Source organism: Shewanella sp. SR1 (assembly GCF_020447145.1).
GTDB classification, from domain to species: Bacteria; Pseudomonadota; Gammaproteobacteria; order Enterobacterales; family Shewanellaceae; genus Shewanella; species Shewanella baltica.
Window position 1 is genome coordinate 57672 of the sequence record NZ_JAJAEF010000016.1, and the last position, 57671, is coordinate 115342.

Below are 57671 nucleotides of genomic sequence, written 5' to 3' on the forward strand. Positions count from 1 at the left end.
ATTTACCCTGTTCGCGTTGGTGCTTTTGAATAAACTGAGTGAGGCCATCGAGCAACTCGTTAAAGCGGGCGACTCTTATCGCGTCTGCTTGCTCACAGGCCAGCTTCATGGCGGCTTGTACGCGGGCGGGGACATAACGATAAGTCAGCAGACACAGTTCTGGTTCAGTGACGAGCTCAAAATCCTCATGGGCTTTGATTTGCTCTGCAAAATAGCGCGCTTTTTCAAGGCTGTTGTTAATTAATATTTCATACCCATCGCGGCCGATGATCTGTAAGCAAGCGTGCACTAACATCGCCATGCCGGGGCGTGAACCTTCCAGCGTTTGGCTGCCTAAGTCCTTTGAACCACGTCGCAAAATATATTCGGCGTGATGGGCAATGGCGTGGGCAAACTCTGGATCTTTAAATAACACCATGCCCGCGCCCATAGGCACGTACATTTGTTTGTGGGCATCGATGGTGACTGAATCGGCAAGTTCGATACCAGCGAGTAAGTGGCGGTATTTATTGGATAATAAACTTGCGCCGCCCCACGCTGCATCCACATGGAAATGGCAATTTAACTCTTTTGCCAGCGCCGCTAACTCTGTCAGTGGGTCAACATTACCGGTTTCAGTGGTGCCAGCCACACCAACAATCGCCAACACCTTGATGTTTTTACGGGCAAGTTCAAGGGCGGCTTGGCGCATTTTCGCGACATCGACCTTGTTATCGCTGCCCGTGGGAATGCTGATGATATTGTCGCGGCCGATACCAAGCAGATCGACGGCTTTGCCCAGCGAATAGTGACCTCGCTCCGAGACTAAAATCGCTAAATCGTCATAGCCATAGTGGCGCAGTGCCTTGAGTAAGCCTTCGCGGCTGACGCCTTTAAACTCGCCATCGGCCTTCAATAATTGGTTACGGGCAATCCACAGGGCCGTGATGTTGGCCACTGTGCCGCCGGAGCAAAATGCGCCGAGGGAATGATTGGCGCTGTGCATCCAGCTTTGATAAAAATCCGTATCTTGGTCGTAAATCAAATGGTGCATCATGCCGAGCACTTGGCGCTCAAGCGGCGTAAATGCCTTTGAGGTTTCGATTTTGACCAGATTTTGATTCAGTCCCACCATCATTTTCGACAGCGGCAACACAAAGTAGGGCAGTGCCGACGTCATGTGGCCGATAAAACTTGGTGCCGCTGTGTGTACCGAATGCGCCACCAGATTTTGCATAATTTCGTCGGTGTAATCGGAAACAAAACGCGGCTGAGTTGGGATCTCAAAGGCTTGAAAATCGGTTTCAATTTCCGACAAGGGTTTTTCGAGCGCGGCGATACTGTCACCCAAAAAGCCTGCTAAGTCCTCGGAGAGCTTCTGCTCGATAATACTCAGCGTTGATCCTGCATCTTCCGGTGCAGTAAAAATGCGGAGCAGACTTTCTTCGGATGCTGTGGCTTGGCGAGGGAGTTTCTGGGTCATGGTGCTTGCCGTCTATTAATTTTTATAGTGAAACCGAAAATTGGCTCGAAGAGTATAACGGACCAGTGACTCTCAAAATGTTCAATCAGCGGAATACCAAAAAGGGAGCTCACTTTACTGCAAGGCCTTTTAGGCATCAAGCACTAAAATTTGTATTACCAAAGCGTTGCGGCCTAAATAAGCAAAGGCGCCGTAGTGGCGCCTTTATTTAAATCATCAAACTGAGGGAATTACTTAAGTATTTGTTTGAGTATTAGCGCTGGCCTAACATGAGTACCGCGCCGATATTTCGGGCGGTATTGCAAAGGTTTAGCTTGGCATTGGCCAGCACATCATCGAGCGGACTTAAGTGCGGGATAATAGGGAAGATTGCTGCCATACCGTGATCCAATATGGCATTGGCGTTGTCACCCAGACAGCCCGCGATACCGATAGTGGGAATACCCTGCAGTTGGGCTTGCTTTAATACACCCATCGGGGTTTTTCCAAACACGGTTTGACCATCGATACGGCCTTCACCTGTGATCACTAAGTCAGCGCCACGGATTTTGTCAGCAAGGCCAACGGTTTTCATTACAATTTCAACTCCAGGTTTAAGCTCGGCATTTAAAAAAGCCATCACGCCAAGACCCATACCGCCCGCAGCGCCTGCTCCCGCATGTTCACGGTGATCGGTCATGCCATTGCTGACAATCACATCGGCATAATGGGATAGCGCCGTATCGAGCTGCTTAACCATCGCAGGCGTTGCGCCTTTTTGCGGGCCAAAAATCGCCGATGCACCACGCTCACCGCACAGCGGATTATCAACATCGCAGGCGACTTCGAAGCTGCACTCACGTAACAGTGGATGAGCGTTCGAGACATCGATTTGGGCAAGGTTCGCCAGCGCCGCGCCGCCAGAAGGCAAGGTTTTACCTTGGCTATCGAGCAATAAAATGTCCAGCGCTTGGGCCATGCCCGCGCCGCCATCGTTGGTGGCACTGCCGCCTAGACCTAAAATGATGTGCTTTACCCCCCGATTAAGCGCATCACAAATCAGCTCGCCCGTCCCATAACTGGTGGTGATCAGCGGATTACGTTGCTCCCTTGGCACATGGTGCAGACCAGAGGCCGAGGCCATTTCAATCACGGCAATCGCGCCAGTATTTGGAACCGTTGCAGAGCCATGATTAGAGCGACTATCCAAGTCATTATTCGAGTCACTATTTGATAAATTACCAAGAATGCCATAGTGCGCTTGCACCCTATGCCCCAGTGGGCCCATGACCTCTAGGTTGACAATACTGCCGCCCGTGGCATCGACCATAGATTGCACTGTGCCTTCGCCGCCATCGGCAACGGGAATTTTGACTATGTCGCAGTCGGGTATCACTTGTCTTAAGCCTTGCTCGATGGCGTTGGCCACTTCGAGGGCGCTTAAGCTTTCTTTAAATGAGTCGGGGGCGATAACTATTTTCATTAAAAATCCTACAGCTAAATGGGATAAAACAGGGCTCAATGTTGAACACTAAACCCAATGCCACTTACGTTGGGTACAACAGCTTTCCTGTGCAAACACTGAGGGATATAAACGTATTAATATCCATCACTGGCACATTGAACTGTTGCAATTATTTGGGCGATAACAAAGATATCTTGGGCGCGGTTAGCGCCCAAGGGACAAGCTTGAATCAAGGTTAACTCACTATCAGAGCAAGACTAAGCTGAGCACATACACAGTCAACATGGCGGTGATACCTTGAATAAGGGTTGCCATGGTTTGTGCTTTGTAAGCTTGTTTCACACTCATGCGGCTAAATTGGGTGACGACCCAGAAGAAGCTGTCATTGGCGTGGGAAACCGTCATCGCGCCGGCACCAATTGCCATCACTGTCAATACGCGGCCCATATCGCTGCCAAGACCGATATCACCGAGCATAGGCGCAACCAGTGCTGAGGTTGCGACCAACGCGACTGTCGATGAACCCTGCGCCGATTTAAGCGCAGCGGCGACGATGAACGGCATAAAGATACCGATACCGAGTGCCGACAATGATGTGCCTAAAAAGTCACCGATAGGCGTGGCTTTTAAGACAGCACCAAAGGCACCGCCCGCACCTGTGATTAAAATAATCGGCGCAGCTGTGACTAACCCTTGGCTGATGCGCTCGCTAAATTCACTGATCTTATTCTCACCTTTTAATAACGATAGGGATAAGAATAGGCCAATCATCAGAGCGTTAACCGGTTGACCGAGGAACACTAGCGCGTCAAATAACCCTGCTTTACCTAAGGGCGCTGAAGGGAAGTTAGCGATAGAACCTAAACAAATTAATACGATAGGCACAAAAATCGGTGCAAAGGCTTTTAATGGGCTGGGCAGTGTGCCATAGCTTTTTTTCAGGGTTTCATAGTCGCTCGCTTCCGCTTTAAACTCCTGCGCACCTTCACCATCTGGCTCAACATCGGCAAAACGGTTCGCCCATAACATGCCCGCTAATGCGGCTACGGCGGCCACAAAAAGACCCACGCCAATCACTAAGCCCAAGTTCGACTCTAAGCCTAAGTTACCCGCGGCGGCGATAGGCCCCGGTGTTGGCGGTACAAAGGTGTGAGTGGCATACAGACCCGTGGCTAAGGCAACGCTCATGGAGACGCTAGAGACCTTCATGCGGTTCGCCATCGATTGTTTTAGCGAGTTCAAGATTACAAAGCCCGAATCACAAAAGACTGGAATAGACACTAGATAGCCGATGACCGACATAGTTAATGTCGGGAAGCGTTTACCTAATACCTTGATCACCACATCAGCCATAGTAATGGCGGCGCCGCTTTTTTCTAAAATGATACCTATGATAGTCCCCAAGACGATCACAAGGCCGATATAACCTAAGATACCGCCAAAACCTGTAGTGATGGTTTTAGCGATTTCTCCGCTCGGTAAGCCATAGGCGAACGCCGCGATAAAGGCGGCCAGAATTAAGGTTAAAAAGGGGTGGAGTTTAAATTTTGAGGTCGCGATAACAATAAATGCAATCACGCCGATAAGAATAAGCACTAAGTTCATATTATGTCCCGTTCAGTTCTTGGCTGAAGTTTTTGAGTAAGTTTTTTGATTAATATTGTAGGGTGCAGTGCTTATTTGGGCCTGAGTCCAAATGAGGGCTACTTTAAGGTTATCCTATTTTAAGATCATCTTATTATTGTGCAGGCATGCTTGAATAGCTTTGGCTAAATCCACGGAATTACCGCGTTATGTTTCGCCATTTTTGTGCGCACGCACAAAAAATCTTGGGTGAATTCGAATGTAAGAGGAGGCGTTTTGTCGAGAAGGGTTGGCAAATAGGGCTATTTGCCAACCTTAAATAGGAGGGACTTGGCTTAACTCGTCGTTTTATTGGCGACGAATAAAAGATTCGACATAGGCGGCGGTGCGGGCATTGAGTATCGGATCTGCAGACGCGGCAATGCCCTTAGGTAATAACAGCGGGTTGAAAATGCCTTTATCGCACTGTTGCACTTGGGGATCGCTATCTCGCTCACCGTTAATCACCACTTGGCCAACCAGCAAACGCTGGCGAGTCTCAGGCCAAATCACGGTAGGGTCATTAATCTCATCGCCCGTTTCAGCCAGTTGAATATAGAGGTTCCATTGTGCCGGCTGGGTTTTAATGCGCTCGAGTAATTCTGCCTCTAAAAAATCGTCACCCAAATTGGCAAGTTCGCTGGCTGACAGTGCTGCCGTACCTGCGACGGGTTCAAAAATCCACTTTCCCGCAACCGTTTCACCTTGCTGAGCGCCGCCTTTTTGGGTGCTAAACAGGAAACTATTCACGCCGTAGTAGCGGCTGTTGGCAAAACTTGGGCTAGGAGGCAGCTGTTTGACATAGTCGAAAAAGGCTTTAGCGCTGGGTTGATTGTCGATAAGCCACTGTTTACCTTCCGCGCCCTGTTTCACTTTGGTCTGAAAGGTAAAAAAGTCTTCTAGATTACTGGCGAAGAAAACGGGGACGTTAGTGGTGACAAAGTTAAGGTTTTCTTTATCGCCATCTATTTTGAGTGACATAAAGCGCCCAGCGGTTTTATCGGAGATCTGTGGATTTGTGCCACCAAGGGAAAAACGGGCAGTAACTTTAATGGCATCTTGATTAAAAAACGGAATCGCCAGTGTTTGTTGTAATTGCGGATCCGGTTTAAAACTGCCTGAGGTGCAAAATCCTTTCGTGTGATTACGCAGTTTAACCTTTTTACCCGCCTCGCGACTTGCCGCATCGGGCGTGCCATTCACGGCATCAACCAGCTCTGGAATGGTTTTTTCTGCGGCGACTAATGTCGGTGAAGTTAGCGCTAAGCCTGTGATGAGGCAGGCTTTGGCGAGTAAAGTCAGTTTGAATGGGGTCATTGCAATTCCTTTCAATGGTCTGGGTCGAGCGTTCGACATGTCGACGCGAGATTGTTATTAGAAACTATAGGAAAGGGGATACGGTATAAATCTTTCAATCGATCTGTTAATTAATGCCTTATTGACTCAATGACGTAGGAAATAACACCCGTTATCTTGGGGTTGCCGAAGTATCAAGCAGTTGTCCAAGATACAGGCTCAATAATCCATGCAGGGATTGAATATCGGCTTGGGTGATTTGCTGAATTTTATCGAGGCGATATCTAAGTGTGTTGCGGTGTATAAACAGCGCATTCGCACATTGCTGTGCATCACCAAAGTGGGTGATATAGGCGGCTAAGGTTTTGCGTAACTGGCCGTTTTTATCGGCCTTGGCGAGTTGCTGATAGGGTGACGCTAGTGCCTGACCACGCCAGTCATGTTTAAGTCCCGCCAGTAGTACTTGCAGGGAATAATCTTCGAACAGGTATTTATTACCCTCTGCATTGCGCTGTTTACCTAGGGCTAAGGTTTCCTGCGCGGTTTGATAGGAGCGCGCTATACCGCCTTTTTCAGGGAAAAAATGACCCAAGGCAATTTTAAAGTTTAAATCCATTTGGGCGGGTAAGCGTTGTAACAGCTTATCGATGCGTTGATTTTCAAGCTCAGGATCCCATTGTTTACCATCTAAAAAAGCGGGCTTTAGGATCACCAATTGCGACATTGAGGTCATGGCAATCAAGTTGCCACGGTCAGGGTATTGCAATAGATGCAGCACTTGCTTGAGGGTTTCACTGACTCTGGGGCTGCGTTCATCGGCGGACTGAGCGGAAGCTTCTGCTAAGTACAAGGCCGATGAAATGGCGTCAGTCTTTAAATGTTGTTTTTGGGTGTGTTTCTCGCTGATCTCAATAATGGCCGCGACCCGTGGCAGGCTGATATTAATTTCTAACTGTTTTGCCCAGCGGTGCAACTGCTCATCATCGTCGGTTTCAGCTTTGATCAACTGCAAAATAAACTCTTCGCGCTGGCGATTCTCCCACTGCAATTTATCCTGCAGGTTGGCTTGTTCGACAATCATTTCGGCGGTCATTTTGAGTAATTCACCGTAATGGGTAAGCTCACTTGGATCGCCAGTAATGCCGACAACACCTATGATTTGTCCTTGATAATGCAAGGGTAAATTGATCCCAGGTTTTACGCCATGCAGCCCAGAGGCCACTTCTTGGCTTATCTCCACATTGCGATTTTGGGCAATGGCCAGCAGTGCGCCTTCGTGGGTTGAACCAATACGTTTAGGATCGCCTGAGCCTAAAATTACTCCTTGGCCGTTCATCACATTAATATTGTGGCCAATGATTTTCATTGTGCGACTCACAATCTGTTTAGCGATGGCAGAATCAAGCAGATACATATAAGTGCCTAGTGTGGTTGAAGGTTTAACAGGGATGCAATACGCATTCTTAATCTGGGTAGCATATCGCGTTCAAACTCAGGATGCTGCTTAAGCCAGAGATTATTGCGTGGGCTCGGGTGCGGTAAGACAAAATATTTAGGCCAATATTGCTGCCACTGCGCGCACGCTTGGGTCACTGTGATGGGTTTCAGTTTGGGGATAGGTTTTGCTTTGGCGCTGGATGATACATTAGTGCTGGTTGTTTGGGGCTTAGTGAGCGGCGAAGTGGGGTTTTCGGCCACGAACGATTCACGCGGTAGATGATAATCGATGGCATATTGGCCGAGGATCACGATTAGCTCAATTTGTGGCATTAACGCAAGTAAGGCTTGATGCCAAGTGGCGGCGCATTCTGGGCGCGGTGGTTTATCACCCTGCTTTTTACCGTTTTTTTCGATACTGCCCGGAAAACAAAATCCCATAGGGACAATGGCAAAAAGGGCTGGGTCGTAAAATTGCTCACGGGTGACATTCAACCAAGTGCGCAGCCGTTCACCGCTGGCATCGTCAAATGGGATGCCTTTATGGTGCGTTTTCACGCCCGGAGCTTGGCCGGCAATCAAAATCCGCGCTTGGCTACTGGCCTGCAATATCGGTTTGGGCGCTAAGGGCAAATCGACCTGACATAAAGTACAGGCGTTAATTTTTGTCAGCAGCGCTGTCATTGATGCAGAACTGGGCGACGATACCGTTTCGCTTAGCGGTGATGACGCCGGCGCGTTAGTGCAATGTGTTTTAGTCAAAATTTGTCTTAGTCAGTGGTCAGTCGTCAGCGCTAGTGTGGTCAATGGTAAATGTCATCGCTCATTCATCGTCGCTCATTCATTTTCAATCAGGATAGGAACATCATCGCCGTTTGATACAGCCAGTAGCCAAAAAGACCGTAGCCAAACAGTAAGCCTAGATAACTTAATAGCTTTGGCACTCTACTTGGGTTTGAAACCAAACAGATGTGGGCCAGCACAATGGTAAAAAAGGCTAATGGGGCAATCACATAGCTCAAGGCGAGGATAAATAATGCGCCTAGGCTGATGATCCAATCGGCATTGCGATTGCTGGGTTTATCGATTTGACACAATTGTAGCGGCAATAATATCAGTCCAATCCCCACACAAATAATGCCTAAGTTCAGGGCGAAATCACTCCAACCTCTGTGATCATAAATGGCTAACGCGACGGCAATCAACGGTACGATTAAGGCGCTTAATACATGGCGTTTGGCAAAGGCGGCGCTGCGATACTGACCCGCAAAAAAGAACAAACCCTGCAAAAATAAATTGATTAAGGTAAAGCCGCCGAGGCCGAGAATGATAAACAGGCTGGCGGTGCCGCCCGAGGGGTCGAACGCCAAGGCGGGTAAGGGCAATAGACTCAGTCCCAGTAGGGCGGGAAGCGATGACAACCACTTAGATTGGCAGAGGGTAGAATAAATACGCATGTGCTCAGAGGATTAACCAAAAGATTGAATTAAGATCCGCTAAAGTGAGCTAAAACTCAAGGAATAAGGTTTTTATGGGCGGACTTTTGCGCCAGAGTCTGATCTTATTCAAGATTTTTACTTTTATCTGTGCCGATGTAATGATTTTGCATCTGACTTTGGATGTGACTGCTGCGGTTAAACAAAAGCCCGCAAGATGCGGGCTTTTGGATTGTCTATCGTTGAGGATTAGATCTTGTAGCTCATGCTTAACATGATCATCTGCGCTGTGTAGTCATGGCTATTATCACCAAAACCTACGACGTTCCAGATCCCATTGACGGCGATATCATTGGCAGCGTCATTGTCCTTATAGTTCTCAATTTTATAATCGAAGCGCAGCGCCATTTTCTCGGTGGCTTGATATTGAGCGTATAAGTTAATGTTGTGTACTTTGGCAAAATAATCGCCGTAGTCGCCTGTGATACCTTGTCTAACTTGGGTGTTACTGTTGGAGTCTGAATAGGTGTAATCCAGTCCCATGCGTAACTTGTTCTCAAGTAAGTTGTTGTAGCTAATGCCAGCGCCGACAACATCGACTTTATCTTCGATGAAACCTGTCCAGGTTGGGGTGCTGTAGTTGCTGCTTCCCGCTTGTTCAGATTCAATGATTTGATAGTTGTAGAAGGCGTTCGCCAGTAAATCATCGGTGATCATGTAGCTGATGTTGGCATCATAACTGGTGTCTTTTGACTCAGTTAAACCGATGACAGTATCTGTGTAGTCATCTAATGCGTAACGGGCACCGAAATCTATGGTCAGGCTTTCGATAGGCGAATGAGTGACTCGCGCTTCCACTTGGGTTCTGTCACGGTTCGCCAGATTGTACTTACGCAACAGGCTGTTGGTTTCAGACGATGTCCATTCAGAGGCTTGATATTCAGAGCCGTCACGTTGACCGTAACTGCCCTTAACCCACATATCCCAAGTTTCGAAGCTGTTGACTCTGAAACGCGCCCAAACCGTGTTCTCATCCGTGGTTTCACGGTCTTGATAATTACGTTCGTCACGTCTGAAGTCATAGCCGCCATCGAGTTTCATGCCGCGGGTAATACGATAATCCGCCGCCACTTTGAAGCGTTGGCTAGTGTTATCGTAAGGGGTGTTATAGGCCACCTTACCGTTGACATTGTTGATGCTGACTTGGGTCCACTCTTCAATCTGCGTATTGTTATCGCGGTCGTTATAGTCGTAGCTACCACTTAAGCGCAGTGAGTTGGTGGCTTTGCTGACCACTTTTAAGTTCAAACCGATAAGGTCGACCTTGGCATCAAGGGCTTCAGTTGGCACTTGATAACCATAACCTGAAGTCACTAACGCTTGGTCTTGACTCATTTGTCCGGTAAGCAAGCGAGCCGATAGCACATTGGTACTGTCGTTGTATTGGCCCATTAACGACACAGTGTGTGATTGATTGTCAGGGTCAAGGGCGAGTGTGCCCGTGGTTTGTGCGCCAAAGGTTGGATTAAACGCACTGTCAAAATTTAACTGGTTGTACTCGTTCTTAAAAATCGAGCCATTGTAGTTAAGTGCGGTGAACCAGTTGTCGCCTTTAAGCTTGATACCCGCTTCAATGGAGTCAGTGGTGTAATCGACAGGCTCGGCTAACATCATAGATTGGTTGAAGAATCCACCAGATGCTTTTTTCAAGCCGGTTTTTTCTTCACGCATGTAGCTCACATGTGTGCTCCACAGCGATTCACCTTGATAATCAAAACCTAGCCCAGTGCGCTCACGTTTGAGCGACAGTTCTAATGAGTTCAGGCTGTCCATCAGTAATGGCATTTGGCTGCTTGAACCCGCCGTCACCCAGTTGTCTGGCAGCGTTAAATTATCGCTGCCCACACCCGAGTAGGGCGTTAAGGCACTGTTGCTGTTGTAAGTGGCAATCTGGCGATAGTTCACATTGACATTGTACTGGCCTTGTTTGCCGGCATTCACCTCTAAGCGGCCGCCATCCATGCCCAGTTGATAGGCTTCAACGCTGGCACGATAGCCTTTTTCACCGCGAAAGGTGACATCAGCATCCAATTTCCCTGCGACTTCGTTTGAAGTCCCAAAGGCATTCGCCGAGCGAATGTCCTCTTCACTGTTATAACCTACGCCGACACCCACAGTACCCGATGTGCCTGTTTCAACGACGCAGCCTTTACAGCTCCATGCGGACATTTTGACTTTTTCGGTATTGGCATTGGCTAAGCCATACCCATCGGCCGCTATCGCAAAACCTGTGTTTGCCAGTAACGCAAGAGTGATCAAATTGAGTTTAAATTTCATTTTCTCGTCTCCTTAGCGCTGTAATAGCTTGCCAGATGGATGGTTTGAACCATGAACCTGACTGTGGCAATTTAAACAGCTTCTTCCACCCGTGAAGGCATTGTCACCGACGTTTGAACCTAAACCAGTGTTACCTAAGTAAGCATTGCTGGCATGGCCATCGCTGGCGTGACATTGCTGACACAGCTGCGGTGCGCGGGTTTTCAACATGGCATCATTTACGCTGCCGTGAGGATTGTGGCAAGTGACACAGTTCTCAGTGACGGGTGCATGTTCCCACAGTTTGGGGCCGCGTTTTTCGGCGTGGCAGGAGTAACAGGTTTCGTTAATGCTCGGTTTGTTCAGATCGGAATCTGTCATGCTCCCATGGGGATTATGGCAATCGCTACAGGTCATTTGAGCCCATTTTAATGGGTGGCTTGAGCGTTTGTTCATGTCTGCTTTTTGCTTAGTGTGGCAGCTAGTACAGACTTCCATTTCGGTGTTTTTTGATAACACAGGATCTTTTGCCACATGCACTTGGTGGCAAGATGCACAAGCGACATCGGCATTGTCATGGTGACTGCCGTTCCAAGACACACGTTTATCATCTTGGTGACAACTCATACAGACGCTGTTTTGTTTTTCAGCACTTAAGGTCGATTGCTTACCGAAAGTGATCATCGGCTCATTGCCGCCTTTATTGTGTTGACCTAAAGGACCATGACAGGCTTCACATTGCAGGCCAGCCATTGGGCTTTTTGATGAATCAATGGCGCCGTGGACACCTTTGAACAGGTCCATCACTTTTTCAGATTTTTTATGGCACATCAAACAAGAATCGGCACCTTTAGGGGAGTAGTTGCCTTCGGCAAACTTCTTATCTAAGGTGGCTTCGACTTGCTCTGGCGTCATTTTCGCATCCCACTTCGACGCATAAGCGTTTGGTGCAATGCATAAAGACATGACTGCTGACATTGCCATGGTGATGACAAGTGCCGGCAGTAGGTTTTTCATTTTTAGGCTGTTCTTCATAATAGGCTTCCCAATTTGTCCCAACAAAATTCAAGAAAGGGGGAGCGAACTCCCCCTGCTTGGGCAAATTACATTTTCACCTGAGTGTGATCTGTTGGTGTGGGTTTGTGACAGTAGAAACAGGTTTCTGACTGCGCCGCTTGGTTAGCTTGAGTATAGTCACCATCAATAATGGCACCGAAGCCTTCAAGCACAGCTTGTGAATGTGCCTTTAGCGGATTGTGATTGTGGCATGAAGTACAAGTGGCTGTGATTGGCGTGGTGTATTTACCCGCGGAAGTTGCCAGCGCGCCTTTGACCTTAAATGCATCGAGGTTGAAGTCGTTGTGACATTGGGTACATTCTTTGATGACACCTTGCTCGCCGTGGATCACGTGCAGTTTCATCTCTAATGCGCCTTTGTTTTTACCACTTGCATAGGTGCCATGTGGAGTATGGCAAGTTGCACAACCATCAAGGCCAACAATCGGTTTACCAGTGGCGTCCTTACTATGAGCAAGTTGTTCTGACATTACGAAACCAGGGCTGTTTTTACCTTTGTGATATCGAGACTCCCACTCCGTACCGTGGCAATTAGCACAAGTACTGAAGTTTACTGAATCTACGTGGCGAGTACTTGGTTTCTCACCAGATAATGTTGCAAAGGCGATATCTGCTTTCATGGATGTGTATTTACTCACATCACTACCATCAAATGTTGGTTCTGCACATACTACAAATTGAGCATTTAGAGAACACATTGCCCAGTTAACAAAGGTTACAGAGGTATCAGTATCGGTTTTTACTGCACCAAAAGGCAGTGGTTTCGTGGTCGTGTAAACCAGCTTACCATCTACAATACTGGCTTTAGAATCAAGTACACCATTTTTAACGGCTATTACTGAATCTTTAGTGAAATAACTCAAAGCAATGTTATTGGGGCCAACGTTAGTGATGATCTCAACACGTTGGATTTGAGGTAGTAGGGCGCTGATATCTACAGGAGACCCTTTACTGTCAGTTACTTGGATGCTTATTGTAGCGGCTTTAGTTGCTGAATCTACGACGGAGCTTGCCTCAATACCGTACTTGTTAATTAAAACTTTTTTGTCCACGGTTTTCACTGTGTGTAGCTCGGCAGTCCAGTCGCTGTTATGACAAGCGATACAGTTAGAGTTATCTAGCTGTTGTGAATGGCCTTTACCTGCGGCGAAGTTCACTGTGCTATGACAGCTTCCACAGGTAGCGGCAGTTGGAATACGCGACCAATTCCCCCAATCTGGCGCGGCATCGTTTGCAGCATGACAGCTTTGGCAGCTTTCCAATGAACCTAAAGTCAGGTCTTTGTGTTTAGCGTGAACGAGAACATTGAACTCTTTACCTACGCCAACTTTGCCTGCTGTGTGGCAAGTTGCACAGTAGTTAACATCTGAGTACGCTCCGCCGTGTTTCACATTGGCTAAATCTTGGTGACAGGTATTACAGCTTTCAGTGGCAACAATTTTGCGGCTGTTTGTCGGTGCAGCGCCTGTATCGGCCGTAAAGTCGACAAAGGCGTTACTGTTAGGGACTTGAGTACCATCGGGTAACGGCGTGTTATAAGCGCGGATTAACACACGTTGAGCTAACTGATCGTTGTAGGTGATTTTAGCGTTAGCGGTCAGGTTCATGTTGAAGGTATAGCTGTAGTGACCGTTTTTCTTGTCAACAAAGGTCCCTGGGCATGTTGCTGCCACATCACAGGTTTCATCACCAAAGTATTGCCATTGTGAAGCATTACCGGCACCAGTCGCACCTTGTGGGATCAACTGTGCTGCGGCGAAGCGCATTTTTTGGAGACCAACGACGGGTAAATCATCTTCGTTAGTCACGGTAAACTCAACACTCGGTACACCGTTAGTGACGACAGATTTATCAAACGTGAAATTAAGGGTTTGAATCGCTGGAGCAGGTTCGCCACCAGGTTCACCGGGATTACCATCATTACCATCGCTGCCACCACAGCCAGCTAAGGCCATAGTGACTGCACTTGCTGCTAACAGCAGTGCGATTTTAGTTGTTTGTGCGTTCATCATTTTTTTCCCTGCATAGGTTTGGCATTGCTTAAACGCTGTGTTCTAGAGCCAACAGATTCTATGTCTGTGTTTTTGGTCACTAGAAGCGACTTAAGTGGATGCTGGAAATAGAATTCCCCAAGGAAAGGCTAACCTAACATGACCTTAAAATCTCCAAGGCCTTTGCTAATGTGTGACTTGGATCTTTCTATTTCTAAAGAGGTAGTTAAAACACCTGGGAAGGGTTGATAAAATGTTTTGACTAAGGATAGATAAGATTGGTGCAGATGAGATGAGACTTGAAACCAAAGTTATAAAAAGGAGAGACCGTGGCCTCTCCTCTTGAGATAGTTAACCTAAAGATACAGGCTTAATCCTATTACATTCATTTGAGGCTATTACTTCGCACCCCAGTTAGCATGTTTTTCTAAGATATTTGCATCATTATGACAAGTGCTACAGCTTTCTTGCACTTTTGTTGGATCATATTGAGATGCTGGAATGCCCAGAACAGTCAGATTTGATGAGTCTTGCAATAATACTCCACCCATCGATTCAATATGACCCGCAGTAGCACTACTTAGAGCGTATGGACCTTGATGACAACTCACGCATGCCGCTGTTTGTGGTGATACCAAGAGTTGCTCTGTGCCGTCAGCTGTTTTGCCAAACGCAACTGGAGCTGCATCGGCGGCAATCTTACTCAGAGAGAAGCCATCTTTGCCATGACATGCCTGACATTCCGCTTTTTTGAAGAACAGATTCTTTCTTTCAGGATCGCTATAGATATAGTGTTTACTATGAACAATGTAGGCTAGGTTAGAGCTATTTTTGCCATCCCTATCACGAGTGCCATTATGACAGGAGGCGCAGCCATCTAGGTCATTAGTGAATCTATGCGTAATGCTAGTTGTGTGACACTGTTGACAATCTTTCATCTCTGCATGTTGTACACGCGGTGATTTAACTACCTTGGAACCATCAGCTTTAAAGTAGTAAGTATCTGAGACGCTGTAAGGACCTGCATTAGTAGCTGTTTTGCCATCTTCGCTTAACTTACAATCAGCAACAGCCCCTTTACCATTAAAGCAAAGGTGTAATTGGCTACTTAGAGTCACTGTAACATTGGGAGTTTCCATCACTTTAACGACTTTAATTGGGTCATCAGTAAAGGTTACATCAATTGTGCCATCGGCAGCTTGAGCAAATTTATTAAAACCAATCTTCTGATAGTTAACAATAAAGTCATCACTAACTATGCCGTTAAATACTATCGCACTGGTAAATCCACCATATTTATAAGGCGTTGGATCTATCTGAGCTAGGGTGGCTAATGTATCGCCATGCTTAATGGACATATTCGCGACAACAGTTTTAGTGTCGGCATTGTAGGTCATGCTATTGAAGATTACCTTAGTTGCGGCAGCTTGAGCGTTATCATTTTGCACGTAGTGACCACGCTCAGCCCCACGTTTACCATTAGGGTCATTATGGCAACTGACACAGTTTTCTTTGCCATCAGCAATTTGACCTTGTTCAGCATTCCAATGCCAACTTGGTACAGCGTATTGACTGTTATGGCAGTTCATACAAGTCGCTGTATCTAGGTCTGCTTTCCAAATGTCTGCCATTTCCAATGTTTCATCGGGTTTGTGGCAGGTGATACAGTTTGATGCCGATTGCGGATAAATGCCGTTGTAGTAGGAATGGCTGTGGATCTCGTGGGCCATGCCTTTAATCGAGCCATCATATTTGTAAGTTTTAATGACATTGCCGGCCGCATCCTTGTCTGACTTCATGTACGAGTTGTTGTCAGTATGGCAGAAAGTACAAGATTCAAGCGTGACATGTTTGCCACCGTGCATTGCTAACGCACCATCTTGGCCCGGACGGTGGCAGCTTTGGCAAGTTTCGTTAGCAATAGCCGCTTTGGGTTTCGCTTGATCCGTATTTGAACTAGGTTGCCAATAGTGGAAGCTGTTTTCAACGAGTTTTGAGCCTGTTGCATTGACAGCTTGTATACCCAAATATACACCACTGGTGGCTGTTGCATCGTAGGCATATTTACCCAGAGTATTAATTTCTTTGTTTAGCTTAAGGGTGTAACTGCCATCACCATTATCAGTTAAACAGTCACTACAGTTTTTACCCTGAAAGTAATCGGAGCCAGTATAAAAGCCGTCTTTTTTATCTTTGTTAAAATAACTTAACCAGATATCACGGGGTGAGCCTGGGATATCGGTGGTGCCTACTTCGTCTTCATTGCCCATACGGCCAAAGGAGACTGCACTGATATCGGTATTGGTCAGTCCAAATACGGCAGCACCGTTTGCATCGGTAAGATCGAAATTGATGGTTAAAAAACCTTTATCATCGACATTGGCTGCGGTAATTTGCGCTTTTACTTTAGCAACTTTACTAATCGGCGAGCCGACTGGGCCAGGTTTACCGTCTTCACCATCTTTACCATCACTGCCACCGCAGCCAGTGAGAACAAGTGAAAGTAAACTGGCACCCAACATCGCTTTTGTTGCGGCATTGAAATTGAACCGTTTCATCATGATATTTCCCTGCAATAGTTGTAATCATCATCAAACGCTTGGTAGATAAGAATAAATCTCATTAACCGCATAAGATGTGTGGAATTAGTTTCCATCTGTAAGGCTAACTAAGTCACTGGTATTAATCAGTCACTTTAGGTGGGTAATGTGACTGAGATCTGACTATTTCTTTAGGAGTAGATGACTGCATAGTATGAGTTCCTTTTATATCTGCAGTTGCTGGCCTTTTTAGGCCAGCATCATAGGCTTAGTTTATGGGATGCACTTTTAACACGTCCGCGACTCCGCCTTGTCCATGACAGAAAGCACAGGTTTCAGTTCCTGCGGTTGCATCGGCTTTTGTGCCAGCAAAAACAGCACCTTGCTGAGCCATGTGGTTATGAGTGCTGGTATCTGAATGGCAGTTGCTACACACAGCGGCAATCGGGCTGGTAAAAGTGCCGTTATCGAGGGCAAGGGGCTGTACCGCTGAATTTAAGGGAAGGGCGACGGTAGATATCCCCGCAGAATCGTTAACATGGCATTGGGCACAGTTACCGATTTTCCCTGGGTAGTTTAGGTTTTCAAAACCTGCGAATTGGCTGGTGTGAATACCGTGGATCAGCTGCTTAAAGTCAAATGACGTGGTGGAAGGATTTGCCGCCGTCGCATCAGCCAGCATATTGGCGTTATGACATAGCTGACATTGACCACCGAGATCGTTGCGTGAGCCATGGATATTAAGCTTTTGATCGCCATGGCAATTACCGCAGCTTGCATTACTGACAACAGTGCGGCGACCCGTACTGCTTAATGCTGCCATATCAAAATAACTGTGGCTGGCTTTAATCACTAACACTTGCGCCAGTTCAGTCGTGCAATCAACGAGTACTTTGTCTTTGGCGCAGACTCGGCCTTGAATCGCGAGTCCGCCGTGATCCGCTTCAGTGCCCGCAGGCACAATAAGACCCGAAATTGTATAGGTATAAATGCCATTTGAGCCTGACACTGGGGTGGATTCCGGCAGCTTAATCGAGCGGGCAGAGCGAGTGGCATAATCAAAACTGGTTCCCCAGTTGGCATAGACCCTTAAATCATTGATGAATTTTAGCTTATCGGCACTGTCGCTGTAGACGCTGCCAGTAGCTGGGTTCATCAATTTAACCGCGACGGTGACTGTACCATTGGCATCCATACTGGCGCTGGTGATGCTTGGGCTAAATTGTATCAGTGCCGCAGTTTTGTCTTCATCACTGTGAACGCTTGCGGTCCAGTCGGCATTATGGCACGCCACGCAGTTACTATTATCAACCTGCGCAGGGTGTCCTTCGCCTGCGGGAAAATTAATTTGTGTATGACAGGCGCCGCAGGCTTGCATGGTTGGGACTCTGTGCCAGTTTTGCTGCTCAGCTAACTCAGCCTTATCGACATGACAGGTTTGGCAGTCACTAATGGGTTGCGGGAAACCGGTTAAATGCTTGCTGTGGATCATTTGCGGGAAAATATCCGCTGAGTTACTGACTTTCTTGCTGTTATGGCAGGTGACGCAGGTTTCGATTTGATTATATTTACTGCCATGGAAAGCAAGATTACTGTGGCAACTATTACAAGTTTCTATTGTGACTAAGTTACGGGTGTAAGCGACATTATCCGCAGAAGATTGCCAGTCATAATGTTGATTGGTAATAGGCAAGGGCGTGTTATCTGCAAGTTTATCGCCGCCGATTTTGACCACCATTCTTTGGGTCGCTTCGGGCATAAACGTCACCCCATTCATGCCATTAAACGTGGCGCTGAAGGTGTAACTGTAGTGACCGTTTTTATGATCTGTGAGACTGCCTGGACAAGTTGCCGCGCAGGTTTCGGCGGTAAAATGTTGCCATTCACTGCTATTTCCCGCGCCTGTATAACCTTGAGGCAGAAGCTGCGCTGCAATAAATGTTGCCGATGGGATACCAATCACGGCTTCATCATCTTGATTGCTCACTTGAAAATCCACTTGAGCAATGCCATCTGTTATCGCGACTTTATCGACCATGACCTTTAGGCTAGTGATGATTAATGCGGGCGGTTTTGCGGGTTCACCGGGATTACCATCTTGGCCGTTATCACCGCCACAGGCGCTTAATAGCGAGACTAAGGCCAGCATCAGACTGAATTTCGAGCTCATTTTTGCAAACTTGTTCATATTTCTATCCTTGGAATGCGCTGTCAGTGCCTAAGTTACATTTGGTAGCTTAAGGTCAAACCTAAGTAGTGAGCATTGTAGTCGTGGCCCATATCACCAAAACTGAGTACGTTGGGAATCGTGTCCCAACTTGTGCCTTGATTTTGCCAGTTAGCATCTTGATATTTCTCAAATAACCAATCGACGCGCAGCGACATACTGTCGGCAAACCTATACTTGGCGTAGGCATTCAAATTGTGTTTGCGGGCGTAAAAGTCGCCATAGGGACTAGTGATGCCGTAGATGACTTCGGTATCACTCTGTCCATCGGAATAGCTGTAGTCCAAGCCAATGTCGAGGTGATTATCGAACAGGTTTTGATAACTGAAACCAGCCCCAATTAGAGTCGATTTTTCTTCGGCAGTGCTGTACCAATCGGGCGTTGAAAAGCGGTTACTGCCCGCTTGATCTGAGTCGCGCCAATCTTGGTTAACAAAAGCGGTGAAATGAAGATCGTTACTCAGCGCATATTGGGCCGATACGTCATAACCTAGGTAGGACACTTGAGTGAGACCCACTTGGGTATGGTGATAATCGTCATCGACACTGTGCAAGCTGGCGCCCAGCGAGAGGCCCATATCAGTTTGATAATCAGTGTGTAAGGTGACTTTTTGTCTTTTTCTGTCGGCAAGGTAGGATTTACGTAGCCAAGGATTGCTTTGACTTTGAGTGGTCGTGACGGGATCGTATTCACTGCCATCGCGCTCTAGTGCTTCTCCTTTCAACCATGCTGACCAAGCAGGGGAATAGCGATAGCTCAGTTTAGCAAACACGCCGGACTCGTCGACGGATTGGCGGTCGAGTTCAGTGTAATCGTTTTCGTTGCGGCTATAGCCCGCTTCGACGTAGGAGGCTGAGGTGAAACGGTATTTGCCTTTTAGTTCGAGTTTTTTGGTTCGCTTATCATAAAGGCTATTTTGAGCAGTGCCTTGGTTAATACTGTCGGTGATGATTTGTGGGAAGTCTAATTTGGCCGTTTTGTTATCTCTGTCTTGATAGTTGTAGCTAGCCTGTACGCTTAAGTCTTGGGTGATCCGGCCCGAATATTTAAGGACCATTTCAATAATATCCACTTGGCCATCTAAGGTATCTGCAGGCAGGATAGGTGATGGGCCATTGATGGTGGCTGGAATAAAGGCGTCATCTTGGGTCATACGGCTAAAGCCTGCGTGCATTAGCACATTCTGCCCATTCGCTCCCCCAGAGGCTTCTGCGGCAACGCGATAGGCTTTACTGTCGGGGTCGACTGCATTTTGGCCTAAGTATGCCGCGCCAAAGGTGGGCGTGTAGGCGGATTGCCATTGCATGGCTTGGTGATCATTTTTATATTGGCTGACTTGGCTATTGATGCCAGCTTGCCAGCCAGTGCCATTAAAATAGACTCTGGCATCGATTTCATCGGTACTGTCATCAATAGGTTGGGCGAGCATGACGCTATTGGTGAGTATATTAGCGCTGGTCTTTTTGGCGCCGCTGCGGTCTTCATGTTGATAGTTTAATGATGCTTTGTAGTGACTGGCATTATCGCTTTCGGGTGATATTTTTCCGGCATAATAACCACCGATCATAAAGCGATCACGTTGAATACTTAAATCTTGGCCAACAAGGCTGCTCTGTAGCATAGGCATAGATTGTGTTGTGCCGCCTGTTATCCAGTTATCGGGCAACAACATCTTATCTTGCGATGAGGTATAAGGGCTTTTGAGTTGATTATGGTTATAGTTAGCTAAGCCTCTATAGCCTAAGTTGATTTGATAGTTCCCCGGCCTTCCTGTTGTGAGCTTGGCTGAGCCCGCATCAAAACCTAACTTATCCGCGACCAACTGAGTTTGATAACCCGACGGTGTTTTGTACACCATATCTGCACCGACGGCGGCAACGATACCATCGTTATCTGTCCCAGTGCGGTTACCGAAACGGCTGTCCTCGCCATCGTTGTATGCGAGAGTGGCACTGACATTACCACTATGCCCTGTCTTAGGTTGGCATTGTTTGCAGCTCCATGCCTCTGTCTTAATGCCACTTCGATTCGCCTGTTGTAGCTCATAACCGTCGGCATGTGCTTGAGTCAAAACACCGCTTATCGCCCATGCGAGTAAAGTGAGAGAGAAACAAGCACTAGGGTGAGACAATTTAGCTGTTCGCATGATCATTCCCTTGTTATCTCTGAAGCAATTTTCCAGAAGGATGGTTAGAACCATGCACTTGCCCGTGGCAATTCATACAGGAGTTACCTGAAGTGAAGGCATTGGTTTGATTGCCAAAGTATGCATTGCTGCTATGACCATCCGAGGCGTGGCATTGTTGACACAACTGCGGCGGCTTACTGATCAGCATGGCTTCGTTCACGCTGCCATGGGGATTGTGGCAATTCGCACAATTGTCGGTGACGGGGGCATGTTCCCACAGTTTAGGGCCGCGTTTTTCGGCGTGGCAGCTATAGCAATTTTCGTTGACGCTAATTTGCTTCAAGCTTGAATCGTTCAAACTGCCGTGGGGATTATGGCAGTCACTGCACACCATCTGTTGCCACTGTAATGGATGGGCTGAGCGTTTGTGCATATCAGCTTTTTGTTGGGTATGGCACTGGGTACAAATGGCGACTTCATTGGCTTTATCGCTGATAGGATCCTTGGCGGTATGAACTTGATGGCAACTTGCACAGGCAACATCGGCGTTATCGTGGTGATTGCCTTTCCACGCGATACGTTGGCTGTCATTGTGGCAGCTCATACAAACACTGTTTTGCTTTTGCGCGGGAACAGGAGAGTTTTCGCCAAAGGTGATCATTGGTTCTTTGCCACCTTTGTTATGATTCCCTAACGGACCGTGGCAGGCTTCACACTGCAAATCAGCCATGGGGGAAGCTTTTACATTGGGATTACCATGAACCCCATCAAAAATGGCCATGACCACGGCACTTTTTTTGTGACACATTAGGCAAGTGTCAGCCCCTTTGGCGGAATACTTACCTTCGGCGAATTTTTTGTCTAATGTCGCGACAACTTCCTCTGGTTTTTTGTCATCCCAAGGCGTCGCCGAGGCCGAAATACTCACGATTGATAACAAAATACATAGCATAGCCTTAGCTATGCTTTTGAACTTTAGCCTTATTTCCATGTTCATCTTTTCCCGAGTGCATTTATATTTGTTATTTTGACGCTTTCGACATTACTAATTTAGCTTATTAAACTTGGTTAATATTAGAACAAATGTGTGACAGGCGCTTAACATTCATTGGTCTTTTCACTGTAAAGAGGGATGATTTTACTGGTGATATAGAGGAAGCGTGACCTTGATCACGTTTGCTTCGGTAGGGGATTTGTTCACAGCTTTTTGACTTCTGCCGATCGCATAACCGTCTTGGGCACTTGGGCGTGAATTTTTATTTTCAGTTGGCCGTTTATTCATTGGTATTTTTGTCACATAATACCCAACACAATTGAAAACTATTATCGTTACCAGTCAAAAATATTGATCTAGGTAAAGTTATTAGGGTCATCGCTCAGTTACAATGGGCGCAGTTTTTCGAGCTGAACCTGTTGCAAGGTGGAATACGTAATGAAGTTAAGCGAACTCAGTCCCGGTGATCGCGGTATTATTTCTGAAGTGGGACGTTTAGCGTTGCCACAAACCGTGAAGCGTAAGTTGTTGTCCATGGGGATCACGCCGAATACGCGTTTTTCATTGATCCGATACGCACCTATGGGCTCTGGTCTCGAACTGGATATTCGTGGTAGTAAACTTTGTATGCGCAGAGATTTGGCAGACATCATTGAGGTGGAAAAGGCGAATGACTAAGCAGTTTCATTGCGTCACAGTCGGTAACCCGAATGCGGGTAAATCGACGCTCTTTAACGCGCTAACCGGCGCGAATCAACAAGTCGGTAACTGGTCTGGTGTGACTGTCGAGAAAAAGACTGGTCATTTCACCTTAAACGGTGCCGATGTCTATCTGACCGATTTACCGGGTATTTACGATCTTCTGCCTGCGGGGAATAGTTGCGATTGTTCACTCGATGAGCAAATTGCGCAGCAATATCTCGCCGAGCAACGCGTCGATGGCATTATCAATTTAGTCGATGCCACTAACATCGAACGTCACTTATACCTCACTGCCCAATTGCGTGAACTCGCGATCCCTATGGTGGTGGTGTTGAACAAAATCGATTCTGCAGTCAAACGCGGTATCAAAGTCGATTTAAAGAAAATGAGCAAAGAGCTGGGCTGCCCCGTGATTGGTGTGTGCTCTCGCGATCCTGCCGATGTGGAAAAAGTGCAGGCGCAGGTACTCGATTTACTGCAAGGCCGAGTCTCTGAAGCGCCATTAATGCTGCATTATGATGAACAAATTGAAGCGGGCGTGCAGTTACTTTGCAGCAAAGACGCGCAATTAAGCCGTGGCCGTGCCTTGGCTATGTTAGGCAATGGTTCAGGTTGTGGTAGCTGCCAGAATGCTGAGCTGCAGGATGAAGTGAATACCTGTACCCAGATTATCTCTTCGCAAGGCCATGATATTGAAGTGATGGTGGCCACTACGCGCTTTAATTTCGTTGAGAAAGTGTTTCAAGGTTCAGTGAAAGAGTCGGGATTCCTCACCCTTAGTGACAAATTAGATAAACTCGTATTGCATCCCATGCTTGGCATTCCTGTGTTCTTGTTTGTGATGTATTTGATGTTTATGTTCAGCATCAACATTGGCAGTGCTTTTATCGATTTCTTCGATGTCTTTGCGGGCGCGCTGTTTGTCGATCACTTTGGCGCATTCTTGACGAACATGGGCTCTCCAGCTTGGTTAGTCACTATTCTAGCGGGTGGGGTTGGCCAAGGTATTCAAACCGTCACTACGTTTATTCCGGTGATCGCTGCTTTATTCCTTGGTTTGTCGGTGCTTGAAAGCTCTGGCTACATGGCGCGCGCCGCATTTGTGGTCGATGGTTTAATGCGCCGCATCGGTCTGCCTGGTAAAGCTTTCGTGCCTATGATTGTCGGCTTTGGTTGTTCTGTGCTGGCGATTATGGCGACGCGGACCTTAGGCAGTGAACGTGAGCGTATTGTCACGGGTATGATGGCGCCATTTATGTCTTGCGGTGCACGTCTGCCAGTATATGCGTTATTTGCCGCGGCTTTCTTCCCCGATTCTGGGCAGAATTTAGTCTTCTTGCTTTACGTTATTGGTATCTTTGCCGCTATCGGTACGGGTTTATTACTCAGAAGCACACTGTTACCCGGTACCAGTAGCGCTGTGGTGATGGAATTGCCAAGCTATGAAATGCCAAAACTCAAAGCCGTAATGGTCCGTACAGGTAAACGCACTAAGAGCTTTATTTTAGGTGCGGGTAAAACCATTGTGCTGGTGGTGACGCTATTAAACTTTATCAATGCCATAGGTGTTGATGGCACTTTCGGCCATGAAGACAGCCAAGCATCTTTGCTGAGTGTCGCGAGCCAAAAAATCACGCCTATCTTCTCGCCTATGGGCATAGAGCAGGATAACTGGCCAGCAACGGTCGGAATTATCACAGGTATTTTTGCCAAAGAAGCCGTAGTCGGTACTTTAAATAGTTTGTACAGCAGTGCAGCGCCCGCTGATGAAGAGCTGACACCCTTGAGTGAAAGCTTTAATGCGGCTCTAGCGACGATTCCAGCAAACTTGTTTGGGTTAGATCTTGAAGATCCGTTAAAACTGTCTGTTGGTGATTTGACCAATCAAGAAGCGATAGCGGAAGAGCAAGGCGTGGCAACATCGACCTTCGGTGCTCTGCAAGCTGGTTTCAGTGGTAAAATTGCGGCGTTCTCTTACTTGTTGTTTATCTTGCTGTATACCCCTTGTGTTGCGGCGATGGGCGCTTTAGTGCATGAGTTTGGCTCCCGTTGGGCGACATTTGCGGCAACGTGGACTTTCTCACTGGCCTATGGCTCGGCGACGGTAGTCTATCAAGCGGCAACCTTTACGCAACATCCTGTGCAATCGAGTCTGTGGATTGGTTTCTTCCTCTTTGCGTTAGTGGCGTTTTATCAATGGCTGAAACGTAAGGGCAGAAGAACCCAGCAGATCATTCCGGGGATACGCATCATTACCGAGTAAGATTTACTGAGTCAGCATGAATGAGTAATAAATGTCAGCTTAGTTAGGTCAAAGATAAAAGCAGCTTTCATGGCTGCTTTTATTGTTTTACTATCGCGGCTATAACCCAGCCGGTCAAAAACCATAGTTTTTAGCACTAGGCATTGTAACTAGTAGTGATCTGTAGGATCATGCTGGTTTTCTTAAAATTGCCATTGTTCGCAAAGAGGAATTCCATGAGTCATGTGGACACTGAAGTACGTCCGAGTAACTTTATTCGTAATATCATAGATGAAGATTTACAAAGCGGTAAGCACACGAGTGTACAGACTCGTTTCCCGCCGGAACCGAATGGCTATCTTCATATTGGTCATGCTAAATCTATCTGCTTAAATTTTGGGATAGCGCGAGACTATAACGGTCTGTGTAATTTACGTTTTGACGATACTAATCCTGAAAAAGAAGACATTGATTATGTAAATTCTATTCAGGCGGATGTGCGTTGGCTTGGATTCCAGTGGGATGGCGACGTGCGCTATTCATCAAACTATTTTGATCAGTTACATCAATATGCGGTTGAACTGATCAATAAAGGTTTGGCCTATGTGTGTTTCTTAAATGCTGATGAAACCCGCGAATACCGTGGCACGTTAAAAGAGCCAGGTAAAAACAGTCCTTTCCGCGACACATCAGTCGAAGAGAACCTCGCCTTATTCGCTAAGATGCGCGATGGTGGTTTTAAAGAAGGTGAATGTGCGCTGCGTGCCAAAATTGATATGGCGTCGCCATTCATGTGTATGCGCGATCCTATCATCTACCGTATTCGTTTTGCCCATCACCACCAAACGGGTGACAAGTGGTGCATTTACCCAATGTACGACTTTACCCACTGTATTTCTGATGCGTTAGAACATATTACCCACTCTTTATGTACTTTAGAGTTCCAAGACAACCGTCGTTTATACGACTGGGTGTTGGATAATTTGAATGATTTTCAAGCGCCGAATCGTACTCGTCAATACGAGTTTTCACGCTTAAATCTTGAATATACCTTGATGTCTAAGCGCAAGCTAAACGATCTTGTGACTCGCAAATTAGTGTCAGGTTGGGACGACCCACGTATGCCTACGATTGCTGGTCTACGTCGCCGTGGTTATACGCCAGCGTCAATTCGCGAGTTTTGCCAACGTATCGGCGTGACTAAGCAAGAGAATATGATTGAAGTCGGCATGTTAGATGCGTGTATTCGTGAAGAACTGAACGAACATGCACCGCGTGCGATGGCCGTATTACGTCCATTGAAAGTGATCGTCGAAAACTATGCTGAAGGTGAGCTTGAGTACATTCAAGCGGCCGCTCATCCAAATGATGACAGCATGGGGACGCGTGAATTAGCCTTTGGCCGTGAAATATTGATTGATGTGGCTGACTTTAGAGAAGAAGCCAACAAACAATACAAACGCCTTGTGACAGGCAAAGAAGTACGTTTACGCAATGCCTATGTGATTAAAGCTGAGCGTTGTGACAAAGACAGCGAAGGCAATATCACGACGGTTTATTGCACTTATGATCCTGAAACCTTAGGTAAAAACCCTGCAGATGGCCGTAAAGTCAAAGGCGTGATCCACTGGGTTGAGGCATCTACTGCCAAGCCTGCTGAATTCCGTTTATATCAGCGTTTATTTACCGATCCTAATCCAGCAGCGGCTGAGACTGTGGACGAAGTATTAAACCCTGAATCATTAGTGGTTGTGCACGGTTTTGCTGAAGCAAGCCTAGTGAATGCACCAGCAGAAAAAGCTTATCAGTTTGAGCGTGAAGGTTATTTCTGTGCTGACAGCAAAGATTCATCAGCTGATAAACTCGTGTTTAACTTAACTGTAGCGCTGCGTGATTCTTTCGAATGATTTGATAGTATTAGCTTGATTGAATTGGTTTGATGAAATGAGTCAAACAGTTCAACTCAATTAAGCTCAGTTGAATTAAACTAAGTCGTTCTGATCATTAATCAGACCCAAAAAAGAAGGCCTTTTAGGCCTTCTTTTTTATTTTATGGATTAGCGATAAAGCTATTGGCTGGTGTGAATTACAGTTAATTTGAGTTGTTATTGATACATAGGACCAAAGCCTAGGCTCCATAAGATAACGCTGGTTGCCATTAGCCCCACTAACAGTACTAAACCTGCGGTCACCATGGAACTGGCGTAGATAAAGCCTTTCTCTTCAGGGATATTCATAATGATCGGCACACCCGCGTACAGTAAGTACACTGAGTAAGCCAAACCAATCAATCCCACTATCATGATAAACCACAGCACTGGATACAACGCAGCTAAACCGACCATGAACAATGGCGTAGCGGTATAGGACGCGAGTTCTAACGCTTGGGTGTAGGTTGGGTTTGCATCGAAGGTTTTTGCCATCCAATAGGCCAAATAGGCGAGGGCGAATACGCCCGCTATTAGGCCTAAATACATGCCAGCCGACATAAACATGGCGCTTTGAGGTGTGAGGTAAATAGGATCGCCAGCGCCTGGATTCCAGCCAATGTAAGCTGTAGCAATATAACTGCAAATCGCAGGGATTAAGGCGATCAGTACCACATGACTTAAGCTACTTTTTAGTGCCTCATGGTTTTTTTCAATTGTGTGCCACTCTTGTTTAGGATGAGTGTATAGCCCCATTAAGTGATTCAATATCATTATAATTATCCTTGTTCAGCATTGATGAATGGCTCGCCAAACGTCAGACGAGCTGATAACAGCTCCACAATCGAGGTTAAAATGGTGTCCTGTCCCTTTAACTGCCGATTGGTGACACATACAGAAGTGAGAAGCTGTGTGATCAGGATCTCAGTTCTTTAGAGTGTAGATTATTTATTGAACAAAAAGTTCGGCGCGTCAAGTTAACTGAAGCCTAATGCTATAGCTTATGAGTAAATATGCGTAAAATAGCGCGATATTCAGAATGATATTGAGTGAGTCCATGCTGCAACTTCTTGCCCCCATCCACGCGTTTCTTCGCTGTGAAACACCGCAAACTTGGATTGATGTCGCGATTAAATCAGATTCCTTGGATGAGTTGCTGATCGATCACTGTAACTGTGAGTTAAAAGCAGCCCAGACAGCGATATTTTTGCTACGAAAATATGCGTTAGATAAAGACAGTGGTCGAGCTCTGTTGGCGTGGGCTAAACCCTATGAAGAGTTTATCTATTCGCAAGATCATGATGTGGTGAGCTTTCTGGCGCGCGATGTGAAAAAGAATGAGCTGGTGGCCGAACTTATGCCTAAGCCAAACTTTAAGTTTGCCGCTAATTTGGTTTCACCTTTAATCCGCTTGATTAAAGAAGAGTTTCATCATTTTGAGCAAGTATTGGAATTGATGCACAAACGCAGCATTGAGTATCGTAATATTCGCGCAGGCCGTTATGCCAAAGGCATGATGAGCTATGTAACCACCCATGAGAAAGATATCCTGCGGGATAAGCTGATTGTGGGGGCGTATATTGAGGCGCGTTCGTGCGAGCGTTTTGCTAAGTTGGCGCCCTATTTAGACGGTGAGCTGAGTAAGTTTTATGTGTCACTGCTGCGCTCTGAAGCCCGCCACTATCAAGATTATCTTGCATTAGCACAGTTGGTTTCACCTGAGGATATTAGCGAGCGCGTAAAGTACTTTGGTGAGTTAGAGGCTGAGTTGATTCTGGCGCAGGATGATGAGTTTCGTTTCCACAGCGGATCGCCGCTAGCAAATTGATTTGAAACACCTTCTTTTTAAAAATTGATGAATTAAGTCGATATAGCTAAAACGATTAACGGTTCGCTCGAACCGTTAATATAATGCGTCTTTAACCTCAAACAAGGTCAATAAAAGCAAGCTAACTTAAGTTGTATGCTCGAAGGGTAAGGACTGTAAGTTAATCCCTTCGGCGCTCACACTCAGCACACTGCCTTGCTCATACCAATCGCCCACCACAATACGTTGACAGCCATTAGCAAGTTGATGAATGGCGGGTCTATGGGTATGACCGTGGATCATATGTTTGGTGTGGGTCTTGGCAAATAACGCATCGACCGCATTGGGCTCCACATCCATGATGGTGTAGCTTTTTTGCTGATTGCTACTTTTGCTATTGCTGCGAATTTTATCGGCAATGCCCTGACGGGTTTTCTTGGATAAACAACCATATAGCCAACGCGCCAGTGACAAACTGCGCAGTTTTCGAAAGCGTTGGTAGGACTTATCCAAAGTACACAAGCTGTCGCCGTGTAAGATAACCGTCTCTATGCCGTATAAATTCAGGCACGTCACTTCGGGTAAGATTTGCATTCCTGCGGCGCGCGCAAATTGCTTGCCTAACATAAAGTCACGGTTGCCGTGGATGAAATACACCGGCAGCTTTTGTGATACTTGCTTGAGTTTTTCGGCGAGTTCGAGGGCAAAAGGTAAGGCAATATCATCGCCAACCCAGACTTCAAACAAATCACCTAGGATATAGAGGGCGTCGGCATCATCGAGTTCAGTGTCGAGGAAGCGAGTGAACGCTTGGGTGATATCAAGACGATCTGCACTCAGGTGCAGATCGCCTATAAATAAAGTTCGCATCCGCAGGGATTATGCCGCAACGCTGACTTTTTCAATCACAATGGCTTCTAATGGCACATCTTGATGCATGCCACGGTTGCCAGTGCTAACAGCTTTGATTTTTTCGATAATATCCATGCCTTCAACGATTTCGCCGAATACGCAGTAGCCCCAGCCCTGTGAGGTTTCTGATTTAAAATCGAGGAAAGTGTTGTCGTTCACGTTAATGAAGAACTGTGCAGTGGCTGAATGTGGATCAGAAGTACGTGCCATAGCAACAGTACCAGTACGATTTGATAAACCGTTATTGGCTTCGTTTTTCACTGGCTCGTTACAACGCTTTTGGCTCATGTCTTCGTTGAAGCCACCACCTTGGATCATGAAACCGTCAATCACACGGTGGAAGATAGTGCCGTCGAAGAAACCTTCGTCAACATATTTCATGAAGTTTGCTACTGTTAACGGCGCTTTTTCAGCGTTCAGTTGCAGTTTAATGTCGCCCAAATTGGTGTGTATTGTGATCATGTTTTCATACTCTCTGTAAATAGTGGCGCGATTCTAACTTATCTCGGATTGCGCGCAAAGTGCAGTATTCAAAACCTGTCAGGCCGTGGTAGACTGACTCCTTGATTTTACACCTGAATGTATCATTGAAGAGAATATCGATGTTGAAGATTTACAACAGTATTACCCGCCAAAAACAGGAATTTAAGCCGATTACTCCCGGAAAAATCGGGATGTACGTGTGTGGTGTGACCATATACGATCTCTGTCATATTGGTCATGGCCGTACTTTTGTTTCCTTTGACATGATAGTGCGCTACCTGCGTTACGCGGGTTATGAAGTGAATTTTCAGCGCAATATCACCGATGTTGATGACAAAATTATCAAGCGCGCTAACGAGAATAACGAAAGCTGTGAAGCCTTAACCGAGCGTTTGATCGGTGAAATGCATCAAGACTTCGATGCCTTAAATATGTTGCGCCCCGATTTTGAACCGCGCGCAACCCTGCATATTGCCGAAATCATCGACATGGTTGAGTTATTACTCGCCCGTGGCCATGCCTATGTGGCGAGCGATGGTGATGTGCTTTTCAGCGTGGCTTCCTATCCTGATTACGGCCGTTTATCGGGTCAGAATTTAGATCAACTACAAGCCGGTGCTCGGGTAGAAGTGGACGAAACCAAACAAAATCCAATGGATTTTGTGTTGTGGAAAATGTCTAAACCTGGTGAACCGACGTGGGAATCGCCATGGGGACCGGGTCGTCCTGGCTGGCATATTGAATGTTCGGCCATGAACAGCAAACATCTAGGTCTACATTTCGATATTCATGGCGGCGGCTCTGACTTACAGTTCCCGCACCATGAGAATGAAATCGCCCAGTCTTGCTGTGCCCATGACACGCCATACGTGAACTATTGGATGCACACAGGCATGGTGATGGTTGACCGTGAAAAAATGTCTAAGTCGTTAGGCAATTTCTTTACCATTCGCGATGTACTTGGTCACTATGATGCTGAAACTGTGCGTTATTTCCTGTTATCTGGCCATTACCGTAGCCAACTGAACTATTCAGAAGATAACTTGAAACAAGCTCGTTCAGCTTTAGAGCGTTTGTATACCGCCATTAAAGATGTCGACTTGACTGTCGCTGCAGCGCCAGCAGAAGAGTTTATCGCGAAATTTAAAGCGGCGATGGATGATGACTTTAATACACCTGAAGCCTACTCAGTCCTGTTTGACATGGTGCGTGAGACCAATCGCTTAAAACTGACCGATATGGCACAGGCATCGGCATTAGCAGTCACCTTGAAGCAATTAGCGGATGTGTTAGGCTTATTAAGCCAAGAGCCTGAAGCTTTCTTCCAAGGCGGCGGTAGTGATGATGAAGTGGCTGAAATCGAAGCTTTAATCGTTGAACGTAACCGTGCTCGTACTGAAAAAGACTGGGCTGCTGCGGATGTGGCGCGTAACCGTTTGAATGAGTTAGGCGTTGAGCTTGAAGATGGCCCAAGTGGTACCACTTGGCGTAAGAAATAAGCTTAGTTAGTTGTTCTCTCTCATCTAGACGAAATCTTCAGCCATAAAAAAACCTGCATCATGCAGGTTTTTTTATGCTTGCAGAACTTAGAACTTAGTCGTGATATTGCTCAGCAGCGTATAAGGTGTTTTCCAATAGACTCGCAATCGTCATCGGGCCAACACCGCCGGGGACTGGAGTGATAAAGCTGGCATTTTGCGCCGCAACGTCATATTGCACATCGCCGACTAAGGTGCCGTTATCTAAACGGTTAATGCCTACGTCAATGACGATAGCGCCAGGCTTGATCCACTCACCAGGAATGAAGCCGGGTTTACCGACTGCGACAACCACGAGATCTGCGATACGAATTTTTTGCTCAAGATTCTTAGTGAAACGGTGGCAAGTGGTCGTAGTGCAACCCGCCAACAGTAATTCTAACGTCATAGGGCGGCCGACAATATTAGACGCACCAACCACGACAGCATCTAAACCATAAGTATCAACGCCGGTGGATTTGATGAGTGTCATTATGCCCATCGGCGTGCAAGAGCGCAGCACCGGAATACGCTGCGCTAAACGGCCAACGTTGTACGGGTGAAATCCATCGACATCTTTATCAGGGCGAATACGTTCGATGACTTTTGAATCTTCGATATGGGCGGGTAGTGGCAGTTGCACTAAAATGCCATCGATGGTCGGATCATCATTCAGACTATCAATAAGGCTCAGCAACTCATCTTCACTGCAACTTGTTTCTAAATCGTATGAACGAGAAATAAATCCAACTTCCTCACAGGCCTTACGTTTGCTTCCAACATAAACCTGTGATGCCGGATCGGCTCCCACTAATACTACGGCTAAACCCGGAATGCGCTGTCCAGCCTCTTTGCGGGCGGTGACTTTTTCGCTGAGCTTAGTGCGGATGGATTGAGCAATCGCCTTGCCGTCGATTATTTGGGCTGTCATGGGTGTAGGATATCCTTTATATGGGCGATGGTTAAAACAGTAGTTAACACAGAGATTGGCAATCGCGGCTATTTTAACAGGGCACAGCTACTGTGTCATGGTTAAAGCCGTCGCCAAATGGATAAAAAAAAACGGATTAGCCTGATAATTCAGCACCTAGAGTCAATCAATAAAAAAATCGTTGACGGTTGTAAAGTGAGGGGATAAGATGCGCTCCGTTCTCAGGCAGATGTGTTCATCTAGCACTGAAAATGTTATGTAAGACCTTAGGTGATTAGCGCGTCCGGTAGTGTATCCAGTTTTTGGATGAGAGCGGACCAGAGGGAACCCTCTGAGTTGATACCAAAAAATGTAAGACTTTCGGTGATTAGCGCAGCCCGGTAGCGCATCTGGTTTGGGACCAGAGGGTCAGAGGTTCGAATCCTCTATCACCGACCACTTTATTATTGTTTGCTTCAATGAATTTAAAGATAATTTGAACTCAAATAAGCGAATGGTAGGGTTAGCTAAGTGCTTTCCAAAATCGGTTAGGATACAGAAAGTTCTGTAAACCATGCGCCCGTAGCTCAGTTGGATAGAGCACCCGCCTTCTAAGCGGGTGGTCGCAGGTTCGAATCCTGCCGGGCGTACCAGTTTCAGTGGTGATTGTAGCTCAGTTGGTAGAGTCCCGGATTGTGATTCCGGTTGTCGTGGGTTCGAGCCCCATCAGTCACCCCATTTTTTAGTACTTTGAGTACAAATTAAAAAAAGCGACCTTGTGTCGCTTTTTTTATACCCCAGATTCGGCTGTTGAGGCTCGACTCTGCAGAAAACGGTGGCTATAATGTCGCGTCTTGATAGATATCAACTATGAGCGACCTGTGCCTAAAGCCAGTAGTGGTGGGCATTGTAGTCAAATTTAATGATCAAGAAACGAATACCTGAATAGTTGATGAATCGGCTATTACAAAGGACGTTAGACAAATTTCGAGGTAAAACAATGCAAGTTTCTGTTGAAGCAACCCAAGGCCTAGAGCGTCGCCTGACCATTTCTGTTCCTGCTGAACAAATTGAAAAGCTGGTTAAAGACAGTTTACAACGTGAAGCTAAGCGTGCTCGTATCCCAGGTTTCCGTCCTGGTAAAGTGCCTATTACTGTGATTAACAAACGTTACGGCGCAGCGATTCGTCAAGACATCATGGGTGAAGTGATGCAACGTAACTTCATCGAAGCAATTATTGCTGAGAAGTTAAACCCAGCCGGTGCACCGACTTTTGTTCCAGGTTCAACTGATGGCGAAAAGTTCGAATTTATCGCTACCTTTGAAATCTATCCAGAAGTTGAGCTGAAAGGCTTAGATGCAATCGAAGTAGAACAACCAAAAGCTGAAGTGACTGACGCTGACGTTGACACTATGATTGAAACGTTACGTAAACAACACGCAACTTTCGCTGCTGTTGAACGTGAAGCTGCCGATGGCGACAAAGTGAAAATGAACTTTGTTGGCTCAGTTGATGGTGAAGAATTTGAAGGCGGCAAAGCTGACGATTTCGAACTGCAATTAGGCAGCGGCCGTATGATCCCTGGTTTTGAAACGGGTATTTTAGGTCACAAAGCGGGTGAAGAATTTGTTATCGACGTGAACTTCCCAGAAGAATATCACGCTGAAAATCTGAAAGGTAAAGCCGCTAAGTTCGCGATTACGCTGACTGAAGTTCAAGCCGCTAACCTGCCAGAAGTAAACGATGAGTTTGCTGCTCTGTTCGGTATCAGCGAAGGTGGCTTAGAAGCCCTTAAAGCTGAAATCCGTAAAAACATGAACCGCGAACTTGAGCAAGCGTTAAAAGCTAACGTTAAAGAGCAAGTGATCAACGGTCTGTTAGCGAACAACGACATCACTTTGCCAAAAGCACTGATCGATGGCGAAGTTAACGTACTGCGTCAACAAGCAATGCAACGTTTTGGCAATCAAACGGCAAACATGCCTGAACTGCCAGCTGAATTGTTCACTGAACAAGCTGCACGTCGCGTTAAAATCGGTCTGTTATTAGGCGAAGTCATCAAGACTAACGAACTGAAAGCAGAAGACGAACGCGTACAAGGCTTGATCGCTTCTATGGCTTCTACCTACGAAGATCCAAGTGAAGTTGTTGCTTATTACAACAGCAACAAAGAGCTGATGCAAAACATGCGCAACGTTGCTTTAGAAGAGCAAGCAGTTGAAGCACTGTTGAAATCTGCCAAAGTGACCGAAAAAGAAGTCGCTTTTGAAGAATTTATGAACAAGGCTACTGGTCGCGCATAAGCTAAGCTTGACTTGATTAGCTGTTCGCCATTTATAATGGCTCGTATGAGGCTCCTCATGCGAGCCATTTTTATTTAGGGAAGTGAATAATGCATAATGCGTCAGACATACAAAGTGCTTTAGTGCCTATGGTGATCGAACAGACTGCTAAGGGTGAACGCTCATACGATATTTATTCTCGTTTGTTGAAAGAGCGGATTATCTTTTTGGTAGGTCAAGTTGAAGAACACATGGCAAACCTTATCGTGGCGCAACTATTATTCTTAGAATCAGAAAGCCCAGATAAAGATATCTTTTTATACATTAACTCTCCAGGTGGCTCAGTCACCGCAGGCATGGCGATTTATGATACCATGCAGTTTATCAAACCGAATGTTAGCACTGTCTGTATCGGCCAAGCGGCCAGCATGGGCGCTTTCTTATTAGCCGGTGGTGAGAAGGGCAAACGTCACTGTTTACCAAACTCTCGCGTGATGATCCATCAACCACTGGGTGGTTTCCAAGGTCAAGCTTCTGACATCGCTATCCATGCCAAAGAAATCTTAGGCATTAAGAATAAGCTTAACCAAATGTTAGCCGAGCACACTGGCCAACCGCTCGAAGTGGTTGAACGCGATACCGATCGTGACAACTTCATGAGCGCGACTCAAGCCGTCGAATATGGCTTAGTTGACTCTGTGATGACGAAACGCGGCTGATTTTTGCTTTTGACTGAGCTATGCTCTGTAAAGGTTAAGCAAATTTAAGACAGGCAGTAGAGCAGACTGCAAATGAGGTAATTAATGGGCGACAACAAAAATAATGGTGACAGCGGTAAATTGCTGTACTGCTCTTTTTGCGGAAAGAGCCAGCATGAAGTCAGAAAACTCATTGCTGGCCCATCAGTGTATGTATGCGACGAATGTGTTGAGTTATGTAACGACATCATTCGCGAAGAGATTAAAGAAATCTCTCCAAAGCGCGATAGCGATAAGTTACCGACACCACATGAGTTGCGTGCACATTTAGACGATTATGTGATTGGCCAAGACAGGGCGAAGAAAGTGCTGTCTGTGGCAGTGTATAACCACTATAAGCGTTTGAAAAATGCGTCGCCTAAAGATGGTATCGAGCTGGGTAAGAGTAACATTTTACTTATCGGTCCAACGGGTAGCGGTAAGACGCTGTTGGCTGAAACCCTTGCGCGCTCACTCAATGTACCTTTCACTATGGCCGATGCCACAACACTGACTGAAGCGGGTTATGTGGGTGAAGACGTTGAAAACATCATTCAAAAGTTGCTGCAAAAGTGCGACTACGATGTAGAGAAAGCGCAGCGTGGTATCGTTTATATCGATGAAATCGATAAAATTAGCCGTAAGTCAGACAATCCATCGATCACCCGTGACGTATCGGGTGAGGGCGTGCAGCAAGCGCTGCTTAAGCTGATTGAAGGTACTGTTGCCGCGGTTCCACCACAAGGTGGCCGTAAGCATCCACAGCAAGAATTCTTACAAGTCGATACTTCTAAGATCCTGTTTATCTGTGGCGGTGCGTTTGCAGGGCTTGAGAAAGTGATTGAGCAACGTGCACACGTTGGTTCGGGTATCGGTTTCGGTGCTCAGGTAAAAGGCGAAAAAGAGAAGGCGACGATTTCTGAAACCTTAACTCAAGTTGAACCTGGCGATTTGGTCAAATATGGCTTAATTCCTGAGTTCATCGGCCGTCTGCCTGTGGTTGCGACTCTGACTGAGCTGGATGAAGAAGCCCTAGTGCAAATTTTATCTCAACCTAAAAATGCCCTGACTAAGCAGTACAGTGCGTTATTTGAGATGGAAGGCGTCGAGCTTGAGTTCCGCGAAGATGCACTTAAAGCGATAGCACACAAGGCGATGTCACGTAAGACAGGTGCCCGTGGTTTACGCTCAATCGTTGAAAGTATTCTACTGGATACTATGTACGATATTCCTTCAGTCGATGGTGTAGTGAAGGCCGTTGTCGATGAATCAGTCGTGAAAGGTGAATCTGCACCTATCCTGATTTATGAGCACAATGAAGCCCAAGCAGCCTCTGGCGAGCAATAATTGTACTGATTGCTAATAAACTGAAAAACAAGGAGTCCAATGGACTCCTTTTTTCGTATTAGCCATTGAAACTCAATAAAGCGTCCCAATATACTCCAGTATTAATCCATTTCACCAAAACGGAATCGAACTATGACCCAAGAGCGTGAAGCGCATATCGAACTCCCCGTGCTGCCACTGCGAGATGTGGTGGTCTATCCCCATATGGTAATTCCGTTATTTGTCGGACGAGAAAAATCTATTCGATGTCTCGAAACCGCAATGGCGCAGGATAAGCAAATTATTTTAGTGGCGCAGCGTGATGCCGAACTCGATGAACCATCAAAAGATGACATCTTCGAAGTGGGTACGGTTGCCTCTATTTTACAGTTACTTAAGCTGCCAGACGGCACAGTCAAAGTGTTGGTAGAAGGCGGACGTCGCGCCCGCATTACCCGTTACACCCAAGAAACAGAGTTTTTTGTGGCTAAGGCTGAGTATCTGGAATCAGAACCGCTGGAAGACAAAGAAGAAGAAGTGTTAGTGCGCAGTGCTATTGGTCAGTTTGAAGGTTATATCAAGCTGAACAAAAAGATACCGCCAGAAGTCTTGACCTCTTTATCGGGTATCGATGAAGCGGCGCGTCTGGCTGATACTATGGCCGCACACATGCCACTTAAGCTTGAAGATAAGCAATCTGTGCTTGAGATGATCAACGTTGGCGAGCGTCTGGAATATTTAATGGCGATGATGGAATCGGAGATCGACCTATTGCAGGTTGAGAAACGTATTCGTACCCGCGTTAAAAAACAGATGGAAAAAAGTCAGCGTGAGTACTATCTGAACGAACAGATGAAAGCCATCCAGAAAGAACTGGGTGACTTAGACGAAGGCCATGACGAGTTTGAAGCCTTAAATCGTAAGATTGAAGAGGCTAATATGCCCGCCGAGGCGAAAGGAAAAGCCCTGGCAGAGCTTAACAAGCTACGTATGATGTCGCCAATGTCGGCAGAAGCCACAGTTGTGCGCAGCTATGTGGATTGGATGACGTCAGTGCCTTGGAGCCAACGCTCTAAAATCAAACGTGATTTAGCAAAAGCCCAAGAAGTGCTCGATACCGATCATTTCGGTCTGGAAAAAGTTAAAGAACGTATCTTGGAATATTTGGCAGTCCAAAGCCGAGTGCGTCAGCTTAAAGGGCCAATCCTGTGTCTCGTTGGACCTCCAGGTGTGGGTAAAACTTCCTTGGGTCAATCGATCGCTAAGGCGACCGGACGTAAGTATGTGCGTGTTGCCTTAGGCGGCGTGCGTGATGAAGCGGAAATCCGTGGTCATCGCCGTACTTATATTGGTTCTATGCCAGGTAAAGTCATTCAAAAAATGGCTAAAGTGGGCGTGAAAAACCCATTATTCTTGCTCGATGAAATCGACAAGATGAGTTCAGACATGCGCGGCGATCCGGCTTCTGCTTTATTAGAAGTGTTAGATCCTGAGCAAAATGCGACCTTTAACGATCATTACCTCGAAGTCGATTACGACTTATCCGATGTGATGTTTGTGGCAACGTCTAACTCTATGGACATTCCTGGGCCACTACTTGACCGTATGGAAGTGATCCGTTTGTCGGGTTACACCGAAGACGAGAAGCTGAATATTGCTAAGCAACATTTGCTGAATAAGCAAATTGAGCGCAACGGCTTAAAAGCGGCTGAAATTAAAGTCGAGGATAGCGCTATCGTTGGCATTATCCGCTATTACACCCGTGAAGCGGGCGTGCGTTCACTTGAGCGTGAATTGTCTAAGATTTGCCGTAAAGTCGTGAAAATGATTTTACTCGATAAATCAGTTAAATCTGTCACTGTGAATCAAGAGAACCTTAAGTCATTCCTTGGCGTGCAGCGCTTCGATTACGGTAAAGCTGAGTCGAAGAACCAAATCGGTCAAGTGACAGGCTTAGCGTGGACACAAGTAGGTGGTGATCTGCTAACGATTGAAGCAACGTCAGTGCCTGGTAAAGGTAAATTAACTTATACCGGTTCCCTTGGCGACGTGATGCAAGAGTCGATTCAAGCGGCTATGACAGTTGTTCGCGCCCGTGCGGAACAATTAGGCATCAATGCGGATTTCTACGAGAAGCGTGATATCCATGTGCATGTGCCAGAAGGTGCAACGCCAAAAGATGGTCCATCGGCTGGTGCGGCTATGTGTACCGCTTTAGTATCCAGCTTAACGGGTAACCCAGTGCGTAGCGACGTGGCCATGACAGGTGAAATAACCTTACGTGGTGAAGTGTTACCTATCGGTGGTTTGAAAGAAAAACTGCTGGCAGCACACCGCGGCGGCATAAAATTAGTGCTTATACCAAAAGAAAACGAGCGTGATCTGGAAGAAATTCCTGCCAATGTAATTGCCGATTTAGAAATTCGTCCCGTGCGTTGGGTCGATGAAGTGTTAAAACTGGCCCTAGAAAGACCGGTTGAAGGCTTCGAAGTGGTTAAAAACTTGGCATAACGCAAGAAATTGCGCTATCACGTTAAAAAAAATGAAAAAAGGGGCTTAACAAAGCGTAGACCTGTGGTAGCCTAGGTCTGTGGAGAGCCAGCTGCTCCAAGCCCTTGGCGCAACTGGCTTTGAGCTGTATCCAGTTTTATTTCTTTGGTTTTCGAACTCAGCTTGAACTTTGAATTCAAGCTTGTTATAAAAGCCTCCGCAGACCGCTCTAGAGACGGATTTGGTTGCGGCGCAAAAAAATTACATTCAAGGGGATGACATGAACAAATCTGAACTAATCGAGAAAATCGCATCTGGTGCTGACATTTCTAAAGCCGCTGCCGGCCGTGCACTGGATTCTTTTATCGCTGCTGTGACCGAAGGTCTGAAAGAAGGCGATAAAATTTCTCTTGTTGGTTTTGGTACTTTTGAAGTGCGTGAACGCGCTGAGCGTACTGGTCGCAACCCACAAACGGGTGAAGAAATCAAAATCGCAGCAGCTAAAATTCCAGCATTCAAAGCTGGTAAAGCACTGAAAGACGCTGTTAATTAATCATTAATATCGTAGCCTTTGTAAGGCATTCGTAATGACAAGCACTGTTTATCAGTGCTTTTTACGAATTGAAAGTAATGGAATATGAAGCTTAATTTCTACCATTACTCGGGGTTTTAGAATTTACCTGTGGTAGCGTCTGAATATTCCCCATAAATTACAGAAAGGCGCATCTCAAACCGATGCGCCTTTTTATTTTGTTAATCGCAACAAGCGAGAAATCTGATGTTAGAAAAGATCCGCGATGGTTCGCAAGGCGTGATTGCTAAAGGCATTCTCGTACTTGTGATTTTATCTTTTGCATTTGCAGGAGTCAGCAGTTACTTAGGTTCTACAACTGATGTGCCTGCAGCAGAAGTGAACGGTGACATAATCACTAAAGCCGAGCTTGAGCAGGCTTACCAAAGTGAGCGCTCTCGTATGGAGCAACAGCTAGGTGAGATGTTTGCTGCGTTATCTGCTGACGAAAAATATCTACAAAGCATTAAGCAGAGCGTATTAGAGCGCTTAGTGGCTGACAAACTGATAGATCAAGCGGCTAAGGCTATGGGTTTGCGTGTATCTGACGAACAGATCATTGCAGCCGTGAAAACTGAACCTGCATTCCAAACCGATGGCAAATTTGATAACGATCGTTATCAAGCGATTCTACGTCAGTTAGGTTATCAACCACAGGCGTTCAGAGACATGATGCGCGTCGATATGACCCGTCGTCAGTTAACGGCAGCGCTAGTTGGTACTGAATTTGTGTTAGCTGGCGAAGCTAAGCAATTAGCTGAGTTACAAGGCCAAACTCGCGATGTGCGCTATTTAGTCGTTGATTCTGCGCCATTCTTAGCGACAGCGGTTGTGACAGACGAGCAAGTGAAAAACTATTACGACGCAAACCAAGGGCAGTTTATGAGCCCTGAAATGGTGAGCTTAGAATATGTTGAGCTGAATGCGGCTGATTTTGCTAAAAATAACCCAGTTTCAGACGAAGAAGCGCAAGCTTATTACGAGGAACATAAAGCGCAATACGTGTCTAACGAGAAGCGTCTTGCCGCACACATTCTGGTTATGCCAGGTAGCGATGAAGCTGCTGCAAAAGCCAAGGCTGAAGATTTAGCGAAGCAATTAGACAGCGGTGCCGATTTTGCTGATCTGGCTAAAGCTAACTCTGACGATACCTTGAGTGCAGAGCAGGGCGGTAAACTGGATTGGTTTGAACCAGGTGTGATGGACCCCGCTTTCGATGCTGCATTATTTGCATTGAACAAAGGCCAACATTCTGCGGTGGTTAAAACTGACTTTGGTTTCCACATTATCAAGCTATTAGATGTGCAACCGGGTGTGACTGTACCCTTTGCCGATGTGAAAGCTAAGATAGTAGCGCAATTGCAAGATAAGAAAGCGGTTGATCAATTCTACAGCTTACAAAGCAAATTAGCTGATACTAGCTATGAAGTGCCAGATACACTATCTGAAACTGCTAAAGCTGTGGGCGTCGACATTAAGACGACTCCACTGTTCTCTCGCGATAACGTTCCTGCTACGCTGAACAAGCCTGACTTAGTCAAAGCCGCGTTCTCTGAAACTGTTATGCTGAAAGGGTTAAACAGTGAAGTGATTGAGCTTGAACCTAACCACGTGGTGGTGGTTCGTGTGAAGGAACATCACGATGCGGGCACTTTGGCCTTAGCGGAAGTGAAAGCCAATATCACAGAACGTTTGAAGCAAGATCAAGCAAACGAAGCTGCCCGTGCGAAAGCACAAGAGCTGATGGCACAAGTTAAAGCCGGTGCAACGGATCTTGGTTTAGTGGCTAAAGCGAAACTAGGCCGCGGCGCGCAAGATGTTGATGCTGCGATTGTAGGCAAAGCATTCCAAATGCCAACACCAAGCACTTCTCCAGTTGTCGATACCGTGGGTTTAGCAAATGGTTATGCCGTGGTTGCGCTAGATAAAGTCAACGCAGCAGAAGGTGTGAGTGATGAGCTGGTGAATGCGCTTAAACAACGCCTGAACGCACAATACAGCGAAGCAGACTACCGTGGCTTGATAGATTCACTTAAAGCCAATGCCAAGGTGCTTTACCCTGTAGAAGAATAATTTAAGTGAGGATAGCGCGTTGAACTGGCTATCTTACTTGTAAACTTCGATTAAAAAGGCCAAGTGATTCCACTTGGCCTTTTTGTTTTTTCAATGCGCTGAAGTATGTCGATGAGTTTGAAGAGAATAAGTTACTGCAACACAGTCAGACTCAATACGCCATCACATCAAGCGCGACGTTACAGTCGGGCTAGTCATCAACGCCTATCATCACGCTGCTGGCTTTGATGAGTGCATAAGCCGAATCCCCCACTTTAAGACCTAGGCGCTCACAGGACGCTTTAGTCACCACAGAGGTCAATACCACTCCGGGTGCAAGTTCGATCGTCACTTCATTGTTTACCGCGCCCATTTCTATGGATTTGATCGTACCGCTGAGCGTATTTCTTGCGCTAATTTTCATCGTCTTTCCTTATTGAGGGATTATTAGGGAGTGATTGGTGAAAGCTAGTGTAGCGCATCTTAGTTCGGGCGTTGCAAATAAAAACGCCACTAAAAAGTGGCGTTTAACGGTGTGATAAGCAGTGACTAGCTATCGCAGTCGATTAGAGCTCGATAACGTCAAACTCAACGTATGGGTTAACGTCGGCATCGTAATCAATACCTTCGATACCAAAGCCGAATAATTTAATAAATTCAGCTTTGTATTCACGGTAATCCGTTAATTCTGACAAGTTTTCTGTGGTCACTTGTGGCCACAGATTACGGCAGTGTTGCTGAATATCTTCACGCAGTTCCCAATCGTCTAAACGGATGCGATTGTCGCTGTCAGTTTCTGGCTTAGCACCATCGGCGCGGAATAGACGCTCACTGAACATGCGATAGATTTGCTCCATACAACCTTCATGCAGACCTTCCTGACGCATTTTCTTGAATACCATCGCGATATACAAAGGCATGACTGGAATAGCCGAACTCGCTTGAGTCACAACGCTCTTCAGTACCGCGACATTAGCGCTGCCACCAGTGGCTGACAATTGCTCATTTAAGGCTTTTGCTGCGCGGTCTAAATCCATCTTGGCCTTGCCAAGGGCGCCGTGCCAGTAGATTGGCCACGTCAGTTCTGTACCGATATAGCTATAGGCTACGGTTTTGCAGTTATCCGCTAATACACCGGCTTCAGATAAGGCTTTGATCCACAGTTCCCAATCTTCGCCGCCCATAACCGTTACTGTATCGGCAATTTCTTGCTCAGTTGCTGGCTCAACGGTGGCTTCAATGATGCAATCTTTATTGGTATCAACCGCAGTCGCAGTGTAAGTTTCACCGATTGGTTTTAATGCAGAACGGATAAGTTCACCAGAATCTGGCAGTTTGCGCACAGGTGATGCCAGTGAGTAAACGACCATGTCGATTTCACCGAGATCTTGCTTAATAAGCTCGATCACTTTTTGTTTTGCTTCATGGCTAAAGGCATCGCAGTTAATGCTCTTAGAATATAAGCCTTCAGCTTTAGCAAATTTGTCGAAAGCGGCAGAGTTGTACCAACCCGCAGTACCTGGTTTCGTTTCAGTACCTGGCTTTTCGAAGAACACGCCAATCGTTGCGGCATCGCTACCGAAAGCGGCTGCGATACGTGAAGACAGACCGTAACCGCTTGATGAACCAACCACTAATACCCTTTTCGGGCCGTTAGCAATTTTACCTTTAGCTTTGGTTAGCGTGATTTGTTCTTGAACGTTTGCTTCACAACCGACTGGGTGTGTAGTGGTACAAATGAATCCACGAATTTTTGGTTTGATAATCATGTTTAAGCTTCTTCTATCAAAATGACCAATAGGATAAATATTTCGGCGGGTAAATGGCACCTATTTTTAGCCAATTCACCTGATTATTTAAGTGGTTGGAGCAGTTTAACGTTTATGGACAAACAGACTTTGCTCTTGGATCAACCTCTGGGTATATTCATGTTGTGGCGAGTTAAATATCTGTTCTGTAGGCGCTTTCTCGACCATAACACCTTTGTGCAGCACCATGATTTTATCGCTAACATGGCGAATAATATTGAGATTATGGGATACGAAGATATAAGACAAGCCGAGGTCTTTTTGCAGTTTCAGCAGCAAATTAAGAATTTGTGAGCGTACTGAAAGGTCAAGCGCGGTCAAGGCTTCGTCGGCAATAATAATTTTAGGATTGAGCATTAAGGCTCGCGCTACCGCAACGCGCTGTTTCTGGCCTTCGGAAATCATGTGCGGATAAAACTCCGCATGCTCAGGTAATAAGCCCACTTTACGCAATGTGTCGACCACTTGGGTGTGCCGCGATTGCGCCGACATTTTGGTATTAAAACGCAGCGGCTCATCGAGCAACTGGCCAATTGTCAAACGCGGGTTTAGTGAGGTATTCGGATCTTGGAAAATCATTCGAATCAAGCGGCATCTTTGCTTGATATCGCGGCTGTCTAAGGCTTCACCTTCGAAAAAAATCTCGCCGCCGCTGCGGGGCTCAGCGCCGACTAAAATGCGGGCGAGGGTACTTTTACCCGACCCTGCTTCACCTACTATGGCTAAGGTTTCGCCGCGTTGGAGCTCGAAGGATACAGGCGCTAGTGCATCGTTATATTGGCGGGAAAAGCCCCTATAACCGGTATCGTATCTTTTATAAAGATCGTTAACTTTAAGCAGTGGGGTCGTCATTGTGGGTTTCGCCGTGATAAGGGAAATGACAGGCAAAATAGCGGTCTTTAATATGACTTAAATTTGGCTGATTAACGCATTTTTTTTGGGCTTCAGGGCAACGAGGCCCTAACCGGCAACCGATTGGCAAATGCTGTAAGGCGGGCGCAGACCCTGGAAGGGTAGGCATAATCGCCTTGTGGCCACCTGAGCCTGAATAGTCGGGCATGTTATCAAGCAGCGCCTTAGTGTAAGGATGATAAGGCTGTTTAATCACTTCGTCCGTCGGCCCCGATTCCATAACTTGACCGCAATAGAGCACGGATAAGTGATCGCACCATTGGGCTAAGGTTTCAAGCTCGTGGCTGATCAATAGAATCGATACATTTTGTAATTGATTTAATTGAGATAATAATCTGAATATCTGCGCTTGAGTGCTGAGCTCCATCGAGCTTGTGGGTTCATCGGCAATCAAGAGGCGAGGCTGATTAGCAACCGCCATCGCAATCATCACCTTTTGGCATTCGCCTTCGGATAATTCCCACGCATAGCTAGACATTACCTGTCGAGGATTTTTAATCCCGACTTTATGTAGCCACTTTTGTGCTGTCAGCCGTGCATGTCGACGTTTTTGCCAAAAATAGGCATTGGGATTCTTAGGCATAGCTTGCATCAGCTGACTGCCGACGGTTTGCGCCGGATCTAAGCTGCCCGATGGATCTTGGAAGATCATCGCCATGTCTGAACCCATTAGATTGCGGCGCTCTTTTGAGCTCATAGCCATCAAGTTATTGCCATCCCACATCATGCGATCGGCTGTGATGGTCCAGTTGGGACCTGGGATCCCAAGAATCGCTCTGGCTAACAAACTTCGTCCAGAGCCTGACTCACCGACTAGGCCATGAATTTCGCCCGCATTGAGCGTTAAGCTGACTTTTTCGAGCGCCCGCACTCTACCGTGGGGCGTATCGAGTTCAATCGTGAGATTTCGTACGTCGAGTAAAGGCATAAGTTAGTTTCTGATGGGCGCAAGCGCCGACCGTAGGCCATCGCCAACCAAGTTAATGGAAAGCACACTGAAAAGAATCGCTAAGCCCGGGATAGTTACAGCCCAAGGCGCCGTTAATAAATTATCCATACCTTGGGCGACCATAGCGCCCCATTCTGGGCTTGGTGCCTGCGCGCCCAAGCTTAAAAAACCGAGGGCGGCGATATCTAAAATGGCGGCAGAAATGGCAAGCGTGGTTTGAATGATCACCACTTCCCACACGTTTGGCATGATGACATACCAAAAAATTTGCATTGAGTTCGCGCCATCTAAACGCGCCGCTGTGACGTATTCTTTTTGTAACTCTTCATGCACTGACTGGTGTATCGAGCGCACAAATTGCGGGGTTAAGGCAATTCCGACGGCCCAGAACACATTTTCAAGCCCTGGCCCCATTACCGCCACCACTAAAATGGCCATCAATAATGAAGGGATTGATAACAATGCATCGAGTAAGTGCCCGAGAATACTGGATTTTAAGCCCCGCATCATGCCTGACAGCGACCCTATAATAAAGCCTGTGAATAATGCGGTGACGACGATCAGCAGCGCCATACCAAAGGTCAAATGGGCGCCGTGTAATAATCGGCTGAAGATATCGCGGCCGAGATCGTCTGTCCCTAAAAAGTGTGCCACAGTGCCTGAGGGGTCCCACGAGGGGGGCAATAGCAAGGCCCTTGGATCTTGTGCCTCTGGTGGGAAGGGCGCAATCATAGGGCCAAATAGCGTTAGCAAGAGTAGAAATGCAATCGTCCACAGACCTGCCAAGGCGAAAGGGTTAGCTGAAAAGTTAAGCCAAACCCGCATAGTCGGGGAGGCAATCTGATCTTCTTGATAAATTTTAACTGGTGGCATAAAGGTCTTTTCTGCTCAGAGGATTAAAGACTGTGTGGAGCACTTCAATCAAGATACTTAGGAAGATAATCAATAGGGCTACAGCCAGAATACCACCTTGGATGACAGTGTAGTCCCGTTGGTAAATCCCTGAAACCAGCCAAGAACCCACGCCAGGCCAAGAGAAAATCATTTCGACCACTATGGCATAACTGGCAAAGGAACCTAGCATTAACCCTAAATGTTTCAGCACGGGGATCAAGGCGTTAGGTAGGGCGTGGCGCAGTATAATAGTCCCAGTATGCATGCCTCTGGCTTCGGCGGCGCGGATAAAGGTTTGATTCATTACATTCATCATCGCCGAACGAGTGCTGCGAACCACCACAGTAAAAGGTAACACGGCCAGTGTCGTGGCAGGCAAAATGATGTGCAGCAGCGCATCTTTAAATGCCGACATGCCGTATTCAGACTCAGACAACAGGGTATCTACCAACATAAAGCCAGTGACAGGTTTGATTTCATATAACAAATTGATTTGGCCAGAAATCGGTAACCAACCGAGATCGACACCAAACCAGAGCGAAAGATAAAGACCTAACCAGAACACGGGCACAGAGTAGCCCGTTAGCGTGATCGCCATAATGGTATTTTGGGTGAGCTTATGTTGGCTCTGGGAAGCAAGCACGCCTAAGGGCACACCAAAGCAAATCGCGATAATGGCCGCCATCACAGCAAGTTCGAAGGAGGCGGGTAGGACGGCGCTGAGTTCTTCAGCCACTTCTTGATGTGAGGTGACTGAAATGCCTAAATTACCACTAAGCCTTTGTTGTAGATAAGCGATAAATTGCCACGCTTGGTTTTTATCTAATTTGTAGTCCTGCTCGATTTGAACCAGTTGACTCGCCGTCGGTGTATGTATGCCGGTGAGTGCGTGGGTGCGATCTACCGGAAATAAGCCCGTGGCGTAAAATAAGACACCCACCATGACTAACGAGGTGGCAAGGAACAAATTGAGGCGGCGCAGTAGGTATTTAAACATTAATTCGCCTCCTCTTGTGCTTGGCTAGTTTGGGCGAAGGAAATGCCCCCAAAAGGCGTGAGTTGCATGTCTTTGACATCATGGCGAGTTAACGCCACACGTTTGGCATGGGCCAGACTCAGCATAGGCACTTGTTCAGCTAAAAAGGCTTCTGCTTGTTGATAAATCACTTTACGTTCGCCCTGATCTGACACTTCTCTTGCGTTATCTAAGATGGCATCAAACTCAGGGTTACACCAGCGAGAACGATTGTTATTCGACTGCATTGCGGCGCAGCTCAGCAATGGAGTAAAGAAGTTATCGGGATCGCTATTATCAGCATTCCAGCCAATTAACACTGAATCATAGTCGTCGCGGCTGAGCCGCTGACTAAACACGCTCCAGTCGTAACTGACGATGTTCACTTTGACGCCTAGGTTGGCCAGATCCGATTGAATTAATTCAGCCGTTTTTAACGCATTGGGGTTATAGGCGCGGGCAACTGGCATAGCCCAAATATCGATACTGAGATTTTTAATGCCAGCTTCTTTTAATAGGTCGCGCGCTTTTTGCGGATTGTAATCCACAAGCCCTTTGTTATTGTCGTAGGCCCAAGATGCTGGCGGCAGAACGCCTGTGGCTTCAATGGCGGTATTTTGATAAACCGCCCGCAGGATATTTTGTTTATCTACCGCATAGGCCAGTGCGCGGCGTACTCGGACATCATTCAGTGGCGGCTTTTGCGTATTAAAGGCCCAAAATGCTACGTTGAGTCCAGGTTGTGACTCAATATTCAATTCTTCATGTTGCTTGATAACGGGCAGTTCACCCGCTTTGGGCAGCGCAGATACACTGCAATCCCCCGCGATCAGTTTCGCGAGTCTGACGGTACTTTTTGGCGTGATATCAAATACCAGCATATCAATTTTTGCTGGTTCGCCCCAAAAGTCAGGATGACGGCGATAGCGAATATATTCGTTTTTCGCGTACTGAACTAAAGTGAACGGCCCTGTGCCAATGGCAAAGTGGTCGACGTTTTCAGGATGACCCAAGGCTAACTGCTGCTGCGCATATTCATCGGATAAGATCACCGCAAAGTCGGTGGCCAGATTTGATAAAAAAGAAGCGTCTTTGCGGGTTAAATAAAAGACCACTTCATGATCGTTTATCTTTTCTATCCCTTTAACTTGTTCAGAAAAGCCAATACTTTGGAAGAAGGGATAACCCGTGCGGGAGACAAAATGATAAGGATGCTGGGTATCGATAATACGCTTAAAGGAGAACAACACATCGTCGGCATTGAAGGGCCGTGTTGGGGTAAACCTCTTCGAATGCTGGAACTGCACGTTTTCCCTGAGGGTGAAGCGATAGCTTAAGCCATCATCGGACATAGCCCAACTTGTCGCCAAGGCAGGGACAAGCTTGCCTGACTGGGTATCATAATCCACTAAGCGACTATAAATTTGGTGCGAGGTGGCATCGATTGTCGTGCCAGACGTCACCAATTGTGGATTAAAAGACTCAGGGTTCCCTTCGGAGCAATACACCAAACCGGAAGGGAGTCGTTGGGGGCCACACGCGACCAACAACCAACTCATGCAAGAAACTGCAGTTGTTAGGCACAGGCGTCTAATTAGCACACTCATTTATAAATCATTATTTTATCGACTATGAACGGCTATTTTAGCAGTGCATCTCCCCCATGGGCAATCTGCTTATGCTTTATCAAGTAAATTGTATTTTTTAAGGATGCCACGCAGTTGGTGGTAGCTTAATCCGAGCATGTCGGCGGTTTTCTTTTGGTTGTATTGGCTGCTTGAGAGCGCCTGCTGGATCAGATCCATCTCAAACTTCTCTGTTTGCTCTTTAAAATCCAGCGGAAAATTAAAGCTATTCACTGAAGACTCAGTATTGGCGGGTACTTCAGCCTCAAGTATCGGCGCAGATTGCGGCGTACTGGCAACGGTTGTAGGCGCGACTGAGGTGATTTGGCGTTCGCGGGTCTTGATCCGAGTTTTAGGTCGATAGGGTGAAGCAAAGGGATCGAGGGTGATATGGTCGATGGGCCGATTTTCACCACCATTACGGTAAACGCTGCGCTCGACCACGTTTTTAAGTTCTCGGATATTACCCGGCCAGTCGTGGGTCATTAATTGCTCGACCGCATGGGCACTAAAACCGCTGAACAGTTGCAGCTTTAATTGACGCGCCATGCCAACAGCAAAGTATTCCGCCAGCGTCATTATGTCTTCTGGGCGGCAACGCAGCGGTGGCAGAGTGATCACATCGAAGGCGAGTCTATCGAGCAAGTCGGCACGAAATTCGCCTGCGTCAGCAAGCGAGGGCAGATCTTCGTTGGCGGCGCAGATTAAACGAACATCAGCCTGCACGGTTTTACTGCCGCCGACTCGTTCAAATTCGCCATATTCAATGACACGCAGAAGCTTTTCTTGGATAAGTCCTGAGGTATTGGCTAATTCGTCGAGGAATAAAGTGCCGCCGTCGGCGCGCTCAAAGCGGCCTTCGTGTTTGCCTTTGGCGCCCGTAAAGGCACCTGACTCATGGCCAAATAATTCACTCTCGAGTAAATTTTCACTCAAAGATGAACAGTTTAGCTTAATAAAACTTTGATCCCAGCGCTTAGACAGATAATGTAAGCGTTCGGCAATAAGCTCTTTACCTGTGCCACGTTCACCAATAATCAGTACGGGTTTAGACAGCGGCGCTATTTGCGACACATGTTCTAACACTTCGAGTAGGGCGTTGGATTGACCGATAAGGTTGTCTTGCTGAAATTTATTATCCACGATATTTTTTAGTCTTTCGCGCTAAAATTTGGTGAAAATGATAATAAGTGGCTTGAAGCGTAAAAGGAAGTAAAAGTTAATATTTTGTTTAAGCTATTGTATTTAAATAATAAGTTAAAGTTGGCACGGTTAGTGTATTACCTTATACGAGACCAACATCAATTTGAGGATAGGATTATGGGAATTTTCTCTCGTTTCGCCGATATCATTAACTCTAATATCAGCGCATTGCTGGATAAAGCCGAAGACCCAGAAAAAATGGTTCGACTGATTATCCAAGAAATGGAAGACACACTCGTTGAAGTGCGTTCTACCTCAGCTAAAGTGTTAGCTGAAAAGAAAGAGCTGCAACGTCGTATCAACCGCGTGTTAGAGCAAGTGCAAGATTGGCAGGATAAGGCTGAACTGGCACTGTCAAAAGACCGTGAAGACTTAGCGAAAGCCGCTTTAGTTGAAAAACAAAAAGCGACTGGTTTAGCAGACACGCTGAATCAAGAGTTAGCCGTTATCGATGAACATATCGCACGCTTGAAAGATGAAGTGGGCATGTTGCAAGAAAAGCTGCTCGATGCAAAAGCGCGCCAAAAGACCATTATTTTGCGCACTCAAACAGCGTCATCACGCTTAGAAGTGAAAAAGCAGTTAGATTCAAGCAAGATCGACAACGCTATGCTCAAGTTTGAGCAATATGAGCGCCGTGTCGAAGGCTTAGAAGCCCAAGTTGAATCTTACGATCTTGGCAGCAAAAAGACCTTAGCCGATGAGTTTGCAGCGCTAGAAGCGGAAGATTCTGTGAATGCAGAACTGGCAGCGCTAAAAGCCAAGGTAAAAGGTAAAGCGCCAACTAAGTCAAAAGAATAACAATTCAGAGGTGAGTTATGGATATGGACGTGCTAATGGCGCCGATTATTATTTTCATGGTGATAGTCGCGCCAATATGGTTAGTTCTTCATTATCGCAGTAAGCGACAAGTGAGCCAGGGACTCACTGAGGAAGAGTTTTCACAACTCAATGACTTGATATCCAAGGCCGATAAAATGGCGGCGCGTATCGAGACCTTAGAGGCCATTCTGGATACAGAATCGCCCGAATGGAGGGGGAAACATGAGAGGATCTAATGGCCGTACTTTGTACCGCATTCCCCAGTCAGGCAAAATAGCGGGTGTATGTGCAGGGATTGCCGAGTACTTTGCGATTGAAACTTGGTTAGTGCGAGTACTGGCGGTGTCTATCTTCTTACTCGGCGGCTCTGGTGTAGTGTTTATCATCTATGTCGCTTTATGGGTGATTTTAGACATCAAGCCGCAAAAGCATTACGATAGAGACGATATCGAGGTGAAGAAGAAGCCGTGGCAGTCGGGAGAACCCGCAAAGCAAGCGCTGAGCGACGTGAGTCGTCAATTTCGAAGCCTAGAAGTTAGGCTACAAAATTTAGAACGTCACGTCACCTCTGACAACTTTGATTTAAAAAGACAAATCAATAGTTTGTAACCCTTCTAAAGGGCGGCCATGTCCGCCCTTGTTGCTTAATCTCTGTTTCACTCCAGTGTATAGTCAACATCACTTGACATAAGTTAACATCATTCGACATAAGGGAAGTCTCTATGGGAATGCTTGATGCCTCGCTCCATAAATTAACCCAAAAGGGACAATCCCTGTTACATCGCACCGCGGACCGGCATTTACGTTTGGCCGTGACTGGGCTTTCTGGTGCGGGAAAAACCGCGTTTATCACAGGGTTAGTCAATCAGTTACTTAATTCTGGACCAGTCTCAACCTTACCCCCCCGCCCGCAACAACAGCGCTTTGCCGCTGTGGCAGGTGAGCCGCGATCAGCGTTTACTCGGTGTTAAGCGTGCCATGCAGCCGGATCTTGAAATCGCCAGTTTTGATTATCAAGGCGCCATGTTAGCGCTCACTTCCGAACCTGCGACCTGGCCAGCCTCTACCCGTACTATTTCTGAGTTACGATTGGCGATTAAATACCGACCGCAAAAGGGCTTACTGGCAAAGTTTTCTGATACCGCCACCTTGTATTTAGACATAGTCGATTATCCTGGCGAATGGTTACTCGATTTACCTATGTTGCGCCAAGACTTTGTAACTTGGTGTCGCGCTCAACAAGTTCGCATCGAGAATCTTAAAAGCTCACCCTTGTATGCTGAGTTTGAACAATCTTTGATTTCATTGGATTTAGCCGCCAGCGCCGATGAGCAGCAATTAAAGCAGATTGCCGATCAATATCAGCTATTACTCAATGATTTAGTGCACGTGCAAGGTTATTACCAAGCGCAACCTGGGCGCATGTTATTGCCGGGTGAATGGCAGGGGGCTCCCTTATTGGCTTTTTTCCCCCTGTTATTGGTTAATGATGAAAAGTTTGCTGAACTTTCGCAAAGCGATAAACACAGTGGATTCCATGTACTTGAAAAACGTTATCAAGAATATGTGGCTAAAGTGGTTAAGCCTTTCTATAAAAACCACTTTGCCGGTTTTGATCGGCAGTTAGTACTCGTTGACTGTTTTAGTGCGTTGAATCGCGGTAAAAAGCAATTTGAGGATATGGGCGCGGCGCTCAATGCCATTATGGAAAGCTTTCAGTTTGGCCAATCGAGTTATTTACGGCGTTTATTTGCCCCCCGCATCGACCGTTTATTGTTTGCCGCGAGCAAGGTTGACCATGTGACGCGCGATCAGCAGAGCCATGTTTTGTCCCTGCTGACCGATATGTTGAAACATAGCCAGCATTTTGCCAGTTTCGATGGTTGTAAAGTGGAGACGATGGCGATTAGCGCCATCAAGGCGACTCGCCATGGCATGGTAACGACCCAAGAGGGTGAGGTCGAAGTCGTTCAGGGGACGGGACTCAATGGCAAAGCCCTGACCTTGTTTCCAGGCGAAGTGCCCACTCGCTTACCTGAGCCTGATTTTTGGCGTGACCAAGGGTTTAACTTTGTCGGCTTTGCACCGCCGAGCAATGCCAATGTTGACCCATCTCAAGTGCACTTTGACCATATTCGTCTCGATCATTTGCTGCAGTACTTACTGGGAGATAAGTTGGAATGACGCTAAAGCTATCGGATAACGCTAATGAGCAGGACTCCAATTCTTCTGCCAACTCCTTTGAACGCTCGGCTGAACAATCAGTTGAGCAATCCATTGAACAACAGGCCATTAAACAAAAGCCGCTGAAAAAGCAGCAGCTGTTTGACCCACACGTCGTGGAGCTCAAACCCAGCAAAGAGGAGCTCAAAGGGGCTAAAGCTTTTGATCCGCATACGCCAGTGCAAGAAGTGGCTGCCGATATTGAGGAATTGATGGATGAAACGTTGTCTGCCCATCCAAAAATGATCGATGCTAAATCGGTATCGCCTCAACTCGTTAAATCACGCCGTTGGTCTTGGCTCGCTCGTCTGGCGGTAACGAGTTTATTGCTGCTCGTAGTGGTTCAAACGGGATTAGGATTGAGGGATGCTTGGCTTGAGAGCCCTTGGTTGTTCAGTTTTTATGGTGTGGTGCTTGGGGTCGTCAGTGCGTGGGCATTGGCGGGGGCGTTTAGTGAGTACCGCAAACTGAAGCGACTCAAACAGGTTGCCGATACCCAAGAAACAGGCGCTAGGCTGGCGCAGAGCATGCAAATGGGTGAGGCAGACAGTTTTATCGATAACATAGTGTGCCACTATGGCGACAGCCAAGGTTTGCAGCAACTTCGCAGCTCATTAAAAGATGAACATAATGATGCCGAGAAAGTCTTGTTATTCGAGGACTTAGTGCTGACGGAGCGAGATGAACTGGCCAAAAAAGTCGTGCGACGTTATGCGGCTGAGTCGGCAGTGCTACTGGCGGCCAGTCCGTTAGCTGTGCTCGATATGGCCATCATCCTTTGGCGTAATCAACGTATGCTGCGTGATGTCGCCCGCTGTTATGGCATAGAGCTTGGTTATTGGAGCCGGATTAAACTTATCCGCAGTATCATCATCAATATTATTTATGCGGGCACCAGTGAGTTAGTTACTGATTTAGGAACACAGCTGTTATCGGTTGAAATGACAGGTAAATTGTCTGCTCGCTTGGCCCAAGGCTTAGGGGGCGGCATGCTAACTGCGCGCCTTGGATATCAGGCCATGGCGCTGTGTCGGCCGATTGTGTTTAGGGAAGAGCAAAGGCCTAAATTGTCTAAAGTGCATCAGGAATTGTTGATCGAACTGAAGCAGTTTTCAGGCAAGCTGTTTACCAAGGAAGGCCGCGATGCATTAAAAGGCCAGTTCGCCGATGTTGATGACAAAGTCTCTCGGCCAGCTAAAGATAAGTCTAAAGAGTAGATATTATTTAATATCAAACAATTAACCGATTTAAATCGGCCGAAAGTAGATGCGCTAATGGACTTGTTCCTTAGCGCATTTTTTTTATGATTTTTTGCAGGTGCCGAGTATGACAAAGTGCGGCTGAAAAGTGCTATGTAACAAGTTAATTACACTTGGCGCGCTGCTATTTTCGCCATGCTACTGGCTTAAGTGCTTGGCCGCGTTATGGTAGGGCTTATTCGATAGGGCTAATGTTTTTTAACTTATCTATTGGATTGTCCATAATGCGGGCATTGAGTGTTCCATACCAATAATCAATCAAGAACGGGAATCGCTCAAGGCCAATTACAAGGAGCTAGGTATGCAAGATGAGTCAGGCAAGATGTGGAAAGCGGCAACACAGGTTATTCATGGCGGCCATGAGCGTGAGGCATTTGGCGCCTTAGTGACGCCACTTTATCAAAGTGCGACTTTTGTGTTTGAGTCTGCACAGCAAGGTGGCGAGCGATTTGCGGGTAATGAGCCTGGGTATATTTACACGCGCTTAGGTAATCCGACAACCGCCGAACTTGAACGTAAAATGGCGATTTTAGAAGGGGCAGAGGCCGCCGCTGCAACCGCATCTGGTATGGGCGCAGTATCCGCCGCATTACTGGCTAACTTGCAGATGGGCGATCACTTAGTGGCATCCAATGCCGTATACGGCTGTACTTATGCGCTAATGACGACTCAGTTCGCTCGCTTTGGGATTGAAGTGTCCCTAGTGGACTTCTCATCGGTAGCAGAAATAGAAGCGGCGATTAAATCCAATACTAAGGTCATTTTCTGTGAAACCCCAGTCAATCCGCATTTACAGGTGTTTGATTTAGCAGCAATTGCAAAAATTGCCAAACGTCATCAGCTAGTCAGTATTGTCGATAATACCTTTATGACGCCATTACTGCAGAGGCCGCTGGATTTTGGTATCGATTTGGTGATCCACAGTGCGACCAAATATCTGAATGGTCATGGCGATGTGATTGCGGGGATAGTGTGTGGCAGCGAAGAGCAGCTCCATAAAGTGAAGTATGAAATCTTAAAAGATATTGGTGCTGTCATATCGCCCCATGATGCTTGGCTGATCTTGCGCGGTCTTAAAACCTTAGATGTGCGTTTACAGCGCCATTGCGATAGTGCCCAGCGCGTGGCCGAATTTTTGGCCGAACATCCCAGTATTAACCGGGTGTATTATCCCGGACTTGCCTCTCACCAAGGGCATAAATTCATTGGTCAGCAGATGAAACGTGCTGGTGGGGTGATCGCGTTTGAACTGGCGGCAAATTTAGAAGAAGCTATGGCCTTTGTGGGGCATTTAAGCTTGTTCTCTATTGCGGTGAGTCTAGGCGATGCAGAATCCCTCATTCAACATCCAGCGTCGATGACACACTCTCCCTATACGCCAGAGGCAAGAGCTTCGGCTGGGATTGGTGATAATCTGCTGCGAATTTCCATTGGCTTAGAAGATTGTGACGACATCATCGCTGACTTGAGTCAAGCGTTAGCGCGTTTAGCTTAACGAGTGTAACTAATTTAAACCACCAACTATTTGAATGATAAAAGGGATGCGATTTAGCATCCCTTTTTCTATGGTTAGGTCTAGGTTCTTCGAGTTAAGAGGTGAAGTTTAGCTAGGGTGAATATTTGTGGCGCCGATTTGGTATTTCATAACAGCATGGACTATTTTTGATTTGAGGCCACGGAAGTAGGAAGAGAGGCCGCAATTCATGGAATAGAGGAAGAGTTATGAACATCACCAAATGTATACCCGCTATTATGAGCGCCATGGCATTAACGGCTTTTTTGGCAATGCCAGCAATCGCCGCAGACACCCCGACTAAAGCCGCCGCTAAAATGCAGACTCAGGCTAAAACTGAGGCGAGCGATATGGCATCGGATGCGAAGAAAGCTATGCCAGATGCTGCTCAAGTCAACATCAATACGGCTTCCGCCGAGCAGTTACAAGTGCTAAAAGGGATTGGTGCCGCTAAGGCGCAAGCAATTGTCGATTATCGCACCAAAAATGGTAAGTTCAATGCAATTGATGATTTAGCCAATGTCTCGGGTGTTGGGGCTAAGTTGATTGAGCAGAATCGTCATTTGATTAAGTTGTAATTATATCAGGCGATGATTGAGCGTCATTATGTATTGAGTTTTACTCTTGTTGGATTTTCTTTATACCAAGTTTGACACAGTGAAACTCAGGGAAATGTCTATAAAAGTCTGCATTTGCAGGCTTTTATCATTTCAATCACTGCACTTGCTTATAGATTGTGCAGTTAGGCGGGATATTAAGAGATCTTGTCGATTAGCGCTTGATCCCATAGGAGGCATGGGGGATAATCCTCGGCGTTCAAGCAAGCACTTTGGTTTATCTCTTTCAAAGCAATGCTCGAAGTTATGGTGACCCTAGGGTCCCCCCGCAATGATAACTTGTGAACTCGGCCAGGCCCGGAAGGGAGCAACCGCAGCAAGCGACTCGTGTGCCGGGGTGTCGGCTCTAGGGGAACCTCCAATTCTGCAATACCTCTGTTTTATTCTCGTTCCACTTCTCTATATTTATTCAATTTATTTTATTCAATATACTGGCTAACTGACTATTTCTGTTTTCTGCCGTTAATCATTTATAGCGTGAATACTTTATACGCAATGGGATAATCCATTAGCGAGATTAACGATTGGCTTCGGCTTCTTCCTGCAATCTTTTTTGCAGATTTTGTTTAAGGAAGGCACGGGACTTTTCGAGTGCGGTTTGGATTTCACGCTTTAATGCTTGCAGCTCGTTATAGTCTTCAAAGAAGTAGGTATCGACGAGGTGGCGTATGTAGCGCACTGGCAGTTGATTTAAGGTCACACAACATAAGTCGGCGAGATAGTCTTCAGGAAGCTCGTCCATAAGTCCTTCATCTGACAATATTTCCATTAAAAGAACTTCGTAGTAATTACGGATTTCGAGTTGCATCGTTATGCTCCATGACGGTTTTCATTGAGTTTGCTACCACAAATGGTTTGCCGCAATAAAAAGTTGGCTGTGTCTTTGGCTTAATTGTAG

The 57671-nt window shown here is 46.6% G+C and carries 45 protein-coding genes, 3 tRNA genes, 1 other RNA gene and 1 pseudogene (2 of these 50 cut by a window edge); 22 read left to right on the plus strand and 28 right to left on the minus strand.

The features are described from left to right. The 14 genes from panP to KV201_RS15155 form a co-directional block, all read right to left on the minus strand. Window positions 1–1462 carry the 5' portion of a pyridoxal-dependent aspartate 1-decarboxylase PanP gene (panP, locus tag KV201_RS15090; RefSeq protein WP_226059824.1) on the minus strand. It extends 188 nt beyond the left edge of the window, so only the first 1462 of its 1650 coding nucleotides appear in the window; the start codon lies at window positions 1460–1462; the stop codon falls past the left edge of the window. A 253-nt stretch (window positions 1463–1715) separates the two neighbouring features. Beyond that, a complete protein-coding gene (locus KV201_RS15095) occupies window positions 1716–2924 on the minus strand; it encodes a glycerate kinase (protein ID WP_226059825.1) in 1209 nt (402 codons plus the stop codon). A 228-nt stretch (window positions 2925–3152) separates the two neighbouring features. After that, window positions 3153–4511 (minus strand): GntP family permease, encoded by a 1359-nt coding sequence (locus tag KV201_RS15100; RefSeq protein WP_226059826.1) that lies wholly within the window; start codon window positions 4509–4511, stop codon window positions 3153–3155. A gap of 327 nt (window positions 4512–4838) precedes the next feature. Then, window positions 4839–5846 (minus strand): catalase family peroxidase, encoded by a 1008-nt coding sequence (locus KV201_RS15105; protein WP_226059827.1) that lies wholly within the window; start codon window positions 5844–5846, stop codon window positions 4839–4841. Between the two features lie 151 nt (window positions 5847–5997). Further along, on the minus strand, window positions 5998–7239 hold the full coding sequence (locus KV201_RS15110; protein WP_226059828.1) for a sugar diacid recognition domain-containing protein: 1242 nt from the start codon (window positions 7237–7239) through the stop codon (window positions 5998–6000). An 8-nt stretch (window positions 7240–7247) separates the two neighbouring features. Further along, a complete protein-coding gene (locus KV201_RS15115) occupies window positions 7248–7946 on the minus strand; it encodes a uracil-DNA glycosylase family protein (protein ID WP_226059849.1) in 699 nt (232 codons plus the stop codon). A 167-nt stretch (window positions 7947–8113) separates the two neighbouring features. Beyond that, complete coding sequence (locus tag KV201_RS15120; protein WP_226059829.1) at window positions 8114–8719, minus strand: hypothetical protein; 606 nt, start codon at window positions 8717–8719, stop codon at window positions 8114–8116. 228 nt (window positions 8720–8947) lie between these two features. Next, the gene (locus tag KV201_RS15125; protein WP_226059830.1) at window positions 8948–11035 is read right to left on the minus strand and encodes an MtrB/PioB family decaheme-associated outer membrane protein; all 2088 of its coding nucleotides are present in this window, start codon (window positions 11033–11035) and stop codon (window positions 8948–8950) included. A 12-nt stretch (window positions 11036–11047) separates the two neighbouring features. Continuing rightward, window positions 11048–12049, minus strand: a complete 1002-nt coding sequence (gene mtrA / locus KV201_RS15130; RefSeq protein WP_006081107.1) for a decaheme c-type cytochrome MtrA — start codon at window positions 12047–12049, stop codon at window positions 11048–11050. A 68-nt stretch (window positions 12050–12117) separates the two neighbouring features. Beyond that, window positions 12118–14103, minus strand: coding sequence for an OmcA/MtrC family decaheme c-type cytochrome (locus KV201_RS15135; RefSeq protein WP_226059831.1), 1986 nt, complete (start codon window positions 14101–14103; stop codon window positions 12118–12120). A gap of 377 nt (window positions 14104–14480) precedes the next feature. After that, a complete protein-coding gene (locus KV201_RS15140) occupies window positions 14481–16643 on the minus strand; it encodes an OmcA/MtrC family decaheme c-type cytochrome (RefSeq protein WP_226059832.1) in 2163 nt (720 codons plus the stop codon). Window positions 16644–16890: 247 nt separating this feature from the next. After that, on the minus strand, window positions 16891–18810 hold the full coding sequence (locus KV201_RS15145; RefSeq protein ID WP_226059833.1) for an OmcA/MtrC family decaheme c-type cytochrome: 1920 nt from the start codon (window positions 18808–18810) through the stop codon (window positions 16891–16893). A gap of 35 nt (window positions 18811–18845) precedes the next feature. Next, window positions 18846–20996 carry an MtrB/PioB family decaheme-associated outer membrane protein gene (locus tag KV201_RS15150; protein ID WP_226059834.1) on the minus strand — a complete coding sequence of 717 codons (2151 nt, stop codon included), beginning with the start codon at window positions 20994–20996 and terminating at the stop codon, window positions 18846–18848. A gap of 13 nt (window positions 20997–21009) precedes the next feature. Continuing rightward, window positions 21010–21975 carry a DmsE family decaheme c-type cytochrome gene (locus KV201_RS15155; protein WP_319000223.1) on the minus strand — a complete coding sequence of 322 codons (966 nt, stop codon included), beginning with the start codon at window positions 21973–21975 and terminating at the stop codon, window positions 21010–21012. 435 nt (window positions 21976–22410) lie between these two features. Between KV201_RS15155 and KV201_RS15160 the strand changes: the two genes are divergently transcribed. The 3 genes from KV201_RS15160 to glnS all read left to right on the plus strand — a co-directional run bounded on the left by KV201_RS15160 (window position 22411) and on the right by glnS (window position 26823). Continuing rightward, entirely contained in the window at window positions 22411–22650 is a 240-nt protein-coding gene (locus tag KV201_RS15160) for a FeoA family protein (protein WP_006081114.1), read from the plus strand. Continuing rightward, on the plus strand, window positions 22643–24937 hold the full coding sequence (feoB, locus tag KV201_RS15165; RefSeq protein ID WP_226059835.1) for a Fe(2+) transporter permease subunit FeoB: 2295 nt from the start codon (window positions 22643–22645) through the stop codon (window positions 24935–24937). Before KV201_RS15160 ends, feoB begins: the two co-directional genes overlap by 8 nt. Before the next feature lie 215 nt (window positions 24938–25152). Next, window positions 25153–26823, plus strand: coding sequence for a glutamine--tRNA ligase (gene glnS / locus KV201_RS15170; RefSeq protein WP_226059836.1), 1671 nt, complete (start codon window positions 25153–25155; stop codon window positions 26821–26823). A 198-nt stretch (window positions 26824–27021) separates the two neighbouring features. Here glnS and KV201_RS15175 read toward each other — a convergent pair whose 3' ends face one another. Then, entirely contained in the window at window positions 27022–27618 is a 597-nt protein-coding gene (locus KV201_RS15175; RefSeq protein ID WP_006081117.1) for a Yip1 family protein, read from the minus strand. 283 nt (window positions 27619–27901) lie between these two features. On the opposite strand from KV201_RS15175, the gene miaE reads away from it, so the two are divergent. Then, window positions 27902–28672, plus strand: coding sequence for a tRNA isopentenyl-2-thiomethyl-A-37 hydroxylase MiaE (miaE, locus tag KV201_RS15180; protein ID WP_226059837.1), 771 nt, complete (start codon window positions 27902–27904; stop codon window positions 28670–28672). Window positions 28673–28798: 126 nt separating this feature from the next. Here the strand turns inward: miaE and KV201_RS15185 are convergent, their stop codons facing one another. Together KV201_RS15185 and KV201_RS15190 are read right to left on the minus strand one after the other, a co-directional pair. Then, entirely contained in the window at window positions 28799–29521 is a 723-nt protein-coding gene (locus KV201_RS15185; protein WP_226059838.1) for a UDP-2,3-diacylglucosamine diphosphatase, read from the minus strand. 9 nt (window positions 29522–29530) lie between these two features. Beyond that, entirely contained in the window at window positions 29531–30025 is a 495-nt protein-coding gene (locus KV201_RS15190) for a peptidylprolyl isomerase (protein ID WP_006081120.1), read from the minus strand. A 140-nt stretch (window positions 30026–30165) separates the two neighbouring features. On the opposite strand from KV201_RS15190, the gene cysS reads away from it, so the two are divergent. After that, complete coding sequence (gene cysS / locus KV201_RS15195; RefSeq protein WP_107402165.1) at window positions 30166–31545, plus strand: cysteine--tRNA ligase; 1380 nt, start codon at window positions 30166–30168, stop codon at window positions 31543–31545. Between the two features lie 94 nt (window positions 31546–31639). On the opposite strand, the gene folD is transcribed toward cysS, so the two are convergent. Next, entirely contained in the window at window positions 31640–32494 is an 855-nt protein-coding gene (gene folD, locus KV201_RS15200) for a bifunctional methylenetetrahydrofolate dehydrogenase/methenyltetrahydrofolate cyclohydrolase FolD (RefSeq protein WP_011846463.1), read from the minus strand. A 361-nt stretch (window positions 32495–32855) separates the two neighbouring features. On the opposite strand from folD, the gene KV201_RS15205 reads away from it, so the two are divergent. The 9 genes from KV201_RS15205 to KV201_RS15245 all read left to right on the plus strand — a co-directional run bounded on the left by KV201_RS15205 (window position 32856) and on the right by KV201_RS15245 (window position 41954). Continuing rightward, a tRNA-Pro gene (locus KV201_RS15205) sits at window positions 32856–32932 on the plus strand. A gap of 117 nt (window positions 32933–33049) precedes the next feature. After that, window positions 33050–33126 (plus strand) — tRNA-Arg (locus KV201_RS15210). Between the two features lie 9 nt (window positions 33127–33135). After that, a tRNA-His gene (locus KV201_RS15215) sits at window positions 33136–33211 on the plus strand. A 262-nt stretch (window positions 33212–33473) separates the two neighbouring features. Then, entirely contained in the window at window positions 33474–34778 is a 1305-nt protein-coding gene (gene tig / locus KV201_RS15220; protein ID WP_226059839.1) for a trigger factor, read from the plus strand. 89 nt (window positions 34779–34867) lie between these two features. Continuing rightward, window positions 34868–35476, plus strand: coding sequence for an ATP-dependent Clp endopeptidase proteolytic subunit ClpP (gene clpP, locus KV201_RS15225; protein ID WP_006081124.1), 609 nt, complete (start codon window positions 34868–34870; stop codon window positions 35474–35476). 84 nt (window positions 35477–35560) lie between these two features. Beyond that, on the plus strand, window positions 35561–36841 hold the full coding sequence (gene clpX / locus KV201_RS15230) for an ATP-dependent protease ATP-binding subunit ClpX (RefSeq protein WP_006081125.1): 1281 nt from the start codon (window positions 35561–35563) through the stop codon (window positions 36839–36841). Window positions 36842–36973: 132 nt separating this feature from the next. Then, window positions 36974–39331 (plus strand): endopeptidase La, encoded by a 2358-nt coding sequence (gene lon / locus KV201_RS15235; RefSeq protein ID WP_226059840.1) that lies wholly within the window; start codon window positions 36974–36976, stop codon window positions 39329–39331. Between the two features lie 259 nt (window positions 39332–39590). Further along, window positions 39591–39863 carry a nucleoid-associated protein HU-beta gene (hupB, locus tag KV201_RS15240; RefSeq protein ID WP_006081127.1) on the plus strand — a complete coding sequence of 91 codons (273 nt, stop codon included), beginning with the start codon at window positions 39591–39593 and terminating at the stop codon, window positions 39861–39863. 225 nt (window positions 39864–40088) lie between these two features. Continuing rightward, window positions 40089–41954 carry a SurA N-terminal domain-containing protein gene (locus tag KV201_RS15245; protein WP_226059841.1) on the plus strand — a complete coding sequence of 622 codons (1866 nt, stop codon included), beginning with the start codon at window positions 40089–40091 and terminating at the stop codon, window positions 41952–41954. A 190-nt stretch (window positions 41955–42144) separates the two neighbouring features. Here KV201_RS15245 and KV201_RS15250 read toward each other — a convergent pair whose 3' ends face one another. The 8 genes from KV201_RS15250 to pspF form a co-directional block, all read right to left on the minus strand. Next, window positions 42145–42357 (minus strand): molybdopterin-binding protein, encoded by a 213-nt coding sequence (locus tag KV201_RS15250; RefSeq protein WP_006085368.1) that lies wholly within the window; start codon window positions 42355–42357, stop codon window positions 42145–42147. 142 nt (window positions 42358–42499) lie between these two features. Continuing rightward, window positions 42500–43702: an enoyl-ACP reductase FabV gene (gene fabV, locus KV201_RS15255; protein WP_006085369.1), complete on the minus strand. Its 1203-nt coding sequence runs from the start codon at window positions 43700–43702 to the stop codon at window positions 42500–42502. 105 nt (window positions 43703–43807) lie between these two features. Beyond that, window positions 43808–44593: an ATP-binding cassette domain-containing protein gene (locus tag KV201_RS15260; RefSeq protein WP_006085370.1), complete on the minus strand. Its 786-nt coding sequence runs from the start codon at window positions 44591–44593 to the stop codon at window positions 43808–43810. Next, window positions 44574–45581 (minus strand): oligopeptide/dipeptide ABC transporter ATP-binding protein, encoded by a 1008-nt coding sequence (locus tag KV201_RS15265; RefSeq protein WP_006081132.1) that lies wholly within the window; start codon window positions 45579–45581, stop codon window positions 44574–44576. The genes KV201_RS15260 and KV201_RS15265 overlap by 20 nt, the downstream gene beginning before the upstream one ends. A 3-nt stretch (window positions 45582–45584) precedes the next feature. Further along, complete coding sequence (locus KV201_RS15270) at window positions 45585–46475, minus strand: ABC transporter permease subunit (protein WP_006081133.1); 891 nt, start codon at window positions 46473–46475, stop codon at window positions 45585–45587. Further along, window positions 46462–47493, minus strand: coding sequence for an ABC transporter permease subunit (locus KV201_RS15275; RefSeq protein ID WP_006085371.1), 1032 nt, complete (start codon window positions 47491–47493; stop codon window positions 46462–46464). Before KV201_RS15275 ends, KV201_RS15270 begins: the two co-directional genes overlap by 14 nt. Continuing rightward, window positions 47493–49118, minus strand: a complete 1626-nt coding sequence (gene sapA / locus KV201_RS15280) for an ABC transporter substrate-binding protein SapA (RefSeq protein ID WP_226059842.1) — start codon at window positions 49116–49118, stop codon at window positions 47493–47495. The genes KV201_RS15275 and sapA overlap by 1 nt, the downstream gene beginning before the upstream one ends. 69 nt (window positions 49119–49187) lie before the next feature. Then, a complete protein-coding gene (pspF, locus tag KV201_RS15285; protein ID WP_006085373.1) occupies window positions 49188–50279 on the minus strand; it encodes a phage shock protein operon transcriptional activator in 1092 nt (363 codons plus the stop codon). Between the two features lie 177 nt (window positions 50280–50456). Between pspF and pspA the strand changes: the two genes are divergently transcribed. The 8 genes and pseudogenes from pspA (at window position 50457) to ffs (ending at window position 57126) form a co-directional block, all read left to right on the plus strand. Next, a complete protein-coding gene (pspA, locus tag KV201_RS15290; protein ID WP_006081137.1) occupies window positions 50457–51140 on the plus strand; it encodes a phage shock protein PspA in 684 nt (227 codons plus the stop codon). Window positions 51141–51157: 17 nt separating this feature from the next. Continuing rightward, complete coding sequence (gene pspB / locus KV201_RS15295) at window positions 51158–51397, plus strand: envelope stress response membrane protein PspB (RefSeq protein ID WP_006081138.1); 240 nt, start codon at window positions 51158–51160, stop codon at window positions 51395–51397. Beyond that, the gene (pspC, locus tag KV201_RS15300) at window positions 51384–51770 is read left to right on the plus strand and encodes an envelope stress response membrane protein PspC (RefSeq protein ID WP_006081139.1); all 387 of its coding nucleotides are present in this window, start codon (window positions 51384–51386) and stop codon (window positions 51768–51770) included. The genes pspB and pspC overlap by 14 nt, the downstream gene beginning before the upstream one ends. Before the next feature lie 113 nt (window positions 51771–51883). Further along, window positions 51884–53345: pseudogene (locus tag KV201_RS15305) on the plus strand (YcjX family protein). Continuing rightward, complete coding sequence (locus KV201_RS15310) at window positions 53342–54601, plus strand: YcjF family protein (RefSeq protein ID WP_226059843.1); 1260 nt, start codon at window positions 53342–53344, stop codon at window positions 54599–54601. Before KV201_RS15305 ends, KV201_RS15310 begins: the two are co-directional and overlap by 4 nt. A 343-nt stretch (window positions 54602–54944) precedes the next feature. Next, window positions 54945–56138: a methionine gamma-lyase gene (gene megL / locus KV201_RS15315; RefSeq protein WP_226059844.1), complete on the plus strand. Its 1194-nt coding sequence runs from the start codon at window positions 54945–54947 to the stop codon at window positions 56136–56138. A gap of 227 nt (window positions 56139–56365) precedes the next feature. After that, window positions 56366–56734, plus strand: coding sequence for a ComEA family DNA-binding protein (locus KV201_RS15320; protein WP_226059845.1), 369 nt, complete (start codon window positions 56366–56368; stop codon window positions 56732–56734). A gap of 294 nt (window positions 56735–57028) precedes the next feature. Continuing rightward, window positions 57029–57126, plus strand: an RNA gene (gene ffs, locus KV201_RS15325) — signal recognition particle sRNA small type. Window positions 57127–57290: 164 nt separating this feature from the next. On the opposite strand, the gene KV201_RS15330 is transcribed toward ffs, so the two are convergent. Together KV201_RS15330 and KV201_RS15335 are read right to left on the minus strand one after the other, a co-directional pair. Continuing rightward, window positions 57291–57581, minus strand: coding sequence for a late competence development ComFB family protein (locus KV201_RS15330; protein ID WP_006081144.1), 291 nt, complete (start codon window positions 57579–57581; stop codon window positions 57291–57293). A gap of 33 nt (window positions 57582–57614) precedes the next feature. Further along, a protein-coding gene (locus tag KV201_RS15335) for a histone deacetylase (protein WP_226059846.1) crosses the window boundary here: on the minus strand, window positions 57615–57671 show its final stretch. The gene runs 852 nt beyond the window's last position; only the last 57 of its 909 coding nucleotides appear in the window; the start codon falls outside the window, past its right edge; its stop codon occupies window positions 57615–57617.

What these genes read in the sequence shown, in the direction of transcription:
- KV201_RS15110 (WP_226059828.1), bottom strand. Translation starts at nt 7,239, where the DNA reads ATGTATCTGCTTGATTCTGCCATCGCTAAACAGATTGTGAGTCGCACA.
- clpP (WP_006081124.1), top strand. Translation starts at nt 34,868, where the DNA reads ATGCATAATGCGTCAGACATACAAAGTGCTTTAGTGCCTATGGTGATC.
- KV201_RS15105 (WP_226059827.1), bottom strand. Translation starts at nt 5,846, where the DNA reads ATGACCCCATTCAAACTGACTTTACTCGCCAAAGCCTGCCTCATCACA.
- folD (WP_011846463.1), bottom strand. Translation starts at nt 32,494, where the DNA reads ATGACAGCCCAAATAATCGACGGCAAGGCGATTGCTCAATCCATCCGC.
- mtrA (WP_006081107.1), bottom strand. Translation starts at nt 12,049, where the DNA reads ATGAAGAACAGCCTAAAAATGAAAAACCTACTGCCGGCACTTGTCATC.
- pspC (WP_006081139.1), top strand. Translation starts at nt 51,384, where the DNA reads ATGAGAGGATCTAATGGCCGTACTTTGTACCGCATTCCCCAGTCAGGC.
- KV201_RS15260 (WP_006085370.1), bottom strand. Translation starts at nt 44,593, where the DNA reads ATGACGACCCCACTGCTTAAAGTTAACGATCTTTATAAAAGATACGAT.
- KV201_RS15095 (WP_226059825.1), bottom strand. Translation starts at nt 2,924, where the DNA reads ATGAAAATAGTTATCGCCCCCGACTCATTTAAAGAAAGCTTAAGCGCC.
- KV201_RS15145 (WP_226059833.1), bottom strand. Translation starts at nt 18,810, where the DNA reads ATGAACAAGTTTGCAAAAATGAGCTCGAAATTCAGTCTGATGCTGGCC.
- KV201_RS15250 (WP_006085368.1), bottom strand. Translation starts at nt 42,357, where the DNA reads ATGAAAATTAGCGCAAGAAATACGCTCAGCGGTACGATCAAATCCATA.
- clpX (WP_006081125.1), top strand. Translation starts at nt 35,561, where the DNA reads ATGGGCGACAACAAAAATAATGGTGACAGCGGTAAATTGCTGTACTGC.
- lon (WP_226059840.1), top strand. Translation starts at nt 36,974, where the DNA reads ATGACCCAAGAGCGTGAAGCGCATATCGAACTCCCCGTGCTGCCACTG.
- KV201_RS15120 (WP_226059829.1), bottom strand. Translation starts at nt 8,719, where the DNA reads ATGCGTATTTATTCTACCCTCTGCCAATCTAAGTGGTTGTCATCGCTT.
- megL (WP_226059844.1), top strand. Translation starts at nt 54,945, where the DNA reads ATGCAAGATGAGTCAGGCAAGATGTGGAAAGCGGCAACACAGGTTATT.
- tig (WP_226059839.1), top strand. Translation starts at nt 33,474, where the DNA reads ATGCAAGTTTCTGTTGAAGCAACCCAAGGCCTAGAGCGTCGCCTGACC.
- KV201_RS15100 (WP_226059826.1), bottom strand. Translation starts at nt 4,511, where the DNA reads ATGAACTTAGTGCTTATTCTTATCGGCGTGATTGCATTTATTGTTATC.
- cysS (WP_107402165.1), top strand. Translation starts at nt 30,166, where the DNA reads ATGTTGAAGATTTACAACAGTATTACCCGCCAAAAACAGGAATTTAAG.
- glnS (WP_226059836.1), top strand. Translation starts at nt 25,153, where the DNA reads ATGAGTCATGTGGACACTGAAGTACGTCCGAGTAACTTTATTCGTAAT.
- pspB (WP_006081138.1), top strand. Translation starts at nt 51,158, where the DNA reads ATGGATATGGACGTGCTAATGGCGCCGATTATTATTTTCATGGTGATA.
- hupB (WP_006081127.1), top strand. Translation starts at nt 39,591, where the DNA reads ATGAACAAATCTGAACTAATCGAGAAAATCGCATCTGGTGCTGACATT.
- KV201_RS15185 (WP_226059838.1), bottom strand. Translation starts at nt 29,521, where the DNA reads ATGCGAACTTTATTTATAGGCGATCTGCACCTGAGTGCAGATCGTCTT.
- KV201_RS15320 (WP_226059845.1), top strand. Translation starts at nt 56,366, where the DNA reads ATGAACATCACCAAATGTATACCCGCTATTATGAGCGCCATGGCATTA.
- KV201_RS15150 (WP_226059834.1), bottom strand. Translation starts at nt 20,996, where the DNA reads ATGCGAACAGCTAAATTGTCTCACCCTAGTGCTTGTTTCTCTCTCACT.
- feoB (WP_226059835.1), top strand. Translation starts at nt 22,643, where the DNA reads ATGACTAAGCAGTTTCATTGCGTCACAGTCGGTAACCCGAATGCGGGT.
- KV201_RS15245 (WP_226059841.1), top strand. Translation starts at nt 40,089, where the DNA reads ATGTTAGAAAAGATCCGCGATGGTTCGCAAGGCGTGATTGCTAAAGGC.
- KV201_RS15135 (WP_226059831.1), bottom strand. Translation starts at nt 14,103, where the DNA reads ATGATGAACGCACAAACAACTAAAATCGCACTGCTGTTAGCAGCAAGT.
- KV201_RS15270 (WP_006081133.1), bottom strand. Translation starts at nt 46,475, where the DNA reads ATGCCACCAGTTAAAATTTATCAAGAAGATCAGATTGCCTCCCCGACT.
- miaE (WP_226059837.1), top strand. Translation starts at nt 27,902, where the DNA reads ATGCTGCAACTTCTTGCCCCCATCCACGCGTTTCTTCGCTGTGAAACA.
- KV201_RS15190 (WP_006081120.1), bottom strand. Translation starts at nt 30,025, where the DNA reads ATGATCACAATACACACCAATTTGGGCGACATTAAACTGCAACTGAAC.
- KV201_RS15310 (WP_226059843.1), top strand. Translation starts at nt 53,342, where the DNA reads ATGACGCTAAAGCTATCGGATAACGCTAATGAGCAGGACTCCAATTCT.
- KV201_RS15175 (WP_006081117.1), bottom strand. Translation starts at nt 27,618, where the DNA reads ATGATATTGAATCACTTAATGGGGCTATACACTCATCCTAAACAAGAG.
- KV201_RS15160 (WP_006081114.1), top strand. Translation starts at nt 22,411, where the DNA reads ATGAAGTTAAGCGAACTCAGTCCCGGTGATCGCGGTATTATTTCTGAA.
- KV201_RS15125 (WP_226059830.1), bottom strand. Translation starts at nt 11,035, where the DNA reads ATGAAATTTAAACTCAATTTGATCACTCTTGCGTTACTGGCAAACACA.
- KV201_RS15330 (WP_006081144.1), bottom strand. Translation starts at nt 57,581, where the DNA reads ATGCAACTCGAAATCCGTAATTACTACGAAGTTCTTTTAATGGAAATA.
- KV201_RS15115 (WP_226059849.1), bottom strand. Translation starts at nt 7,946, where the DNA reads ATGACAGCGCTGCTGACAAAAATTAACGCCTGTACTTTATGTCAGGTC.
- pspA (WP_006081137.1), top strand. Translation starts at nt 50,457, where the DNA reads ATGGGAATTTTCTCTCGTTTCGCCGATATCATTAACTCTAATATCAGC.
- KV201_RS15265 (WP_006081132.1), bottom strand. Translation starts at nt 45,581, where the DNA reads ATGCCTTTACTCGACGTACGAAATCTCACGATTGAACTCGATACGCCC.
- KV201_RS15275 (WP_006085371.1), bottom strand. Translation starts at nt 47,493, where the DNA reads ATGTTTAAATACCTACTGCGCCGCCTCAATTTGTTCCTTGCCACCTCG.
- sapA (WP_226059842.1), bottom strand. Translation starts at nt 49,118, where the DNA reads ATGAGTGTGCTAATTAGACGCCTGTGCCTAACAACTGCAGTTTCTTGC.
- KV201_RS15155 (WP_319000223.1), bottom strand. Translation starts at nt 21,975, where the DNA reads ATGAACATGGAAATAAGGCTAAAGTTCAAAAGCATAGCTAAGGCTATG.
- fabV (WP_006085369.1), bottom strand. Translation starts at nt 43,702, where the DNA reads ATGATTATCAAACCAAAAATTCGTGGATTCATTTGTACCACTACACAC.
- KV201_RS15140 (WP_226059832.1), bottom strand. Translation starts at nt 16,643, where the DNA reads ATGATGAAACGGTTCAATTTCAATGCCGCAACAAAAGCGATGTTGGGT.